This is a genomic window from Tolypothrix sp. PCC 7601, assembly GCF_025677855.1.
GTDB classification, from domain to species: Bacteria; Cyanobacteriota; Cyanobacteriia; order Cyanobacteriales; family Nostocaceae; genus Aulosira; species Aulosira diplosiphon.
This window is the reverse complement of record NZ_CP064879.1, coordinates 8593050-8650720: the sequence shown is the minus strand read 5'-3', so window position 1 is coordinate 8650720 and position 57671 is coordinate 8593050. Positions and strand designations below refer to the sequence as shown.

Genomic DNA, 57671 nt, shown 5'->3' with positions numbered 1-57671 from the left:
GTCATAGGTGTGTAGCGAGGTAAACTACCAAACTTGATTTCGGAAAAAACCTTCTGTTGAGCATCTCGCACTCCAAAATAACCATCTGTAACATTGCCTGATGTGCGGATATATGCTGTTAACTTATATTGAGTGTTGGGTTGGAGTCTGACGCGTTGACGAATACCATTCCATCCCGAAACATTCCGCATCCAGACATTATTTTTACCCCTATTGCTGTAGCCTAATCCAATATCAACGCCAACTCTACCTTCCCCAACCCAAGGACTGCTGATTCTTTGGCTAGCTTGTGCTTCAAAGTCTCCACCATTTAGGGGAGCAGCGCAAGAAGCTGGAGTTTTAGTAGAAGGGAAACTCAGGGAAATTACAGCAGTGATGAATACTGCTATTTTGCTGAGAGGTAACTGTTTACTAGTCATTTAACTTTATACCTTTACTTAAGATAATTCCGTAAACTGCTGAGTATATAATAGGTTCGCCCTTAGCAGCTTTATGCAAATTATCTATGTTGCAGGTAAGAAGTTATCGTCAGCCGAGATGATTGCGAAAATTATTTGCTGAGGGAGGAATTAGGGAAGAGAGAAGAAGGAAGAAAAGCTGAGGTAAGACAGAGTTTCCGGAAGCATCAAGAATTGGATGGTTTATCTTTTTGGACTTTTTTAATTAATGCCATATAGACATTAACTTCACTCACTTCTACATCATGTTCAACTCTAGTTACTTTCCATTGTTCCTTTTTGAGGTAAACTTCCTCTCCCACTCTGGGTATAAATTGTAAATCATAAAACTTTTTAATATACTCTTTTTCGTTTTCTTCCCATAAAATTACCTTGGCTACTTCTTTAGACATGGTTAATGTTTATCCTTTGTTGTTAGTAAGCTCCATATAGGAGTTTGATGACATCCACCTGGCAAGTTTATCTTACTAATTCCACATCAGAAGGTAGTTAAAACCACATTATTTACTAATATTCATTAGCCCGCGTATTATTGACTCTAAATCTAGAGTAGAGATACTCAATTTTTATATATAAATCATCATAAATTGAGGATGCATTAATAACGCATCCTAATTGGTCGTGGGAAGCAAATTTTTACTCATTTTACTAACTGGAACAATCATCCCTTTTTTTAAGTAATGAGGCGCTCTTTCGATAAATTTAAAGCCTAATCTCCTATAAAATCCTTCGGCGTAAAGGCTAGCCGTTGTAATTACCTTTTCTATACCTTGCTTGCTTGCTGTTTCGCAAAAATGATTAACTAAGGCTCTACCAACACCTTGCCCTTGGTGCTTAGGATGCACGTATAATGCTATCAGTTCATCAAAAATGTAACTAGTGAATCCCACAATTACATTTTTATCAACAGCAACCCAGCAATTTTTTAATTTCATACTCCTGAGAATATTAACACCGTCAGGTTGGTCGAGGTAGTTTCGCCAAGCTAACAGTTCTTCTTCAGAATATAAAGTTGCTGGTAGCGCTTTAATAGCAGCAATATGAATTGCACTCATACAGCAAGCATCTGTTTCGATAGCAGGACGAAGAAATTGGTCGTTAGCGCTCATGATTATTAATTCGTAACTCGTAATTACGTGAGTTAAGGGTGCTTGGAGGTGAGAAGTTCAACGCCAGCACAGATTGTAATTAATATTGAGATAGATGCGGAGTGGTTGGGGGTAGCTGTTACCTTACCAGTACAGAGAAGCAAGCTATAGGTAGTTTCTCTGATAAAAGAAGGATAGGACTTGCAGCAGGTTATTATCAATGCAGACTTAATGTGTTGAGATGGGAATAAAGATATAGGTTTGGTTATAAAACATTTAAAGCGCGATCGCAATCTGTAAAAAAGCTCACTTTTGAGCTTGATTGTGTATCTGCATCACCTGGATGTCAGTACAAAAGCAGTTTTTGGGGTTTATTACAAATAGATAAGTACTGCTACGTAGAATTGCAAAATATCAATATTTTGCGGCAAAGCTCAGTATATCTAGGAAAGTTTTATGCCCCTAATTAGCTTAAGATTGCTATAGATACTTTGCTGAATCTCCCCATTTTTAATAAGGGAAATCAAATGTCTAATTTTGAGCTAGTACTTAAGCTATTGTTACAACTAACAATAATTTTGGTGACTTGTCGCATCGTAACTATTATTGGCACACGATATCTCAAACAAACCGATGTTGTTTGTGAAATGATTGCGGGCGTTATGTTAGGGCCATCATTACTGGGTTTAATTACCCCAGATGTACAGCAATGGTTATTTCCTAAAGCACCAATCTTATTGGCGACGGGAGCTAAAATTCCCAATCCTTCGATGTCTATTCTCTTCGCTATCAGTCAGATTGGGTTAGTAATTTATATGTTTTTGATTGGCTTAGAATTTAATACTGATTTAATTAAGCAACGTCTTAAAAGTGCAGGTTTAGTCTCTGCTGCCGGGATAATTGCACCTTTTTGTTTAGGCGCGATCGCAGCTTTTTTCTTATACGGTAAAGGTGAACTTTTTAAAGCTGGTGTAACTCCTTGGGCTGCAGCTTTATATTTGGGTGCTTCTATGTCGATTACCGCATTTCCTATGTTAGCAAGAATGCTTTATGAACGAGGAATTGCGAAAACAACTTTTGGTACTTTAGCTTTAGCCGCAGGTTCCATAGATGACGCAACTGCATGGTGTTTACTCGCTATTGTATTAGCCAGTTTGAATGCTAATTCGAGTATTGCCGCTTTTGCGATAGGTGGTGGTATTGGCTATGTTTTATTAACAATTTTTGTGGGTAGACCTGCTTTAACTATTTTTACTCGCATCACAAATAAAGATAATGGAGTGACAATTCAAACATTAACTTTAGTACTCACAATTGTAATGTTTGGTGCTTGGTTTACCGATGCCATTGGTATCTATGCAGTCTTTGGTGCGTTTATTTTAGGCACAGCAATGCCGCGCGGTGAATTTGCCGAACAAATACGCGATCGCACAGAATTTTTGACAACGGGTTTTTTATTACCAATATTTTTTGTCTTCTCAGGATTGAATACACAAATAGGATTAGTAAATACACCGACTTTGTGGGCAATTACATTTTTGATTATTGCGATCGCAATTCTTGGTAAAGGTATTGCTTGTATGCTCGCCGCCAAATTCGCTGGCGAAAGTTGGCGAGAATCAGCAACAATTGGTGCGCTCATGAATGCTCGTGGTTTGATGGAGTTAATTATCCTCAATATAGGTTTGGAACAAGGAGTAATTACGCCAACTTTATTCACTATCATGGTTATTATGGCAATCGTAACGACATTAATGGCATCACCACTAGTTGCCTATTTGTTGCAAGGTACGAGGTATGAGAAATCTCTGGCTTAGGGGTTGGGGATTGGGGATTAGGGATTGGGGATTAGGGATTCTAAATTAATTTAGTGTTTTCAAAATAGGGATTGCAAGGGAAGAGAGAGAAGAAAGCAGAAGAGAAATGACACATCACTCTGCAATACTACCGGTTAAGCGTTTTGAACCAAAAATTGGTTTTGGGGAAAAGGTTAAAGGTTTTTTCTTTCCCTTTTTCCATTCCCCTTTTTCCCCTTTACCGACAAGTGTTGCATCACTCTGCTATTACCAATTACCAATTACCCAATGCCCCATGCCCCATGCCCCAGTATAAAAAGGTTGACATTTTTGAGTGTTATAAAGAATCATCTTAGGGAAACCGGATAGTCACTTGCGAGGAAACTATGCACACAGTAATACTCGTTCTGTTTGAGGTGCTGATTGTTATTGGACTGTCTCGGCTAGTAGGACTGGGATTTAAGTCAATTAAGCAACCGCTGGTAATTGGAGAGATTGTCGCTGGGATTATGCTCGGCCCTTCTCTATTTGGTTTGATAGCTCCATCAGCAGCAGCTACCGTATTTCCGCCTGAAGCAGTTCCTTTTTTAAATGTGCTGTCTCAGGTGGGACTGATATTTTTTATGTTTCTGATTGGCTTAGAACTGAATCCCAAATATCTCAGTGGACAATTAGAAACAGCAGTTTTGACTTCTCATGTCAGCATTTTGGTGCCGTTTTCTTTAGGAACGCTGCTCGCAGTGTTGCTTTATCCTCTGGTTTCAAATGCTAGTGTTTCTTTTACCGCCTTTGCCCTATTTTTGGGCGCGGCGATGTCAATTACCGCATTTCCGGTACTGGCGAGAATTATTACAGAGAACAACTTGCAAGGAACGCGCTTGGGAACCTTGGCGTTAACTTGTGCGGCGGTGGATGATGTGACGGCTTGGTGCGTGTTAGCAGTGGCGATCGCAGTTGCTCGAGAAGGTAGTATTATCAGTGCCTGGCCGACAATTGTCGAAAGTATTCTCTACATCGGCTTTATGCTAACTGTGGGGCGTTGGTTCCTGCAACGGCTGGCTACCTACCACCAACGCACGGGACGCTTAAGCCAAATGGTAGTAGCGTTAATTTACATGGGAGTGGTGGCTTCTGCCCTAATTACCGAATTAATTGGCATTCACCTGATTTTTGGCGCATTTTTACTAGGTGCAGCCATGCCCAAAAATGCAGATTTAGTCAGGGAACTGGCAGAGAAAACCGAAGATTTTGTCTTAGTATTTCTGCTCCCAATATTCTTTGCCTATAGCGGCTTGCGGACGCAAATTGGCTTGCTCAACCGTCCAGAATTGTGGTTACTGTGTGCATTAGTTTTAGCAGTTGCGATCGCAGGTAAGTATATTGGTACTTATGTTGCAGCTCGTGTCAGTGGAATTAATAAACGGGAAGCCTCAGCCCTTGGTTGGTTGATGAATACTCGCGGTTTGACTGAGTTAATTGTCCTCAATATTGGACTCGAGTTAGGTGTGGTTTCACCCTTACTATTTACCATGCTGGTGATTATGGCATTGGTAACCACATTTATGACTTCACCACTGCTGGAATGGACTTATCCCAAAAAGCTGATCAGGTTAGATGTAGTCGAACCAGAATTAGAGGAAGAAACTGATACACCAGCCAAAGTTGGCGAAGAATACCGAATTTTAGTGCCAGTTGCTAATCCTAGCACCCAAAAAGGCTTATTACAGTTAGCAGTTGCGATCGCACTCAACTATCGTCAATCTGCTGTGGTTCATCCCCTGAGTCTGATTGAGTTTGAAGAAGACTATGCTTTTGAAAGTACACCAGTTGAAGCTAATCGCTTAATTGCTCAACGCCGCCAACAGCTAGAAGAGTTAATTAATACTCTCGAACCTTCAACCGCTCGTGCTTATGTACATCCTATTATCCGCACCTCCAGCAACGTTGCTAGAGAAACTGCCCAGATTGCCCAAATTGAGCAACCTAACTTGATTTTAGTCGGTTGGCACCGCCCAGCTTTTAGTAACAATCGCTTAGGTGGGAGAGTTGGTCAAATTCTGACTACTGCACCCGTAGATGTAGCAGTATTTATCGACCGGGGAGGAGAAAGACTAGAAAGCTTGCTAGTTCCTTATTCTGCGAATATTCATGATGATTTAGCCTTGATACTAGCCTTAAGACTGCTGATTAACAAAGATACCTGTATGTTGCGGATTTTACAGGTACGCTCAGAAAATCAGGTTAAGGACGAAATGAGTCACGAATTACAAATCATGATGGAGCAATTACCAAACACTGTACGCGATCGCATCGAAATTCAGATAATTGAAGCTCCAGATCCAATCCAAGCTGTAGTTGAAGCTTCCGAACTGGTTGATTTGACAATTGCTGGTACTAGCCGCGCTTGGGGTATCGAACGCCAAACCCTAGGAAGATACACAGATGAACTCGCTATTCAATGTCGTTCTTCACTGCTGATTACCCGCCGTTACAGTCAAGTCACCTCACATTTAGCCTCAGTACTTCCTGAAGTGAGTAGTCCAGAATCCGTAGCTAGGAGCTAAAGAAATGAATAATTTCAAATTAAAATCTTTAGGCTTTTATGGAGCAACAATAGCTGGAGTTCTCATTTTATTTAAAGCTGTGAGCGCTTACGGGGAAAGTAATCTCAAAGCTCCTCCCGTAATCAATGGTTCCTATCGTCTTACTTTTGATGAAAAGCTACCGAACTGTAATCCAACAGAAGCCCCAATTCTCAAAATTCAACAATCAGGTATTTATGTAAATGCTTCTTTATTAGCAGCAGATGCTAACTCTGAAAATACTACCAGCAGTGAAAAAAATCATTCTCTCTCAGGTGATTTAAACAACCAAGAATTGACCTTATCTGGCAAAGTTGATGGTTCAATCCTGTGTAATATTGCTTCCACTCAAAATGCACCTTTTCACTCAGCTAAAATGCAAATGCAATTACTGGATAAAGGTAATTTTGCTGGGCAATTAACCGTTAGTGGTAGTTCGCAAAGTTTCAAATTTACGGCGATACCACAAAAAACACAGGGAAAATCACAGTCAGTTAAAAAGCATTAAAAGGAGGATGATGAAAAATTAAATTAATTGAGATTTATCTGTCGAAATTCTCTGTTGAGATGAATCAAAATAATCATCCTAATCTCAAAACTCTAAATCTAGTAGAGAGTTTTTCAATCAAGAGCTAACAATCATGGTCAAAGGTGTGAGGAATAGACAATTTTTTCAATTCTACAAGCAGATTTTTAATATCAGCTTGTTGGGTATGTCCACAGTAATAATTCTAGAAACTGGTAGTAGTATTGCTCAACCAGCAGCAAAACAAATAAGACCGCCCTATTATCCTAATTTACCTGTGCAACCTGCTACCACAAATGTGACAGGCTCACTAGCTAGGCTGGATAATTGGCACTTTTCTCCAGAAGCTATGCAACTGGAATTTACGCTATCAGCAGCTAGAACTCCTAAATACTTTTATCTAGCTCAACCTGCACGCATTGTTGTAGATTTACCCAATACCAAATTAGGGTATGTTCCCACTCAACAAAATTATTCCGGTAAGATTCAGAGAGTTCGCATTTCTCAATTAAATGCAGGTGTGACTCGCATTGTTTTAGATTTAGCACCAGGAAATTCTTTAGATCCCAATCAATTAAAATTGCAGCCTACTTCTAAGAAAAACCCGAATCGCTGGGTTTTACGTCCTGCTGTTACTGGTTCTCAAAACTCTGTCAAACCAGGATACTATCCGCAGTTACCTAATAATTTACCTGTAAATACTCAACCTCTAAATCTACCTCAAATCCCATCTAACTATCCACCAACACCCATTAATCAATTACCAGTAAGTAATAACCAACAATCACCATTTTTTACTTTACCCCCACCTGTCAATAACTTACCTCCAATAAGTAATAACCAGTCGCAACCCTTTGTGACTGTACCGCCTCTCACATCTAACAACTCACCACAAATACCAGTTAATCTTCCAGCGCCAATTGTGCCAAATCAACAAGTGAATTTTAACAGCCCTGCACCTGTTATCAGTCCTAATTTTCCTGCTCCTATAATTCCCAATTCTCCACCAAATATTGGGGAGGCTCAGGTGGTTGAATTTGGTCAACCTATTCCTAGTAGATGATGTTTGAATTACAGGAAATTAACCGCCGATACAAGGCGATAAAATGATTTTTCTTGATAAAAAGAATGGCTGATGGTACCAGAAATAAATAAAGGTCAAAAATCACTATTTGTAAAATCCACTGTAGGGGCAAGGGCAATGCCGTGCCCTTATAATTTACCATTTTGAAAAAAGAACGCGACAGATGGGCAGCCAGGGGCACGGCATCCACAATCTTGTGGTGTATCAAATTATCTTACTGGTGCCGTGCCCCTACAAAGAATTTATTTGTCGCAAACATTGTTTGAATTATTATTATAATTATCTGTACCTCACAAACTTGTAATCTGCTGTATTTTTATATATTAATAAACTCCAAAAAATATCAAATTTATAATAATAGAAATACATAAGGACACAACATTGTTGTGCCCCTATATATCTGTTGCAATACTGCTCGGTTAAGGATTTTAAACTCTTAATTTGGTTTGGGGAAAAGGTTAAAGGGTAAGGTTTAAAGGTTTTTTCTTGCCCCTTTTCCCCTTCCCCTTTTCCCCTTAACCGACAAGTATTGATATCTGTTGTATTCTTTTTCAAATTGGTAACAATTATCCAATTCCACCAAATTAAAACAGCTTTCTTTCCCCCTGCTTCTTCAGTGGAATTTTAGAATCTATCCGTTTCTTGAGATGGCGCAACTGCTCCAGGTTGAGACATAAAGAAGTTTTGCGCGGCTTCATTTTGGTATATGCATCTAATATCAGGCTTGTCAGTATCTAAGTTACCTGTAAAACCAAAAGTATTTAGGCGATTTTTACATTCTCTTACTTGATCAGATGTTACCAACTTCCTCTGCTCTAAAAGTGCCCAGTTATTTTGCCGCAGAACGCATCCAGGGCGCATACTCGGTTGAGCCACATAAACATTAAATGGGTTAAGAGTGACGAAAAGTCTCGCGTCCATCACCATAGCGCTGGCTCCATATTGCACACAAATCTCAGGGTTTGGTGCTTTAGTATCAATAAATTCACGAGAAGCCACGTTAGATGGGGACAAAGTAGTTGTTGAGCTAAAAGCAATGCCAATCCCAATCCCCAAGACAAACACTCCCCCCAAGATTGCTATGGTGGTGAAGTTAAAAAGGGAAGATTGAAATGGAGAAGATTTAGAACTATTACCTGGTCTAGTGGGTGTACGTCTCATTGTCGCTGGTTTACCTTCACGCCTCAGATAGCAGGGAGTTTTTTACAATGTTCTCCCTATTTAAGTATGACGATTATTGCGTGGAATTGCCTCCTAGTTTCTTGACTTTTTACAGCATCAGTTAAAAATATAGGGTGTCAAGGGTGTGGAAAAGCAGAGAGAACAAGGGAAATCAGGAAACAAACTGTAAATTTTTTGTTCTCTGTTCTCTTCGACAAATGCCAAATGGGACTAGATGTAGCTTTCCTGACACAAGGACTAAACGCACACAACACAGTATAGTTGAACAATTCCGCTCATGCTTAGAGGTGAGGCTTCTTAAGAGAATTGCAGAAATGCCAGCAGATTCTAACTTCGTGAGGTACAGATAATTTTAGAGAACATAGCTGTGCCCTGACTCTTGCAGTTCATTTATATGAAATAGGCTGTAATTTTGTAATTATTTGGTCAAAGTTGCGGGTATATACTTTTTGGTTATATTCTTGCCACTGTTGCTCTGATGAGTAAGGGAATAGCGTTAATGTGGCTGCTTGAATATATTCCATAAACGGGCGACGAAGACGCTCATATTTCTCGAAGGCTGTGGCTATCGCTGGCTTGTTATCCCAATCATTTTCTTTGGCAATATGATTAATTAATGTTGTAACTGCCATAGCATCTTCAAGTCCTTGATTAGCTCCTTGAGCCATAAAAGGAGGCATACCATGTGCTGCATCACCAACTAAAATAATTCTTCCGGCACTCCAAGCGGGAAAACTTTTCTCAGAAGCAGTGGCACGATGAATGTAATACGGACGTTGCAACATATTTTCTGGAGGAGATAGCTGCACTAATTGTTTAAGTTCATCAGGATAACCTGCTTTTTCTAACTCTTGCAAAGCTAAGTTAATCAACTCATTACCAGACTTATCCTGCAATGAGTTTAACGGTACAGGCAGATGTAATAAATAGAGAATGCTTTGCCTGTTAATTAACATCATTCTCGGACACTCACTAAAAGCCTGCTGACTAGCTAAGTCGTAATTAGCTACTGTTAAAATTGGTGAGCCTGCAAAAAATTTCTCTTCAAGATGCGATCGCAGTGCTTTTGGTATGTCGGGTATTTCTCTACAATAGATGGCAGCAAACCCAGAATATTCTGGTTTGGCAAAACTTTGGTAAGCGCTATCTGCATAAAGTAGTCTACGAACTGTAGAATTGATACCGTCTGCGGCAACAACTATTTTAGCTCGGAATGATTTTGTAACTGAGTTTTGATAGATGCTGTCTAGATTTTGGGCGAATAAATCGTTATTTTTTTGTCCATCTGCCCAATATGCATAGGGGTTAGCTTCGACGCTGGCATCAGAAAGACAATCGAGGCGGACACATCCCAATTCTGGCTCATCCACAACATTGATGCAACGATGATTAGGTTTAACTTGGTCTTCGGGAAGCAGTTTTTTGAGAGTAGTCTGCAAATCATACCAAGAAATGGAAACTCGACCCTCACCATAATTTTTCAACCAAACATCAAAACTCAAAGAAATTGACCTAACTAGTTTTCCTTGTAGGTTTTTAGAAACCCATTGTTGAGAAGGCTTGGGCGGATTTTTTTCAGAAGCTTCAGTAGTTTGCTCTTTATCGGACTGCGGAGAATTAACGAAAGTCAAGCTCGCTGTTTTGACTGCTGCGTAAGCGTTAGGATCTAAATATTTCAAAGCTTTTAAACCATTAGGTAAAAGATCCACAACCTGGCCAACCTGACGAAAAGCTCGAGCTTGGTCTATAACAAGAATATTTTCAATGCCACATTTACGTAAACCAATGGCAGTTGCTAAACCAACAGGCCCAGCACCAACTATGACAACATCGTAGATGTTATTGATGAATGTATCTGCGGAATATGCTGTAGATTGGCTTTGTGGAGTATTCATACACAAATAGTCGATACTAAGCTATCAAGTAACATAGCATTCAGCGAGAAAATTCCAGGCTATATGAATCGACCCTAGTAATACAAATTCTCCAAAATATGGCTATACATAGGGAGCAGGGAGAGAAGTTGATGAGCTTGCTAACTATACATGAAGAAATATAAAGTAATAGTTAAAACAAGTTGAATATATAACTATAAAAAGTGACATCTTCTAGACAGCTAATCAGGGGCAAAGGCTTTAAAATCTCGCAATTACAAATTCTCTTGGCTGATAGCCTGACAATTTTTTGGGGAGATTGGCTTGATTTACGGATAAGAATAGTACAAATTGCAGCATCAGGCTTGATATCTCCACTAATATATATTTTAGCCTTTGGCTTAGGCTTAGGGAGTTCAATCCGTCCAGGCTCAGGAATTGGTGGTAACTATAATAACTACCTAGAATTTATTCTGCCGGGGATGGTAGCGTTATCATCAATGACTATTAGCTTTGGTGGCACCACATTTTCAATTTGTGGTGAGAGGTTATTCACTAAAACCTTTGAAGAATTTTTGTTAGTCCCCATACAGCCCATAGCATTGCACATCGGCAAAATGCTAGCAGGAGTTGTACGGGGATTGATGACTTCTGGCTCTGTAATTTTAGTGGCGCTGCTGTTAACAGGTAACTGGAACTTTTTGCATCCACTTTTTCTGTTGTTACTGGTACTCAACTGTACCGTGTTTGCAGGGTTAGGGGTAATTGTGGGATTAACTGTGCGATCGCTCGAATCGGTAGGCTTCTACAACAACTTTATAATTATCCCTATGTCGTTCTTAGGAGCCACCTTCTTTGACCCTGGTACTTTACCAGTTGCCCTCAAAGTTTTAGTTTACCTATTACCCCTAACCTATACCAGCATTGGACTACGGGCAATCACCCATTTACCCTTATCCCAATTTCCCTGGTACAGCCTGCCGATATTATCAGTAATTGCGATCGCACTTACTCTTTGGGGTGGCTATAAATTTGCTCATTTACAGGATTAGGGCATGGGGCATGGGGCATGGGGCATTGGGCATTGGTAGTTGGTAATGGGTAATGGGTAATGGGTAATGGGTAATGGGTAATGGGTAATGGGTAATGGGTAATGGGTAATGGGTAATGGGTAATGGGTAATGGGTAATGGGTAATGGGTAATGGAGATTTCTCCCTCATCTTCCTCATCTCCCTCATCTCCCTCATCTTCCTCATCTCCCTCATCTCCCTCATCTCCCCAATCCCCAATCCCCAATCCCTAACCCCTCCTCTTCTGAATCCCATTGAGGAACATGGGTACAAATTTCTCCATAAATTCTTGAGGATTGCGTTGCCAAGCTTTTTGGGCTGCTTGGATTCTCACCATTTGTAACTCAGGTGCTAGCAAAGTCTGCGGTAAGCGTTCCATGAGGTATTGGGGACGTTGCCACACTGGCATCTGATTGGCTAGTTCCACTAAGGTAGCAACTCGGCGCAGTTCTGCACCGAGAGTAATATCCATGCCGGATTCAAAGGCAGCTTGCTCAATTGCGGCATACTTGCGCTTGGCTAGCTCGACTTTTTGCCGATGTTCTGGACTTTTAGCGGCTATTTGGGCTAACCAGCGATTACCCCAACGCACGTGTCCGGCTTCTTCTGGCAAGATTTTCTCGATAGTTTCGCGAATTTTAATGTTTTCTTCAGTTTGTGGTGCTTGTTTTAAAGCATAAATATGAGCCGAGAAATACTCACAGCCCCGCTTCTCGGTAATATTAATTGTGGCTAGGGTAGAAATGACAAAATCTTCTAGATTGCCCACTGGGTCTTGATTTTCTGAGTCGAGTAACCGTTCAAATTCGTCAATGTAGGAAGAACCTGGTGGTTTGCCAATATCTGCTCCCAAATCGACTAACAAATCGGTTAGCCACATTGCATGACGCGCTTCATCAGATATGTGGTGCGACAAATCCTTAATGAATTGCTTTGGCTGTCCGTTGAGAAGTTCAATTAGCTCTGTTAAGTCCTTACAACTGCGCTGCTCACTATAACGGTAGCGGTTGAGGATAATTAAATGCAATTCGCGATCGCTTACTACTCTTTTAAGCACATCCCGCGCACTGATTGCGTTCTGAAATTTCCGTGGGTAAATAACGGTCACGTCGCTTCGCTCCGAATTCAAAAATTAAACTTTAGATGTCAAAAATCTGCTTGGCTATCGCCTATTCCCTGGTAGTCTGCCAATCCAAAAATGTTAGGTGGAGGTTGGGTAAAGGTTAAAGGGAAAAGGGTAAGGGACAAAAACCTTTCCCCCGCCAAGTTGCCTTGGCGTACTACTAGTGATGAATCACCAATGCCCCATGACATTTCTCAAATTTCTGATAGTACAACTGTTCAAACATAAATAAGTGTAACGAATAAATCATCAATCAAGGTGCTCGGTTAAGGATTTTCAAGTTGGAATTTGGTAAGGGGAAAAGGTGAAAGGCCCCTTTTGCCCTTACCCTTTTACCCTTAACCGACAAGTATTTGGTGTGGGTTGGGAGACTCTACCAATCTCAAGACCAACCTCTATCTCCAGGGTGTTTCAAGCAGGTGGGGAATGTTGGCTGTTGGCTGTGGTTCTCATAAACAGCCAAATCATTGTTAACTTTTATTAAAGATAACCATTTTGTAACTTTGGTTACAGAATTATTTGTTATATTAAATAAAGAAAGAACATTCCATCTATTATCTATACAAAAAACCTAGGGAGGACTTAGTTATGTCTATTCAAGAAAAATCTCGTGCAATCATGGCGCGTCAATACCAAGAAGTCAAGAAGCGCCAACAATCTATGCTAATGCGTAGCGCACAAGAACTCGGTCTTCCTGAAGAAATGTCTCACTACTGGAACCCCATCCAAGGTAAGGTAGACCAAGATGCTCGCGCAATTTATGGTAGCAGCCATGCAGGTATGAGTTAGGCTGTCAAGGTTCTTGTCTGATTGTTGTTGCGTGAGAACTCAATAGCCAATGAATGCAAAATCAGGTGTCACAAGTTGTAGACACAACTGAAATACCCCCTTGTTACCAGGGGGTTTTGCATGGCTATGATAATTCCGAATTACGAATTATTTTTATTGGTTTTACATAAGTTCTGAGCGATGTCTAGGCGAATCTGTTGCAATTCTGGAGATGGTTCGGCTACGGAGTAGGCTTGCTGCAAAGCATCTGACCATAATTGAAGATTAGCAAAATACTGGGCTTTTGCTAAGGCGATCGCTTCTTTTGTTGCGCCTTTGGTTTGAAGCTGTTGTTCTAGAGTTTGTACTTCTGTGGTGATGCGATCGCGTTGTTGCGTCTCCATCACTTGAAATGATACAGAAGGAAAGGGATTGTCACCACGATATACTATCCACTCATAGGTTTGACCTGGTTGTAGTTTTGCACCAGCGTAAGTTGTACTCTGCTGATTCTCCACAATCGGTTGATTCCACAAATCATCTGTATCGCTACCAGAGGTGCGGACTATGATATTTTGGATTTGACCTTGCCAAATAAATAAAGGGCGATCGCTCCAAATTTGGGTAGTTTCATTTGGTATTCCAGGGGAGATGGGACAAAAATTGTTAGTTCCACGTGCGGCTGAACGTCGGCGTTGACGGTGGAATAAGGTATTAAGATTAAATACATCTTGCCAAGCAGCGATTTGGAAGGTTTCTCTACTGAATGCTGTTTCGGGAGAAATTACCACAGCCGGAATACTTATTATGGTTGATGCTGCTGCTAATAATAGGCAAAATTTCACTACTGAAAGCTTATGAGTATTTTTTGGTTTAGGAGTAAGCTTAGTAATAGCTGAAGTAGCTATGTATGGGTAGATTTTTTCAGTAATTACTAATAAATTAGGTAGCAAATTTCTGTTAGGCATCACAATATTTCCTCCTCAATACAGGTAAATATCAATCCCAAACATTAATCAAGGCAATTCTATTAATTTCTATAGTTACCAGAGGTGCGTTAGCGATAGCGTAACGCACCCTACTGGACTGACAAGACTAAAATGTGGCAATATAATTTTCTTGTGGGGTGGACATGTGGACATCTTGTCCGCCCAGGACGGGCAAGATGCCCATCCCACAAGAGTTTGAACAATGCACTATTTTAGTCTAGACACGCTACTACCAGCCACCAACAAAATTGAGCATTATAGCTCATAATATCGGTCTGTATATTGACGTTTAATTCGTTAAAAGTGTGCCCTATTGTTATAAAAATTTAGTAGGATGCGTTAGCAGCGAGAGTACGACATCAGCGCGAAAATCTTTGGCGCGTTCCTGAGATTTTTTCATAAATAAAATTAGATTCCTAGATTTCTCCTGCTATTGTTAATATGCTTCGGTTCATGGAGAAACATAACAATGTGAACTCAATTTTTAGTAACCTGGAAAGAGCGTAGTACTTCACGATAACAAACAAACCAAAAATAAAGTGTAACATTCAGTCCACTTAATAATTTAGGAGTACCTTCTAATAAGCTAGGAGTGCCATTACCGCTTAAATGTAGTGAATCAACTGTAATAGCAATAAATAATAAAACTATCCCAGCCGCAAGTATCATGTATGGCGTTGATTTTATTTCTTTTCTAAAAGCTAGTCCGTAGAAGATGGCAAAAATCGCATATATACATATAGTTACTAGCTTAGGAATACCAAATGATCCAATAATTATATGAATGCGATAGATTTCGTTAATTAGGAACCCAGCAGTTAGAATAGCAGAATAAAGAATAAATTTGTTATTTTTATTATTAGGCTTAATTTGATTGAGTAACTCCCGGTTCGCTCATTTTTTTCTGAGTTAGCCAAAAAAGTATACCTCTAGATATATTCCAAAAAGAACTAAGTAGGTATAAGTTCGGGTTTATGGAATTTGAACCCAGAATTACAAACGAACGAGTTGATGATATACCCCTACTGCTAACACAACTGGAGCAGATGGGAGTAGAACAACTAATCGATAAACATTTTCCATGTCACGGAAACTGGCAAGGATTAAATCTAGGTAGTGTGGTGGTAATATGGTTAACACACATATTATCGCAAGCAGATCACCGTTTGAACCACGTTCAAGGTTGGGTGAGTAAGCGGTTAGAAACGTTAAAAAGCTTTACGGAAGAATCTTTACGCTCGCTCGATTTGGCAGATGACCGTTTGCAAGCAGTATTACGTTACCTATCTATAGATGCAAACTGGTTTTCATTTGAGTCGGAACTAGGAAGTAGTTTGCTACGGGTGTACGATATTATCCCAGAACAGGTACGTTTAGATAGTACAACGGCTTCAAGTCATTGTGGAGTTAACCCAGAAGGCTTATTTCAATGGGGTCATAGCAAAGACAATCGTCCGGATTTGGCGCAAGTGAAAATAATGCTATCGACATTAGACCCATTAGGAATGCCAATAGCGACGGAAATATTGTCAGGAGAAAAAGCAGATGACCCATTATATATTCCAGCAATAGATAAAGTACGTTCAACAATAAAAAAGTCAGAATTGTTATATATTGGTGACTGTAAAATGTCATCAATAAAGACAAGAACTCATATAGTATTGGGCGGAGATTTTTACTTATGTCCTTTAACAGCCAAGCAAGTATCTAACGAAGAACTAAGCAAATATCTCCAACCAGTTTGGGATGGTCAACAAGAACTAACAATTATAGATTACGAATATGCAGATGCCAAAACCAAAAATATAGCGGATGGCTTTGAAATAGAGATTATCCATGAAATAGAGATTGATGGGCAAGAAATCTCTTGGTCGGAAAGACAATTAATTGTGCGCTCATTTGCGATTCAAAAAACAGCAGAAAAACATCTACGTGAACGAATACAGAAAACAGTAGATGCTCTAGAAAAAACTTAAAGTGCCTCGACGTGGCAAGAAAAAGCTCACTTCACACTTTGAATGGTTAGAAACATGTGAAGCTATTTTCAACAGATATCAAACAAGTGGATTATTTCAAGTTGACATTCAAACAAAAAGAGTTAAAAAAGTTCAAAAAAGATACCGAGACCGCAAAGCTAGAATAGTAGAAGAACTATGGTTTGACATGAGTTTTAAGATTGACGATTCCGCAGTTCAACACCAAATTCAAATGTTAGGCTGGCGGGTTTACGTTACAAATAAAAATCCAAATGAATTTGGTTTAAAACAAGCAGTTCGTGCCTATAGAGATGAGTACTTAATGGAACGAGGATTTGCGAGGCTGAAAAACTTTCCTCTTTCATTGACTCCGATATATTTACAACGTGAAGACCATATTACTGGTTTAATAAGACTACTGTCTATTGGTTTGCGAGTTTTAAACCTTTTAGAATTCCAGGTTCGCCACAATCTAGAAAAAGAGAAAGAAAAACTTGCGGGTCTTTATGTTGGCAATCCGAAGCGCGAAACTACAAGACCTAGCGCAGAAATAATTCTGGCTGCATTTAAAGAGATTACACTGCTGTTGATTGAGGTGAAAAACGAAATTTATGCTCACTTGACCGCTCTTTCACCTTTGCAGAAGCGTATTCTTGCTTTACTGGGCTTTTCCATCAGTATTTACACTCAACTTGATGGTCAATCTTTTACTCCTGAGTAGTCTTTCTTCTAACTTCCAAAAAAATGGGCGAACTGGGAGTGAGTAAGCTAAAACTAAACGCACAAACTACGGGTGGGATACAACATAAAATTTGAAAACTATGTGTTAATAATCCTGCACCGGGATATTGTGGGGCTGGAGGTGGTAAGAATAATCCTCCGACTGAGACATCAAATACTTTATTATAAATACTTAAAGCAATAATCAATAGTAAACAAAAGCTATTAAACCCAACAATAGTTTTGGATAGTGACATATATAGTAATAATTTGAGCCGGGAACATCAAAAGATTATTGCTCAGACAGATATCAGTTTAGTTGGTGGTGAAGGTGAAAGGAAAAGGACTCAAGGTGTTTGTTTCCCCCCTCGCCTTTTCGCCTTTCCTTTTTCCCTAGAACCGAACTATTGAGATGGATAAGCTGTTACGCATTTAAATTGTATATTTCGCGCTCAGAGTGTCAAAGGTCAAGAGTCTAGGGTCAAAGGCTAGCTTGGACTCTTGACTCTTGACCCTTGACAGTCCTAACGCGAGAATATTTGATCTAGGCGCGTACCAGCTTATCTGAATCTACATTCTCTATATACAATTGCTAGTGAATATTTTTCTGATGGATAGTCTTTAATTTCTAATTCTTGATGGAAAATTCATAATTTAAAGAATTGCTTCTTGAATATTGGCACCGTTGAGGTTAGCGCCTTTGAGTTTAGCACCTCTTAAATTAGCGCCTCTAAGATTAGCTCCGGCGAGGTTAGCACCTTTGAGGTTAGCAGCTGCTAAATTTGCTCCTTGTAAGTCAGCTTCGCTCAAATTAGCCTGAAACATATATGCGCTACCCAGGTGAGCCTTGCTAAGATTAGCTTTGCTAAGATTAGCTTTGTAAAGGTAAGCGCCAATTAATTCGGCTTCGTGGAGGTTGGCTTCGCTGAGGTCAGCTGCAATTAAGTTAGCTTCAATGAGGTTAGCAAAACACAAGTTAGCACGGATGAGCTTGGCTGCACCTAAATCAGCATCTTTTAAATTAGCATTAGTTAAATCAGCCCCAATCAGATTAGCATTTGCGATCGCAGCACCGCGCAGATTCGTCTGGCTGAAATCGCAACCAATTAAATTTGCAGCGCTGAGTTCTGCTTGTGTCAGGTTAGCACCGCTAAAGTGAGCAACGCTGCAGTTAGCTGCACTCAGGTTAGCTTCCACTAACTTGGCATTTTCTAAGTTAGCGCTACTCAACTCAGCACCGCTAAAATTTGCCCGCACCAGTAAAGCATGACTCAAATCGGCTCTAGCCAAATTTACCCCTGCAAGGTTTGCACCCCTGAGGTTATCGCCAGAGAGGTCTGCACTACTGAGGTCTGGCTCAACTTGCTCATTTTGATTTCGCCATTCCAGCCAAATAACTGCACCAGCTTTCAGTAAAGCCAAATGCTCTCGATTCGCCATTGTTGCTCCTTTACTCCTGACGACCCTGGGGATTTGTCCGACCTGTAACACTTTCAATTGCAGCTAATGCACCAGCTGCACCGGCAAGAATATCTCTTTCTTGTCCGCCTAAATATAACCTGCCAAAGCTACCAACAGCTTGTACTTCTAAGATATTAATCGATGCAGCTTTTTCGGCTTCATTCGCCGCCAGCGCCGCATAAGCAGCCGGCTCAACTTCTAACACATAGAGAGTTTGACCAGCTAATAAGAGTTGTCCCCGGCGGGTACGATTAATTAGTTGGGTTTGATATGCATCAATATTGCGGATAATTTGGCTAGAAACAACCCGAGGCTTTATACATTCCTCTCTTCTAACACCTAAAGCTGCCAAAATTGCTTGACCTGCCGATCGCGTTTCTCCTTGAGAGCTAGAATGAACTTCTAAAAGGCCATAAAGTCTTTCAACTACCTGGACTCCCGGACGCACAGAAGCAGACTTCAAGGCGATATCGGTAATTTTATTAATTTCAATCCCCGGAGAAATTTCCACCCATAGCGATGTATCCCCAGGTAATGGTAAGAAACCTTGAGCTACTGTTCCCATGTATGCTGCATGTTGAGGTTGCAGGTTGTCGAGAAATACGAAACTGCGTAGTTCTATTCCCAAGGTATTGCGCTCCAATCATGGGGGTAAATGTAATCTGTTGCAATATATGAGTGTGATATTAATAAGGGATTGGAGTCAACCCCTGGGGGGAATTCAAAATTGCCCCTCATCAGAAAAACCCAAAACTAAATCAGTAACCACGCAAAATTAATTACAGTCATTGCGAGCGCAGCAAAGCAATCTCAACCCTTGCGATTGCTTCATTACGCTCCGCTCCATTCGCAATGACATTGTGTAATTAATTTTGTTTAACTACTTATCAAAATCTATCTTTCCCATGCCCAATGCCCCATGCCCCATGCCCTTTTTACAATTAAACTATATGCGCTAGTACCTGAGATTTACCCAATTCGCTGACTAAACGATGTGCTTGGTGTTTGTAGAGGGGAAACTGTAACGTTGCTGGTAGTTGCTTCATCAGGGTTCTGGCTGTCTGCATATCGCAACCAGAAACTCGCGCCATGACTGCTGCACCTTCAAAGGCGGCTTCTGGGGAAAAAGCTGATTCGACGCGGACTAGCAATTGGGGAGGTGCTAAACTTCCTCGTTCCACTCGCTGTAATCCTGCAATAGTTGCTAAAACAATTAGGCGATCGCCTACTGCTAACCTGATATCATCGGAGGGCATAAACTTCGGGATTTGCTGGGTAGCTTTGACATGGAGAATCGGTACTATGCCATAACCATAAGCAATTTCCCCTAGCAATTTGCCATTGAGGGTATCATTAGTTTCGATTTGGTAGTCTGTGACTAATGTCGTTTGGTTGTTGAGGCGAAACAGATTCAGGACATTTTCCCCAAACGCCGCCGCCACAAATGCTTCCGCAGCCAAGGCATAAACACCTAAAACTCGAGCATAAGGTAGTAATTTCGCGACATTTTCGCTAAAACGGGGGTCTAAAGTGCGGATGACTAAATTAGCTGTAGGATTGCTAGCATGGGTCATTAATGCAATTTCTAAGTTTGCTACCTCATCATCAGTAACGACAAGCACGCTTTTAGCTGTATTCAGATTAACTTTACTGAGGGCATTTTTGATATTGCCCTGAATTAACGGCAAGGTGGATAATGTACCAGGGTCAATTTCATTAGCAGTCACACCTACTAATGGTTGCTTGAGTTCTTGTAATAGCTGCGCTACACGTTGACCAACTCTCCCTAAACCAATTAATACTACATGGTCTGCTTTAGGAATTGCCAGACGACGCTGGGAAAATTGAAATTTAGCGGCTAATACTCGTTCTGTCATTACAGCGTAGAGAATACCGACAAACACCGTACCCGCTACAGTTTGACTGATGCTAAATAAATGCAACCACCAAGGAATTTTAAAGGGTAATTGTAGCTGTCCAAATAAATTGTCATAGCCGCCAATACTCAAAACTAAAGAGACATTTAACGCATCTTGAAAACTGAGTTGGGGATATTGCAATTTATAGAGTAAAGTTCCACATAAAAACAGACTTACCATAAACATCCCGCCAACTAATACTACACGGCGGATTTGGCTACTTTCCTCCCAAAACTGCAGCAGCGCATGGCGGATATTTTGCCACTTCATCGCAGTCATCATGGTAGGTAGAAATTGCTGGCGACTGCTTGCAGGTTGTATTGAGCGATTTGTGAGGGGATCGTTGACTTCAATATAAGCAATAGTATCGCCTGGCAATACTTGAGTATTTGGTTCCCATTTGTGAAATGCTTTAGGTAGGGGGTTTCCAGCTTTAGCATGAGCTAAAATCCGGCGATGGGCTGTATTAATTTCTGATAATAAGGAATGTTTAGCCCAAGGATGGGAAGCATCTATCTGGGTTCTAAATACTCTCAGCAAATGATTTTCTAAGGTGAAAAAGCTTCTGGTTTCGCTGCTTAAGGCTGCAAGGGCAAAGCTTTTAGCTGGTAATTGCGTAGCTTCAAAGGCGACAAAATTACCCAGATTGTGGCTGAGTAACTCATTGAGATTTTCTTGCGCGGAACGAATAACTAAGCGAATTTGGGGATTAAGCGATCGCGCGGCAAAGGCGGCAGCTATATTCACGCGCTCATTACTAGTTACAATTAGAATGGCTCGACAATTTCTAATTCCTGCTTGCTCTAATATCTTCGGTTGGCGACAATCACCAACGATTAAATCATCTACTAAATCCGGTAAGTCGGGAATTTCCCAGCGTTGATTAGTGGCGATTTCAATAGCATTTACTTTTGCGCCAAACTCTTTGAGGACAGATACGCAATATTGCCCCAAGTTTCCTAGTCCACAAACTAAAAAGAAGTTGGCATCTATCGTAGTATTTTGTCCCATAATTAATGTTGATTGGGCAAAAGTTCTGACTAGTTAAATATTAATATGCAGCTAACAGTGCTTGCTTAAAATCTGCTGCACTTTTAAAATAAATCTCCGGCTTTTCTACTAACGCTAAATCAATCACCTCTGCTAACTTGGGCGGGATACTTGCGTCACGTTGACGAATGGGGACAGGATCATTTTGCAACACTGCTAAGAATGGGTCATTACCGCTAAAATTACGTGGATAAGCTCCTGTCAACATATTATAAAGACAAGCCGCAGTTGCCCAAATATCTACATCTGGTTGCACATATTTAAAATTTAACAATTGCTGTCTGGGGAGAAATACAGGAGTTCCGGCTTTAGTTCCTGTCATAGTTTGACCACTTAAACCAGCTAAATCAAAAGCTTTTGCTAAACCGTAATCTCCGATTTTGGCGGTGAGTTTACCATCATTGTAGGTGAGGAAAATATTACTTGGTTTTAAATCGCGGTGAACTAATCCCCTACCTTTACCAAAGCCGCCATCTTTTAATTTCACATAAGGGATTTCTGCATTGTGGCTATATTCCAAACCGTTGAGAACTTGCAGAATAATTGGAATAGCAATATCAACAGTTAATTTCCCACCTTGTTGTTGCATTAAATCCCAAACAGTACCACCAGAGCAATATTCCATTGTAAAAAAGAAGATGCCTTCAAAAAAGCCATAATCGATAACTTGCACTACATTGGGATGTTGCAAAGCTTTGGTATTTTCTGTTTCCCGTAAAAACCTTTGAACAGCATTTTCATTGGCTGCGATCGCAGGTAACATGACTTTCAAAGCAATAAACTTACCAGAATCATGATGCTGTGCTAAATAAACCTCACCAAAACCACCTTTTCCTAATATTTTGATGAGATTGTAACCTTGGATAACTCGCAAATTCTCATTACCATCTACCGCTAAACCTAGCCAGCGTTTAATCAGTTCTAAAAAATTTGGTGTTTGGCTGCAAACTTGATCAGTTTTAACTGTTTGGGCAACAAAGTTAGGAATAATAATTTCTTCAGGATTATCAATATTAAGCGTAAAAATAGTATTACCGAGTTTAATGTCATCTCCTGAGCGCAAATCATACTCTGGAAATGTTAATTTCGCTGCTTCTTCTGGCGTTTGATCCGGTTGACGCTGACCGATTTTTTCATTATTGACGTAAGTACCGTTTTTACTGCCAAAATCTCGAATCCTAATTGCTGGCGGGTTAATATCTAACAGACAATGAAAGCGCGAAATAGTCCGATGTTCTGCATCATCTGGTAACAAGATATTGCATTCATTGCTTCTGCCAATAATACAAATAGTGCGGGTATCAAAAGTATATTGTTTACCGGGAAGTTTGCCTTGAGTAATAGTGAGAGTAACTTTAGCAGGCATTTATATTGTGGTATATATTTTTGAGATCAGTATATTTGATGTAGGGTGTGTTGTCGCGAAGCGCAACGCACCTTAAATTTTTCGCTCCCAGCAGCAATTGACGGTGCGTTAGCCTACGGCATAACACACCCTACATTTTATACCGCTAAAGGTGGATTTTCTTCACCGAAATTAGCCACTTCTACAAAACGTGTAACCGCCAAAGTTTTTCTATTACTTTTAATTCTTTCAATTTCATGTAGGGTTTCTGCAGTGAGGTAAATCTCACCACATTCAGGACAATTGATAACAGGAATATTTTCAATTACTAGTAAATCCTTACCTTGGCCATAAGTCCTGGATACTTTACGAATATTTACTCTTTCGTTGTCACAAAAGTCACATTTCATATAATATTTTTTCGTCTTATATAAGACAATGCAATTTTAGGATTTGCGATCGCTTTTGAGCAAGTCTTTGATTTGTGCTTCTGCGTGGAGCAATATGTCGTAGGGGCAGGGCACCAGTAGATTATTATATATACCAGAAGATTGTGGATGCTGTGCCCCTACTGCTACAAAATTAAACCGAAAATAGGGAGAATGACCAGTGCCAGGTATCGGAAACCTACAACCCGCAAGACTTTGTGGAAAATGAAGGGTTTATAAATATTTAAAATTATCTGTAAGCTTTATATATTACACTTTACAAGTCTCGACGCAAGAGAAGAGACCCAAAAAAACCCAACCAACGCCACCCCAAACCCCCACCCCTCCCCAGGGAGGTGGGCTACTGGTGCTGTGAGGTCAAAAGTAAGGTCGTTGTAGTACATCCACTTTCCGTCCTTTCTCCAGCCAACTGAGTCAGCGAAGGCTCGCCATATTTCTTCGTTATATTCTCTGGTTCCAGCCAGACTTTGATAAATGCGCTTTTGCACAGAGAAACCAAAGCGACCGTTGCTGTATTTTACCCATAACTGGTCTATAGTACGCAGGTCTTTGCAAGGAAAGTTATCAATATGTTCAATATCAAGCCAGCCTTCCTTTTCTCTCGCCGCTACAGCTAACATAACTCGCCCTGTTTCTTCATCCGCTTTTTGCCACTCCCCTGCTGTCAGTAAGTCACGCAGTCTCGTGTAGTCCATCCCCACAGCAGATTTGAGACTGTCAACTTCCAATTTGGGATTGATTAATTCTAACCATTCCCCCACTGTCTGAGGCCGTTCTTCCACATTCAACGCCATCCCCTTGAGAATCGCTTCATTAACTCTATCGCTAATCGCTAAATTAAATTGCTGTGGCGGGTGTAAAGGTATACCAGTTTTGCGAAAATTAGCTGGTAAAGGAACTTCCGCAGTGAGCAAACTATATAAAGTTCCAGCTAAAGCATAAACATCTGTGTAAGCACCAAAATTTCCCCGTCTTTCATACTGTTCAATGGGTGCATAACCTTCAGTTCTGGCATTAGTCATACTACCAGTTTTACCGCCTTGAAACTCACGGGTTAACCCAAAGTCAATTAATACAGCTTCTTGTGTATCGCGTCGCAATAAAATATTGTTGGGCTTAATATCTCGATGTAAAAATCCTTTGGCGTGGACATATTCTAAAGCTTGTCCAATTTGGTTAATGTACTTTAGCGCTTCTGCTTCTGATAATTGTCCGCGTTCATCAATATATTTAGCTAAATCTTGCCCATCAATATACTCCATTACCATTCCCCAAAGTTCACCTTCTTTGATGACTTCGTTGACTTTCACAATATGGGGATGACTACATTGGGCTAAACGTAGGGCTTCGTTGACAAATTTTACCTGTTGTGAGTCAAAGTCTGCTTTTGCTTGTTGGATGTGATTCAGGGTTTTGATGACAAATAATTTACCTGTGGTTTGTTCAATGGCGCTGTAAGTAATACCAAAACCACCGCCACCAAGGACTTTTTGCACAATAAAGCGTCCGTTTTGCAGTGATTGATTGGGTGTTCAAAATTGCATAGGTGGATTTGGTACGGTTTAGGGCTGTTTTTTACGTGGTATTGTAGCGTTATTCTATTATGCGTGGAATAGCTGATTTTAAGTATATTGATATAAGGCTGAGATTCTAAATCGATACCTGTGGTAGCGTTGCATATTTACAGGATGATTTGTCTAACGCAGAGATGTAGGGAGAATCATTTACTCAACGCTGTGGCGAAGGTGCGTTACGGCAAAATCTATATTTACGTGGGGTTGCAAAGATTCTCGCTGCCGTAACACACCCTACGTTTATCATAATTTGGGGGAGCGATCGCACTTTATATTGATGGTATAACGCTTTTTTTGAGATATTTTAGCAGGTGCGTTACGGCAGAACCTAGATATACGTGGGGTTGCAAAGATTTTCGCTGCCGTAACACACCCTACGTTTATCACAATATGGGGGAGCGATCGCACTTTAAAAAGCAGCTTTGGTTACCAACGAGCGCTCATCCATAGAGAACATCGGTTCCTTCATAACCAACGTGATCGGGTTGTCTATCAATGAGCGCTCATCCATAGAGAACATCGGTTCCTTCATGACCAACGTGATCGGGTTGTCTATCAATGAGCGCTCATCCATAGAGAACATTGGTTCCTTCATGACCAACGTGATCGGGTTGTCTATCAATGAGCGCTCCTTCGTTGAGAAGGAGCGCTCATTTGTGACGAACGAGATTTATCTGGTTTTGTGTTTGTTGATTTTTACAGGAGATTTGAAGCCAACGGTGCAGATCCCCGACTTCTCCAAGAAGTCGGGGATCTCATTACCCCTCGTTACGAATTACAAATTCTCCCAATGCTGCTACCAGCTTATCAATATGCGTTGCTTGATGGGTTGCCATTGCAGATATGCGAATGCGGCTGGTGGGGACGGTGGGGGGACGAATGGCTGGGGCAAAAATCCCCGCCTCTTGTAAAGACTTACCTACTGCTAATGCGGCTGTGGCGCTGGGCAATTGAAAACATAATATAGGTGATGCTGAAGGTAGTAATTTTAATTCAGCTACCTGTTGTTGCATTAACTTTTTTAAATAATCGACATTCGCCCATAATTGGGTGCGGCGTTGTGGTTCTTGCTGTACTATCTCAATGGCGGTTAAGGCGGCGGCTGTGTCTGCGGGTGAAAGGGCTGTGGTGTAAATCCAAGTGGGGGCGCGATTGCGTAGAAAGTCAATTAAGGTGGCACTGCCGGCGACATATCCGCCTAAACTACCTAAAGCTTTACTCAATGTGCCAATTTGGATTAATTGCTTACCTGTACAACCAAAGTGTTCTACACACCCTGCGCCAGTTTTACCTAGTACGCCAGTGGCGTGGGCTTCATCCACTAGCAGCATACAGCTAAATTCATCAGCTAAATCTAATAGTTCTGGCAAAGGACATAAATCACCATCCATACTAAAAACGCTATCGGTGAGGATTAAACAGCGTCGGTAATTTTGTCTATTTTCAATTAACTGATTTTTTAAAGCTGTGATATCACAGTGGGGATATTCAATTACTACCGCACCACTGAGGATTGCGCCATTTTTCAGGCTGGAATGATTGTACTGGTCTGAGAGAATTAAATCGCGCTTACCTACCAAAGCTGCGATCGCACCTAAATTGGCTAAATAGCCGGAACTAAATACTATAGCATCTTCTGTTTGTTTTAAAGATGCGATCGCACTTTCTAATTGTCTATGTAATTCTCGATGTCCACTAAGTAGTCGAGAACCTGTGCTTCCTGTGCCAAATTCTTGAGTAGCTACAACCCCGGCTTCAATTAAGCGCCGATCCCCGGCTAATCCTAAATAGTCATTGCTGGCAAAATTAATTACTTCTCGCCCCCCTAGTAACACAGTAGCACCGGGAGTTCCATTGATTGTTTGTACTGAGCGATACCAATCGGCCTTACGAATTGTTGTTAAAGACTGCTCTAGCCAAGCATAAGGATCTGTCACCATATTTAACACTCAGTACTTACAATTTAGCACTCAGCTTGACTGCTCAGATGTGCGATCGCTTGTTTAATCCAGTCTTCCACATAAGCGTCTTTGGGCAGTCCAATGTCTTCGCTAACGACGTGCAAAGCGTGGCTGACTTCGTGGGGGGTATAGCCCAAAGCAAAGAGAGTCATTTGCACTTCTTCGAGAATACCTGGTGCTGGCCCGCCTGTGGCGACGAAGAAACCCGCTGATTTACGCCATTCGATTAGTTTGCTTTTCAGTTCTAAACAAATGCGTTCAGCGGTTTTCTTGCCAACACCAGGGGCTTGAATGAGAATTTGGATATTCGCAGCGATAATTGCTTGGACTAAATCGGGTAGTTCCAAGGTGTCTAATAAAGTAATCGCTAACGCTGCACCAATCCCACTGACGCTTTGCAAGTGGCGGAATAAGTCTCGTTCTGCTGGGGAAGCAAAGCCATACAACAAGGGTACTTCTTCCCGGACTTGGTAGTGGGTAAAGATTTGCACCATTCCTCCCGACTCCGGCAAAGACTTAGTCAGCCGTTGGGGAATTTGCAAATCATACCCGATGTTATTCACCTCAAGGGTCAGAATAACGCGATTATTACCAATTGTTTGAACACCAGCTACGATACCTTTGAGATAACTAATCATTCTAAAAATCCAAAATATTTTAGTCCTTCCAGAATGCCACCTGCACAAAAATTTTGTGCGAGGTAACGGTAATTAGCGGGATACTGATTGTGCCACTGAAGTAACTCAGGGCGGGCATTCCCGACGATAATCCCCCGTTCGTTGCCTACAGCGAATAAAGCAATATCATTACCTGAATCACCACAGACAACAGTTTGTTCGGCTGCAAATTTCCACTTTTGACGTAAAAATTGCATTGCCTGACCTTTATCGCTGGTTAGGGGAACAATGTCAAGATCAATTCCACTGCTGTAGATTAACTTTATCTGTAAATTATGTTTTTGCAACTGTAGCTCAAGTTGCGATAAAATACCAGGTGCTACTGCTTGTTCTAAGAAAAAGCTGACTTTAAAGGGACGCTGTTCGGAATCTGGTTGCAAAATTAACTCAGGATATTTTTCAGTTACCGATAATACTACATTGCGCTCCCAATTCTGCGAAAGAATTTCTGACCAACCAGCATCAGGGTTATCACTACCATCGAGGTAAATTTCTGTACCCACAGAAAGGACGAGGGCATCTGGTGGCATTAAGTTTTTTTCAATTTGCAATTCTCGGTATAATTTTGGCGATCGCCCTGTAGCATAGACAATTTTAGTACCGTAGGCTTGGCGATGTTGCTCTAAGCGATCGCTTAATTCTACAAGTGCCTCGTCATTGCCGACAAAGGTATGGTCTAAATCAGTTACAAATAAAAAACTAGTCACAGCAACTCCTTGAGTGAGATTTTCCACCAACAACTAAGCTAAAACATAAGGGACTGTGAAGAAAAAAAATATCTATCGTTTTCCGTACTTTTGGCGCTGATGTGGGATGCGTTACTTCCACGCCAAATTAGATCCCCGACTTTTTGCAAAAGTCGGGGATCTGGGCCAAGGCGCAATACACTTGGGTTAAGCTCATTAGCCATTGATTTGTCATACCAATTTGAAAAAAGAATGCGACAGATAGTAGGGGCAAGGCATTGCCCAGTGGTGTTAACTTCACGTGAAACCCGCTTTGTAGCTAGGTTTTCGCCCTCACCCCCAACCCCTCTCCCGGCGGGAGAGGGGAGCAAGAGATTTAATTCCCCTTCTCCCCCAGGAGAAGGGGTTAGGGGATGAGGGCGCGAGGTATTTGTACAACGCCCGCCCTATATAGCTTTTAGCTTAAGTTGACACAGGTGGGCTCGCAAACATTATTTGAATTGGCATCACTTATTAAAGAAGCCAGAAGAATTGGGGGATTCTCCCCCAAACCCCCGATTGGGTGACGGTTGCGTCCCCCAAACCCCCTCCAAAATTATTGTTCGGTTTTTTGTTGAGTAACTAGTTTTTTGGTTTTGTGATCAATTAATTTTCTTAACTGAACTGTATTTGCTTATATTCAGGACTTACGCAAGCAAAATTTGTCATTGCGACCGTAACGAAGTGTAGGGAAGCAATCCCAGAATATCAGGCAATACTGCTCGGTTAAGGATTTTCAACTCGGAATTTGGTTTGGGGAAAAGGTGAAAGGGTAAGGGTTAAAGGTTTTTTCTTGCCCCTTTTCCCCTTCCCCTTTTCCCCTTAACCGACAAGTATTGGAATATCAGGCGATTACGTCGCTTTGCTCGTAATGACATAATTACGTGACTTTTGCGTAAGTCCTAATAAGTAACCACGCAAAATTAATTACAGTCATTGCGAGCGCAGCGTAAAGCCTTCGGCATAGCTTCGCTTAACGCGTAGCGTCTCGAAGAGAAGCAATCTCAACCCTTGCGATTGCTTCATTCCGCTCCGCTCCATTCGCAATGACATTTTGTAATTAATTTTGTTTAACTACTTATTGATCAAAATTGAGCGCAGAGACTATTATCCCAAAAACAACTTGTAGGCGGGGTTCTTGTTTTCATCCCAATACTGGTAACCAAGGGTATCCAAAAATGCTTGCCACTCTGCCATCTCTTGCGGTGGAACTTGGATACCGACAACAATTTTTCCGTAGTCTGCTCCATTATTGCGGTAGTGGAACATACTAATATTCCAGTTAGGACTCATGGAACCGACGAATTTCATTAACGCCCCTGGGCGTTCGGGGAACTCAAAGCGGTAGAGTAATTCATGTTCTGCTAGGGGTGAATGTCCGCCTACCATGTGGCGTAGATGCAGTTTTGTCAGTTCGTCGTCGGTGAGGTCGAGGGTTTGAAAACCGCAACTCTCAATAGTTTCTCGCATCTTCACCGCATCGGCACGGTTTTGAACTTGCAAGCCGACAAAAATATGTGCTTCTTGGGCGCTGGCAATGCGATAGTTAAACTCAGTTAAATTACGATTGCCGATACATTCACAAAATTTCCGCAGACTTCCCTGTTCTTCGGGGATGGTGACTGCAAAAATAGCTTCGCGACGTTCCCCCAGTTCGGCGCGTTCCGCGACAAAGCGCAAACGGTCGAAGTTCATGTTCGCACCGCAAGCCACAGCAACTAAAGTTTGTCCTTCGATTTGTTCTCGTTCCGCGTAGGCTTTAGCAGCTGCGATCGCCAATGCTCCCGCTGGTTCTAAAATGGAACGGGTATCTTCAAATACATCTTTAATCGCCGCGCAGGTATCATCGGTATCTACCAAGATGATTTCATCTACATATTGCTGACACAGGTGAAAGGTTTCTTCCCCCACTTCCCGCACTGCTACGCCATCAGCAAATAAACCCACCTGAGATAATCTCACCCGCTTTCCAGCTTTCAGCGATTGACTCATTGCATCCGCATCCACTGGTTCCACACCAATGATTTTGATTTCTGGACGCAACCGCTTCACATAAGCCGCAATTCCCGCAATCAACCCACCACCACCAATCGCCACAAAAATTGCATGGATGGGTTGTTGATATTGCCGTAAAATTTCCATACCAATTGTACCCTGTCCGGCTATGACATCGGGATCATCAAAGGGGTGAATGAAGGTAAGTCCCTTTTCGGCTTCTAGTTGCCGGGCATAAGCATAGGCATCATCGTAGGTATTACCATGTAATACCACGTGTCCACCTCTGGCTTTAACTGCATCCACCTTTACCTGGGGTGTGGTTACTGGCATGACAATAATCGCTTGCGTTCCCAAGCGGCTAGCAGATAAAGCGACACCTTGGGCATGGTTGCCGGCGGATGCGGCAATCACACCTTGCTTTAATAAATCTGATGGCAGGTTTACCATCTTGTTATAAGCGCCACGCAGCTTAAAAGAAAATACTGATTGCATATCTTCCCGCTTCAGCAATAGCTGATTATTCAGTCTGCGAGACAGATTTGGCGCATACTCTAAAGGTGTTTCCTGGGCAACATCATATACACGGGCAGTGAGAATTTGAACCAGGTAGTCACAATACATGAGCGTCAAGGGGGTAGCAGATGCCGGATGGAGAATAATTGTACGCTAATTTTGGGGCATTGGGCATTGGGCATTGATGAGGCTTTTAGCTTTGGTGGTGATTGAATTAGGACTTAGGGACTTCCAAATAAAAAAATATCCCAGTATGTATTGTGGGGTGGACATCTTGTCCGCCCAGTTTATGTGGCGGGCAAGATGCCCGCCCCACAAGATGGAATAATTTATTTCTGGGAAATCCCTTATGCCAATTGCAACCGAGAATGCAATTAACGCGTAGGGGCAATGCCGTGCCCCTACGTGTCAACTTAACCTGAAACCCGCTCTTGTGCAAGGTTTTGCCCTCACCCCCAGCCCCTCTCCCGGCGGGAGAGGGGAGCAAGAGATTTAATTCCCCTTCTCCCTGAGGGAGAAGGGGTTAGGGGATGAGGGCGAGGGTATTTGTACAGGGCATTGCCTTGCCCTCTACAATCAATATATTGATGTGTCGCAAACATTAAGGTATGGGCACGGCACCAGTAAGATAATTTGGTATACCACAAGATTGTGGATGCCGTGCCCCTACAAAGACTTTATTTGTCGCAAACATTATTTAAATTGGTATCAGTCAGTGGAAATCAACCCAACTATGTTAAAAACATAAATCGGCTTGAAATCCTTACCAATGACAAATGACCAATGACCATTTAAAGTGGTATGCAGCAAGGAACTACAATACATCCACCCTCAGCTTTGGTTTGGAGAGTTTTAGCGGCTATTTTACATGATTGAAATCGCTGGGGAGCTGTTTTGATAGCCGTCATCAAGTCTTGATTAATTAGAATGTGCTTTACGTAGTCTGAGCAAGATTCGCTTCCATATAGCAAGCGATGGGGACAGGAGAAACCTTTGCGCGGGGAAAGATGTTTTTGATATATATTCAAAGATGCGATCGCAGCCTGGGTAGCCAAAGTTTCCATCGTACTAACTGCCATAAAACCAGCCGAATCAGAAACTACGATTTAATCTTGTACTTCAGTTAGCAATGATCACTCTATCAAAAGGTTTAACTTCAAAATTCCTGAGAGGCGGGGGAAAGGGTAAGGGGTAAAGGGGAAGGGTTTTAAACCTTTACCCTTTTCCCCTTACCCATTAATTGCCTCGGTGCGTTGCGCTACGCGACAACACACCCTACATTTAACTTTAGACAAAATCTCAATATTAATTAACTCTCAAAAACAATGATACCAGCAATCATTGCCTTTCTCATGATTGGCATAGTTATCACCGCAATTTTAATCAGTCCCCTGTTAATTAAACAACGACGCAAACGTTTAAAATCTCGTCCTTTTCCACCTCTATGGAATGCCATTATTGAAAATAATCTGCCGATTTATCTCCAACTTTCACCCCCAGAACGCAGACGACTTCAGGGACATATTCAAGTCTTCTTAACCGAAAAACAATTCATTGGCTGTAAAGGATTACAAGTCACAGAAGAAATGAAAATAACTATTGCATCTGTGGCTTGTTTGCTATTACTCAATGAACGAGGTGAATACTTCTCAAAATTGCGTTCAATTTTAGTTTATCCCAGCGCTTATTTAGTAACTGAAACCGTCGCTACGGGAGAGTATGTAGTCGAAGAAAGGCGAGAAGCCAGATTAGGTGAATCTTGGAGTCGCGATCAAGTGGTACTTTCTTGGGAACAGGTGCAACAAGATACGCAAAACTGGCAAGATGGACATAATGTAGTGCTGCATGAATTTGCCCATCAATTAGATCAAGAAGATGGTGACACCCAAGGTGTACCGATTTTACCAAATAAATCAGATTACCCAATTTGGGCACAGGTAATGACAGCAGAATATCAACAACTCTGCAATGATGTGCAGCAAGGTGTGAAAACTGTGATTAATAGCTATGGTGCAACTAATCCTGCTGAGTTTTTCGCAGTCGCCACAGAAACCTTTTTTGAGAAGCCTCATCAGTTGTTACACCAGCATCCGCGATTATATGAGTTACTGCAACGTTACTATGAAGTTAATCCTCGGCAATGGGGATTTAAGGATTGATAAATGAAAAACTCCACCCACAAGGGGATGGAGTTTTTGGGCATGGGGAATCGGGCATGGGGCATGGGAAAGAACATACCAATGCCCAATGCCCAATGCCCCATTCTCTAGCATTCAGCACTCAGAACTGTTTGGGCTGCAGATATAGCAGTTGCGATCGCATTCTCAATGGCAATATCTTTCTTGGGGAAGATGATATCTTCAGAAACAGTACGTTGAGCAACTACAGCGCACACAGCAGCAGCAGCAAATTGGTAAACTCCTGCCATTTTAAATAGTGTGCCGCATTCCATTTCATAGTTCAAGATATTTAAGTGGCGATATTCTTCGGTAATTCCTTGTAGCGATCGCATTAAATATGGATTAGCTGAATCTATGCGTTCTTGTCCTTCATAAAAGGTATCGACTGATGCTGTAATTCCTAAATGATGCTCAAAACCTAATTTTTGTGCTGCTTTGACTAAAGCAACTGTGAGAAACGGATCGGCTGCGGCTGGATACTCGATAGGTGCAATATCATTAGCTGCACCTTGGCGACACAATGCGGCATTACTAATCACAATACTACCAACAGCTACATGAGGTTGAATTGAGCCGCAAGTACCAATGCGAATAATTTGCCGGATTCCTACCTGGACTAATTCATTAACTACAATACTTAAGGAAGGCGCACCCATGCCACTAGTCGCTGATAAGATAGGGCAACCATTGGCTAAATATCCTAAATAACTATTCAGCCCCCGATTATCTGATAATAATTTCACATTTTGCAAATGATTTTGGGCGATTAGAGATGCACGTTCCGGATCGCCAGATAACAGCGCTAATGTGGGCGGTTTTGCACCCAAATCCGCTTGTTCAAAGCCAATGTGGTAAAAGCGTTTACTGCACATAAGGCAACAGAATTCAGTTCAGAATCATCTTATACCAATTTGCAAACAGAATGGGACAGATGGTAGGGGCAAGGCATATTGGTGTCAACTTAACGTGAAACCCGCTTTGTAAGTAACCACGCAAAATTAATTACAGTCATTGCGAGCGCAGCGAAGCAATCTCAACCCTTGCGATTGCTTCATTCCGCTCCGCTCCATTCGCAATGACATTGTGTAATTAATTTTGTTTAACTACTTAGCTAGGTTTTCGCCCTCACCCCCAACCCCTCTCCCACCGGGAGAGGGGAGCAAGAGATTTAATTCCCCTTCTCCTGGGGGAGAAGGGGTTAGGGGATGAGGGCGAAAGTTTTGTACAACGCCCGCCCTATATCGCTTTTAGCTTAAGTTGACACATAAGGGCACATTGGTGTCAACTAACGTGAAACCCGCTTTGTAGCTAGGTTTCGCCCTCACCCCCAACCCCTCTCCCGGTGGGAGAGGGGAGCAAGAGATTTAGTTCCCCTTCTCCCCCAGGAGAAGGGGTTAGGGGATGAGGGCGCGAGGTATTTGTACAACGCCTGCCCTATATAGCTTTTAGCGGTAAGTTTTGTCCCTTTCCCCCTTTCTCCCTTTCCCTTTCCCCTTCTTAATGCGAGTTCTATTGTTTAATTAATTTCTAAAATATATACATCATTATCAAAACTATTATTACCTGCAGAAGTATCAATCCATAAGCCACCATACACAATCATTTGATGATTAAATTGAATAGTTGAGTGACCAAATCTTGGAGGAGGAAATTTACCTGCTATTTCTGGAACAGTGTAAGTATAAGTGCCAGAATTAGCTGCTGATATATCAGGCATATTTAATAATACGACATCGCCAATCGTTACATGGCTAATACCATTACCGGGTGACATTCCCGCAAATAAAACGAGGTGATCTGCAAATTCTCCATAGCCATGAATTGTGCGCCAAGGAATTGCATTTTCATCATCATATTCTTCATATTCATCATAATCATCTTCATCATCATCAGGGAATAAAATGTTGTATGTATAGTTTTCTATGCCTTCTACTTGGGCTTGTTGCCACTGAAAGTTTGATATATTTTCATTCTCTAAATCTGGAATTTCTAAAGTGAAGATATCTAAGCAAAATCCCCCGTAAGCAGCGTCTCCCAGAAATTTAACTAAGGTGTTACCGCGAATTTTTAAACCTGCTAAAGCCGCGCTAGAAGATTTTTCTGGTGAGATATTTAGCCACTGCATTTTAGTCAGGTCGAGAATATGTAGTTCATCTCTGGCAGTGTAAATATCATAAGAACCACCATCAATAAATAATTTATCTTGAAATATGACTGCACTATGATGACAACGTGCGTCTGGTGGAGTTCCCTGGGGGATAATTTCTGACCATTGCCAAGTTTTGAGATTGAGAATGTGAAGGGCAACATCACTAAAAATATAGCCGCCATCTTGTGATGTTTCATATCCTCCCCATACCAGCATTTTATCCTCATATAAAACGGCAGTATGAAAGCTTCTATTGGCAGGAATATTTCCCGAAACTTGAGGTTGTGTCCAAGTCCAAGATTCTAAATCAAGCAAGTGAACATCACATAAAGTTTCAGATGTATCGTTCTTTTCTCCACCAAAAATAATCATGGAATTTTGATATGTAATGGCAGAATGACCGTATCTAGGTTGAGGTAATTCACCCAAAATCTGAGGCTGTTTCCAAATAAATTGTGGGGGTTGTAATTTCATAAGTTTATATGCTTTGCAATTCTTGTAAAAGTTCAGTGCTAATAGGTGATGTTGCCAAAATTGGATGCTTAATACCTCCCCAAATACTTCCTGTGCGGAGACGATGTAAGGCTAATATCTCTGGAATTTGAGGAGAAATTATAACTTGCGGTGGTGCCAGTTGACCAAGCGATCGCGCCCTTTGATAATGATATGACTGTGATAACACCTCATCTAGTTGTTGAGCCAGGATTTCTGGTGTTGCTGGTGCTGAATCGAGTAATAAAATATACTGTGCTGGCTCGGCAAGACTGACTAAGCTTTTAAAACAGCCTTCTGGTAAATTCATGCTATGCAACGCATCATGGACAAAGTTAGATTGCAACTTCTCCCCCACCAAATCGCTGACAGCTTGATGTCTTCCCAGAAACTCTAAACAGGGGGTTTGGCGATAGTAATGCGTCACCCGGATGCGATCGCCTATGCGATAACGATACAAACCGCCTTTCTGTGACAAAATTATGGTGTATTCTTCTCCCTGTTGGAGTTCGTGTAAACGATACACCGAACCGCTATTATCCTCAAACTCAAAAAACACTTCATCCAGAACCGGAACATAACCCCCAGCCGCAATTAAGGGAATCGTCATCGGTGCTTCGGTGGCTAGTAGTCCTTTCCCTTGAAGCAACACCCCCGGAAACTGCGATCGCAATCCTTTGGCTTGATCGGCGGCGTTGGCGCTATCCCAGCAAGAAATCAGCTTTAAATCTGTCCATAGTTGCGTCCAAGGTATCGGATTTTCGCCCAGAAGTTGCAAGCGCTTGCGCGATATTTTATTGTGTAATTCTTGTTGTAATAATGCTTGATTTTCTTGGATGTATTTTAAATGTACTTGCAGAAAGCTCGGACTCCAAATCGAAATAATTTCTAATTTTTCTGATTGTAATAAAGCCAACGCTAGTTGATGTTTAAATTCTTGGGCGTTGTGTAGGCGATTGAGGTTAGTTGGCATGACTAACCAAGGACGCAGCAACCACCGCAACCAGCCATCTAAATAATCTAAGTCGTCTTGTAAAGATGTGGAATCCGTGACATTTAATTGCGGCGATATACAAGCGTAAATTTTACCAGTAGAAAATCTCGGGCCATGTTTAATTAAATCATAAGCCCACACACAAAACATTTGATTAAATGAGCGTCGTAAAGACAAAGTATAAGGAATCCATTTTATCGCCCCACTACTGCCTGAGGTTTTTTCATAAAATAAAATTGGTTCGGTAGTTAAGGGTATTTGCTGACGCTTTTGATGTCCTAAAATCCAAGGTGCCAACGCATCATAATCAACAATTGGCACATCTTGCCAATCGGCTACAGAGCGAATTTTTAAGGCTTTGCCATAGTCGCTAGCAATCAGGCGATCGCAAATTTCTTGCTGTACAGATAGCTGTGTTAATTCTGGAGCAACTAATGCTTGTTCAAATCGTTGGTAAGTATTGGCAAATAGTTGCCCAAAACCTTGAATAATCGGGCGCATAGTCACAATTAAAGTTATCTAATTAACTAGATGTTAGCGTATAAATAACTGCTTGTATTGATATTTACTTATAAATTCAAACCCCCTATAAACAATGTAGTACCCGCTATAAATTAGACCAATTCTATTACTGAAGCCAACGTATCAAACTTTTAATATCTGATTCTCTGACTGAAATAAAAGTTCTCTTTAATGCAAGTTGTTTGACCTTAATTTTTTAACCACATATCTTGAGATTGTGACCCATTTTGTTGACTCATAATCTCTGCAAACCTAGCTACATAGAGAGAATAAGATAAACCTGAACAATCTATATATTATTTAAATAAAAAATATAAAATTATTTTGCTTCAGCGTTTATAAATAAATGTATAATCACAGTAAATGAGGAAAAATCAGCTTTTTAATTTGTAGTTGCCTGGATTTGAGTTAATTAGTGCATATAGATGACTTAAACCTCCAGACAACGCTGTAATTTTTCCAATTTGTGGGAATAGCCGTCACTAAATCAATTCAATATCTCTGCCAACAAACCAGCAATGTAATTAGTGCGATCGCCCAGGTAATGTCGTCACAAAAAAAGCGATGCAAGTAACTGCTATGAGCAAAATTGCTGACTGAATATTTGAGAACGCAGACAACACCACAAAAAGCTCAAAGACATCGATGAACTTAAAATTGCTAACAACAAAGATAATTAGCATGGGCAATTATGCGATCGCCAAACATCTTTTATTTGCCTTCTGGCTGCTAATGTCACCTGCGATCGCTCAAACTTCTCCCATCCCCATAGACACCAAACCAAATCCCAATCTTGAAAGGTTTCCCCAACCTTTACCCACACTTCAACCCCTTCCACCCAAACAAGAACAACCAACTCTTCCAGTACCACCACCCACACCCACACCAGAACAGCCAAATATCACCATACCCATCACTAAAATTGCTGTTGTCGGTAGTACTATCCTCACTCAAGAGCAAATTACCACAATTACCCAACCCTTTGAAGGGCGTTCCATCACTCTCAAAGAACTCCAAACCGTTGCAGATAGTATTACTCAGCTTTATTTAAATCGAGGTTATTTAACCTCTAGAGCAATTATCACAGAACAAACAATTACTGATGGGATTGTCAAAATCCAAGTAATTGAAGGTTCTTTAGAAAAAATCGAAATCAAGGGAACTCAAAGGTTGAATCCAGGCTATGTACGTAGTCGTGTGAACTTAGCAGTTGGTAAGCCCTTGAGAGCCGATAAGATAGAGGAGCAATTACAGCTACTCCAACAAGATTCTCTATTTACCAGTGTAGAAGCTCTTCTTACACCAGGAACTAATATCGGTCAAAGTATTCTCACAGTGCGAGTTAAAGAAGCCAATACCATTAGTGGGAATATTGGAGTAGATAACTACTCATCTGCGGCTGTAGGTACCCCACGTTTTGGAGGTGTCATTAGCGATCGCAACCTTAGCGGTTTAGGTGATGAATTTAGCGCTTCCTATTATCGTTCGATCACTGGTGGTTCTAACTCCTTTGACTTTAGCTATCGATTACCAGTCAATGCCATGAATGGCATATTGCAACTACGCTATTCTCCCAGTGATAGCAAAGTGACGCAACCGCCATTTTCAGAGTTAAATATTACAGGCGATAACCAGTTGTATGAAATCAGCTATCGTCAACCCTTGGTGAGAACTCCCCGTGAAGAATTTGCCTTATCTTTAGGTTTAACATTGCAGAATGGGCGCAATACCTATATATTTGATGGCATCCGGAGGCCTGTAGGTATTGGTTCAGATAGCGAAGGTAAGACCAGAACCAGAGTTTTAAAGTTTGGGCAAGATTATATTAAACGCGATATGCAAGGTGCATGGGCATTGCGATCGCAATTTAGTTTTGGTTTAGATATCTTCGATGCCACGATTAACTCTGATGGTATCCCCGATGGTAGTTTCTTTAGCTGGTTAGGACAAATACAGAGAGTACAACGCCTGGGGAGAGACAACTTACTCATAGCCCAAGCCGATATCCAACTGACACCAGACACCTTGCTATCTGCACAACAGTTTTCCCTTGGTGGTGGACAATCTCTGCGTGGTTATCGCCAAAATGCCCGTACAGGAGACAATGGTTTTCGGATATCCCTAGAAGACAGGATAGCAATTTTACGCGATCGCGCCGGATTACCAAACCTGCAACTTGCACCATTTGTCGATATGGGTGCTGTCTGGAACACTGTCAACAATCCCAGTCAACTACCAAAGCAAACCTTTTTAGCATCTGCTGGCTTAGGGATACTGTGGGAACCCCTACCCCGCCTACTGATGCGCCTAGATTATGCAGTTCCCTTCATAGATTTAAGCGATCGCACTCAGGATATGCAAGACCAAGGTTTTAGCTTTAGTGTCAACTACAGTTTTTAACCTCACTTTTGTGAAATTCCTGGAGTCAGCAAAGCACAGCTAAACCAACGTCATTCTCTCTACAAAATGCTGATGTGTTGGTTTGGCTTCTCCTAGAAAACTATACATTTACCTAACTTCGCCACAATCAAATTAGGAGTCCTAATATGTCACAAATTATCTTGGGAAAATCAACTAAAAAACAGCACCAATTCAACCAAATCACAACTCTATGGGCTGTGAAAAATTACAAATATTCTCTATTTCTCAGTTTCCTCTGTATTTCTTTTTTTGTAGATGGACTAATAAATAAAGCCATAGCTCAAATTACATCAAACTCCAATGATACGAATACAGTCCTCAATCAAATAGATAATACTATTAATATTGAAGGTGGCACCAAAACAGGTTCAAATCTCTTCCACAGCTTTGATAAATTCGGACTCGATCAAGGTCAAATTGCTAACTTTAAGTCCGACTCTTCTATTCAAAATATTTTCGGTCGCGTTACTGGTGGTGAAGCTTCAGTGATTAACGGCTTAATTCAAGTTACAGGTGGTAACTCCAACCTATTTTTAATGAATCCTGCTGGGATTATTTTTGGTTCTAAAGCTAGCTTGAATGTTCCCGCAGCATTTACAGCTACCACAGCCAATGGTATTAGGTTAAATAATCAATGGTTGAATGCAGTTGGTACAAATAATTATAGTAATTTAACAGGCAATCCTGATGCTTTTGCTTTCAAGCAATCAGGAGGAGGAATTATTAACAATGGTAATTTAATTGTTGCTTCCGGGCAAAACTTAACTTTATTAGGCGGAACGGTAATTAGTACAGGAAGAGTAGAAGCAGCAGGTGGACAAGTAAATATTACTGCTGTACAGGGAGAAAAATTAGTTACCATTACCCCAGAAGGAAGCTTGTTGAGTTTGGGGTTACCTGTAGATACAAAAGCAGCAATTAATTCTTGGCCTACACCATTATCATTACCCGCTTTACTCACAGGAGGAGGGTTAAAGTTAGCGACTACTGTCGTTGTTGATCAAAATGGGAATGTGAAACTCAAGGATTCTGAATCTATACAAGTAGGAGAAACTAGAATCAATCCTAGAGATTTGAAAGTAGATAGTGATGGTGTTTTAAGATATGTAAATTCTAATGCACCTGTAGGTAATGGCAATGTAGCAATTGAGCCTTTAAGAATTAATGTAAATAATAATGAAGTTAAACCATTTAACTCTAATACACAAATTCAAAACGGAGATGTATTAGTAACTTCTTTATATGCAAAAAATGCCACGCTATCAGCAGATAATAATTTTATTTTTCAACCTAGTTCATCAGTTGATCCAGGTGATAATCTTGAACCCAGAGTTTTCAACGAATTAACTACATCTGGTGACTTAAAGTTATTTGCTCAAAACAAAGTACAACTGACAGATTCTGTGGATGATCCAAATGAGGAGTCAGAACAAGTGATAGCAAAAGTTGTACAAGTTGGAGGTAACTTAACAATTCAGGGTAACCAAGGAATTGATATAAAATTTAGGAGCAGACCCGACTCTATTATACAAACGGGTAACAAGTTAAGCCTAATTAGTAATGGCGATATTATTGGTGATGCCCGTTTTGCTACTGGGGGAGATTTCTCGGTTCTTAACTTGTCTGGTGGCACAGGAAATTTAACTTTTGGCACTTCAGACGGCACACCTTCTTATCCCATAATTAGCTCTAATGGTGATGTTTATCTTGGAAATTACACAGGCCCTGCTCTCAAAGTAGAAGCCAGAGGCAGTATCTTTGCTGATCACATTACAATTAATGATAAAAATAGTTCTTTACAGGGGACAGATCCAGATATTTTGGTTTTAGCTAGCAGCTCATCATTAATATTAAGAGCTGGCTTAGATAAATTGCATAATACCCCAAATTATTCACCAGAAACAGCAGCCACATCACCAGGAAGCATTACTGTGAATGGTAATATTAATATTACATCACCAGATAATAATTTGGGGCCTGTAATTCTTGCTGCTAAAGGTAATATTAATGTAAATGGTGATATTTTAGCTCAAAACTCAGGTAAATTTATTAATACAGGTAGCCCAGTTATATTAAATTCATCCCAAGGTAGTATTACCGTCGGAAATATTATAGCTGGGAATACTATGCTTGTGAGCGAAGGAGACATTATTGCCAAAAAGATTGAGAATCCTCAATTTAATCGGAACCAATATAACACCTCATCAAGTATAGGATTTTTAAATTCTCGAACAGGGAATATTATATTAGATACAATTAAAATCAGGTCAGGAAGTATAGATATTAGTGCTGGTGGAATTTTTCAAGCTAAAGTCATTGAAAGAATCGATTCCCAATTTAATGGGCCACAGCTTCCAGTTAGCGTTTTAGCTTCACGTTACATAAATATTAAACACGGAGGTGAAAAGTTTGAGCAAGGCATTAATATCGAAAAGGATCAGTTAGGAAACCCAATTTACAGAATAGGTGAAAAAGATACTTCAGAAAAGATTTATTTTAAGCCTGATGCTAAACAAGTTTTCTTTAGGGGTAATCCCATAAAAATATCAGATTCAAAGTTTGTCTTCAGAAATAAAAATGGTGATTTAGTTCCTTTACCTGGAATAAGAGACGAAAGAGAATCAATTTTTGTTGATGAAAACGAAAACCCTGTTTTAGATCAGCCTATAGGTGTTAGAGATTTTCAGGATAACCCGAATAAACCTAATCCTTCTACAAATGCTAGTTATACTAGCGGATTAATTATCCTTCAAGAAGGACAAAACGAACAACTTAAAGGTGTCTATCAAGATACACAGCTTGGTTCTAGTAAGGGGATTAGCGTAGTTACTGCGCCTCGTACTAAACCCGTCAACCTACAAAACCAGTTGATTAATCAAAACTCTCAAAAAGATACTTGTGAACCTACAAATCAAAGCCTGACTTTACAGCAAAGACTCAAACAAGCAGGTGTAATAACCAGAGATACTTCAAAATCAGGTAACGCCAATACTTGTGAAAGCGCCACCCAAATAAATATTCTGCAAATTATTCAAGATAATCGCATAGAAACTATTCCGATTAATTTCAATTCTGTATCTCAATTAGAAATTAATCGTAGCCAAGACATAGATTTCTAAGGAGATTGAAAACTTAACGCTGGTATTAATCAGGGCTGTCAACTGTCAACAGCCCTCACGATGAATTGTGCATATTTATGCATCAACCTTAAGGAATCAGGACTTACCCAAGCAAAATTTGTCATTGCGACCGGAACGTAGTGTAGGGAAGCAATCCCATAGTTTTAGGGGATTACGTCGCTACGCTCGTAATGACGTAATTCCGTGACTTTTGCGTAAGTCCTAGGAATAAATGTATAATCACAATCATCGGGTGGAAATTTAGATTTTTAGCTGAAATTTGCTGATATAGGACTCATATTTGATTTTTGAAAAAAACTAAGTACACTTTTATTTCTTCTTCCCTGTTAACCGTTTCCTGTTCCCTCTTCCCTCCCTACGCAAATAATTTCTCCGAATCAAAGCGGATTCCTATATTTTTGTCAATTCCTCCATCAATTACCTAAATCTTCATGCAACGCCGTAAATTTATCCAATTTGCAGGAACAGCGCTAACTACAGTAGGTTTGAGCCAATTCGATATTATTAGTCAAGCAAATCGTTACGCTCAAGTTTTGGCACAAAGTACACCCCGTAAATTAGCTTTGTTGATAGGTATTAATCAGTATCCCGCTAGTCAAAGATTTAGTGACTTACAAGGATGTGTGACTGATGTAAACTTACAACAGGAATTATTAATTCACAGGTTTGGTTTTAGTAAAAATGATATTCTGCGGTTAACGAGTGACTCATCTGATCAGCAACCTACACGCAGCAATATATTAACAGCCTTTGAAGAACATTTAATTAAGCAAGCTAAACCAGGAGATGTAGTAATTTTCCATTTTTCTGGTCATGGTTCTCAATTGATTGACCCCACCCCGGTAAAATTATGCCCCAATCAGCAATTTAATAGCGATTTAAACAGTACTCTTGTTCCGGCTGAAGATGGACAAAATAAATTAGTCCCAGATATTATGGGACGGACGCTATTTTTGCTGATGTCTGCATTACAAACAGATAATGTTTCCTTTGTTTTAGATAGTTGTCACTCTGGCGGTGGTACTCGTGGTAATTTTAGAATCCGTTCTGTACCAGGTGATGATTTACTACCCAGTAATGAAGAAATCGCTTATCAACAACATTGGTTAGAAAAATTACAAATTTCTGCACAGGAATTTGCTCAACAGCGCTGTGCAGCATTGCGTAAAGGTGTAGTGCTTGCTAGCGCTCAACGAAAACAAGCAGCAGCAGATGCTACATTCGATGATTTTTATGCAGGTGCATTTACTTACTTATTAACTCAATATTTATGGCAACAAACGAGTGATGTGGGTAGGGCGATCGCACAATTAACTTCTGGTTTAAAGATGTTCAGAACTCCCCAAAAGCCTTTAGCAGATGGGAATCAAAACCAGCCTGTGTATTTTATCAACCACAAGTTACCACCTGCTGATGCTGTAATTACGAAAGTAGAAGGTAAACAGGCTACCATCTGGTTAGGAGGAGTAGACTCAGAAAGCCTAGCCAGCTTTGACAAAGGCGCTGCTTTCACCATAGTGGATCAAAAAGGGCAAGCATCTGCACAAGTGCAATTAGAATCCCGTCAGGGTTTAGCTGCTACCGTGAAGTTGCAACCAGGGGGAAAAGTTGCATCTCTGCAACCCGGAATGCTGCTACAAGAATCCAGTCGTGTAGTTCCAGCTAATTTGCAATTAATCATCGGTATTGATCCCTCCCTCGCCGAAGAAACGAATGCGGCGACACAAGCGCTTTCCCAAATCAACCGTATTCAAGCCGTCGCAGCCAAATCGGGAAACGTACCATATCCCTCAGATGTGCAATATATCTTGAGTCGATTGACTGCTAATTATCGGCAACAATTACAACAACAAAATATATCGAATCTGCCAACAGTGGGTAGTATTGGTTTATTTACTAAAGGCTTAGAAATTATCCCCCAATCTTTTGGCAAACTAGGAGAAACAGCACCAGCAGCAGTTTCGCGGTTACAACCAATTATTAAATCTTTTTTGGCAGTTGCAATCATCAAAAAAACTTTAAATTCTACAACTTCAAAGCTGGATGTAGAAGTAGCAATGAGTTTAGTGGAACAACCCCAGCAACCTATTTATAAAACATCGACAATTAGAAGCAAAAATAATCCCAGTGCATCACAATCAGTTAGTTCACAGAGATTACCAGTAGCTAAACTATTTCAGTTGCAAGTTACCAACAACGAATCTACTCCAGTTTATTTAACAAGTTTGCTGATAGATTCTACAGGTGGGTTAGTAGTGGTTTTCCCCTATCAATGGCCTGCAACCGAAGAATCTACACTGTTAGCACCAAAAACAACTCGCACCATCGGCGATCCAAGACAACTGAAGCTGAAAGCTATCGATAAAGGTACAGGAGAAGCGCTAATAATTGTCAGTCGTTCTCCCCTGAAAAAAGCTGTCAAAACATTAGTAGCTTTAGCCGCAGAATTAAATCGTAGTTCCGGCCCAGTAGAGTTAAGAGAACCAGTAGAAGTCATGGGGGATTTACTAGATGATTTAAGTAGCGATCGCTCAGGTAGTGCCAGTACAGAAAAAGAAATTCGAGTAGCGGATATGGCAACTTTATCAATTGCTTTTGAAGTGGTTTAAAGATATCAACTCAATATTTTAAAAACGCCGAATTTTTCCCAAATCATTTCATAAGATAATGAATTTCAACAAGTTAGACTTTTGAACAGTAGAAAGAAAAATACCTAAGCCACAAAAATACTGTTTTTATTCATAATTTTGGGTTTCAGTTGCATAGAAAATAGAGATAATAGCAGCAAGGAAAACAGAAATGCCAAAGAGATATAAATTAATCAAACTAGTAATTTTTATCACTTTGCTAACAGGCTTTTTACCTGGGGAAACAAATTTGACAACTGTTTCTGCTACACCAATAGCCCAAACTGTTACTCCCCAGGAAGCCGATCGCATTTTTAAACAAGGTGTAGAACAGTATCAAGCCAAGCAATTACAATCTGCTATTGGGTTTTGGCAGCAAGCACTAACAGCTTATCGTAGCCTGAAAGACAGTGTAGGTGAAGCCACGACCCTAAAAAATCTGAGTGCGGTTTACATAGAACTGGCTGATTATCCGCAAGCGATCGCCCATTTACAACAATACTTGAATCTGACGCAAAAGTTGCGCGATCGCCAAGGTGAACAAGCGGCGATAGTAACTCTAGGAGACATCTATCTCAGCCAGGAAAACTATGCTAAAGCAGTGGAATTTTATCAACAGGGTTTAAAAAATATTCCCCCATCCCAGCCAAATTTAGAAGCAGCAATTATTCTCGGTAATTTAGCCAAGGCTTACAGAGTATTAGGTCAATATAATAATGCCATTGAATTAAATCAAAAAGCTTTGCAAATATCGCAGATATTAAAAGACCGCAAAATCGCAGCGAAGTTATTAATTAATCTGGGGAATGCTTACAAATCTTTGGGCGATTATGATCTGGCATTTAAAACTTTTCAAGAAAGTTTAAAGATTGTCCAAGAAATTAAAGATAGCACGGTGGAATCTATTGCTTTAGGAAATTTAGGTGCGGCGGCGGCTGATCAACAAAAGTACGATCAGGCAATTGCTTGTCATCAACAAAGCCTCAAAATTAGTGAAGCAATTAATGATGCTACGGGTAAAGCTAGCACTTTAATTAACTTAGGTTCTAATTATTATTCCTTAGGCGATCGCACCAAAGCCCTCAGCTATTATCAGCAGGCTTTAGAAATAGCTAAAACTGCCAAAAATCATCAACTTGAAGCCGAATCTTTAGGTGGTTTGGGATTAATTCACGAAGATTTACAACAGTATTCCCAGGCAATTCAACATCAACAACAAAGTTTAGCAATTTTCCAGCAGATTGGTGATATAGCAGCCCAAGGTATGATTTTTAATAATTTGGGACATGCCTTTTTTAGTGCTAGTAAATTAAATGATGCTGAATTACAATTGCGTTCGGCAATTAAACTCCTTGATAGTCTCCGTTTGGGACTGAGTGATATCTATAAAGTTTCGATTTTTGATACCCAAGTCTTTACTTATAATCTGTTACAACAAATTTTAATTACTGCTAAAAAACCAGAAGCAGCTTTAGAAGTTTCCGAACAAGGACGCGCCCGCGCTTTTGCGGAATTACTTACTAGAAAATTAAATGTCAATGCTGTTAAACCTCATTCACCTGTAAAATCAGAGGCTTATAGTTCATCAGCAGCTACTTCGCCTAATATAGAAAAAATTCGCCAAATTGCCAGTCAACAAAATGCCACAATTGTAGAGTATACTATCATTCCTGATGATGATTTTAAATTTCGTGGTAAACAAAGAGCTAGAGAACAAGAATTATTTATTTGGGTAGTGCAACCAAATGGTAAAGTTAATTTTCGTCGCCAAGATTTAAAATTTTTGTGGCAAACAGAATATAAGTCATTAGCCAACTTAGTTAAAAATAGTCGCCAATTTATGGGGATTGACGATGGTCGTGGTATTTTTTCTACAGAGGTAATTTTCAATCAAACCAGTCAAAAGGAGCAGTTACAACAACTGCATAAAATTTTAATTTCACCTATTGCAGATTTATTACCATCAAACCCCACCGCAAATGTTGTTTTTATCCCTCAAGAGTCTTTATTTTTAGTTCCCTTTCCAGCATTGCAAGCTAAAAATGGAAAATATTTGATTGAACAACATACTATTTTAACTGCACCTTCAATTCATGTACTAGATTTAACCAGAAGTTTGAGAGAAAGAAGAAATAAAAATAGAGGAGAAAATACTTCTATCAGAGACTTGCAATCATCAGCTTTGATTGTCGGTAATCCCTCACCCATGCCGAAATTATCTAAAATTCAGTTAAAATCGCTCCCAAATGCCGAGAAGGAAGCACAGGCGATCGCTAACTTGTTACAAACAACTGCAATGGTTGGTGAACAAGCCACCGAAAGAAACATTCTGCAAGAATTACCCAAGGCTAGACTGATACATTTAGCTACCCACGGCTTACTAGAATACGGTGGACAAAATGGTACCAGTTATGGGCAAGATTTGGGAATACCAGGTGCGATCGCGCTGGCTCCAGATTCACAACAAGATAACGGTTTATTGACAGCCGATGAAATTATCAATCTCCCACTGAATGCAGAATTAGTTGTTCTCAGTGCTTGCAGTACTGGACAAGGTAGAATTTCTGGTGATGGTGTGATTGGTCTATCTCGTTCATTTATTTCTGCGGGAACTGAAAGTGTGTTAGTCTCTTTGTGGTCTGTTCCCGATCAAGCTACAGCCGAGTTAATGACCGAATTTTATAGCCAGCTACAGCAAAATAATCATAAAGCCCAATCTTTGCGAAATGCTATGCTCAAGCTGATCAAAGAGTATCCTGACACTCCCAAAAATTGGGCGGCGTTTACTTTAATTGGAGAAGCAAGGTAAATTAATTACAAATTATCCACCTGCTGATTAGGATAAATGTTTGTCCCAGCCGGAACAAATGTACCATCGCTAATGGCTACACCAGGAACAAGAACGCATCCAGCACCCACAAATACATCGTTACCAATTTTGACTTTCTTGACATACAACATTAAGTCTTGTTTGCGGGGTTTGATGATATGGGAAGAGATAGTGATACGATGTCCCATAATTACGCGATCGCCTATTTCAATTAAACCGCGATCGGCAATTTCTAATCCTGGTGTCCAGTAAACATCTCGCCCTACTTTAGCGCCCCATAATCGTAACCAAAACGAAAATGCGCCTGGAATCAATCGCAATATTGCTTCCAATACAGGAATTGCAATATAAATTACCTGAATTTGATGACTACCCCACCAAGGACTATATGAGTTACCGCGTAAATAACTAATACCCTCCTGCACAGGATATACCCATTGATGTAAGCGGTAAATTAGCACAGGTAATCCATAAAGAGTAAATAACACTGCCAAAATGCTGAAGATGCTGGGTGAATAGGCAAGGTAGACGATAGCAGCCCCAGTTAGTATTAATATCAGGGTAGGAAAAAATAAGAGAATTTTACTTAAAAATGTCATAAAAATAGGGCATAGGGCATAGGGCATAGGGCATTGAAAGAGTTACAGCACGTTTGAAGTAAGTGAGGTACATTATGAGTAATGAGTAATGAGTAATGAGTAATGAGTAGGAAATTTACTTATTACTCATTACTTTTTTCAATTAGTTGCTGTAGCTCATAAACATCGAATCTGCTGTATTTTCATACCTTGGTTGTAAAGACAGCAATTGCAGATAAATGAAGTAACCTTGTAGGGGCAAGGCATTGCTCAGTGGTGTCAACTTAACGTGAAACCCTCTCTTGTGCAAGGTTTCGCCCTCACCCTGTGCCCCTCTCCCACAGGGAGAAGGGAGCAAGAGATTTAGTTCTCCTTCTCCTGGGGGAGAAGGGGTTAGGGGATGAGGGCGCGAGGTATTTGTACAACGCCCGCCCTATATCGCTTTTAGCTTAAGTTGACACGTATGGGCATTGCTTTGCCCTGGCAATTCTCTGTACCTCTCTAACTTGTCATCTGCTGGATTATGAAAATGGCCATAAAAGTTTTTGGCTTAATGATAAAGAAGTAAAAATTCCGAGCGCTGATGGTAAATCTTTGCTTTCATAATAAGTTTTATGGAACTTGTCCCACAATTTCAAATTAGCCCCATAATTGCAATTAAACACTTCGCTGCAATGATGCCATGCATGATCCTGGGGTAAAATTAACCAAGGAAATACAAATCGATAGAGCCAGCTATTTTCATCAATTATCAAGCGGCTATGTCGCCATAAATCTAAGGCAGAAGTTAGACTAACCCCTAGTAAATAAGCCGTGGGATCGGATAGAAGATACAAAAATAAAGTGTGTATCCATAAATAAATAATTAGCAAACTTGTCCACAGCGTATTACGAGAAGTACCTAATACATCCATCTGTGTCACAGTATGATGTACTTGATGGACTGACCATAAAAAGTTACTATGTAATAATCGATGATTCCAATAATATAAATAATCAACTAAAATAAAACTAATAATAAAAGCTAAAATAGGTGCTATTTCTAAAATCCCTTGGAATTGGGGGAATAAGTAATGGTAAATTCCATAAACTAAAGTAGCCTGTAATAAAGGAATCACAATTCCTTGAATCATTAAGCTGACAGTATCTAAAAGCCAATCCTCATGACTTTTTGATTTGAGTTGAGTTCGCCCGAATTGATTATTAATTGTCCATCCAAGCAAAACAATAAATGTAACAAAAATGAGAATTTGTGATAAGTTATGCATAATGAATAATAAAATTTCCAGCCTAATTAATAAGGAATTATTCTCAAACCCAAAATCTTACCTTTACCGATTGATTAGGTAATAATCTCGGGTCTTCTCCACGAGAAATTGCTGTTCTAATTGACTCTACAAATACATGAATTGTGTCCGCAGGAGTGTTAGAAAATTGTGTACCATATTTTGCGATCGCTTCTCCCTGAATCCCTAAAATTTCAATGTCCTGGCGGATAATATGTTGAGCCGTCCACCACACCAAAGGACGTGCTAATTTGTTCCAGATGCCATAGTTGTAAGTGACATCTGTATAAACTAAGGTTGAATGATCGCCTTCTGGGATAGATTGACTGGTAATAAACAAATGGCGATCGCGTCCCATTTGATATTCCACAGAGGTAATATTGGGCATATAAAAGCGATCGCAATGTTGAATCTCTGCAGCATCTCGATTCAGAAAACGGCTATACCAGCCTAAATTACTGGTTTCATGGCGATACTCTACCAAAACTGCACCATTTTCCCTTTCCACAGTCATTTCTAACTTTTGTTGGCGAGAGGTACGGAATACTCCAGGATGTACAAAAGCTGTGTGGGGAATATCAATAAAATTCTCTGCACAATTAGTCACGTTGTTAGCAAAACGATTAATTACCCGCACCGTCTCCCAACCAGCTTCTCCATAATATGGCATGGAAAATGGCTGAAACTCTTCGCTGGGAGTCTCCGCTAACCGCACATATATATAACCATCCTGTTCTTTAGTAGCGTAACGCTTGGCTTGACGCTGCTGCGAAGGTGTGAAATCCTCTCCCTCAGCCGGAACTGCAATCACCTTGCCATTTTCATCATATACCCAACCATGATAAGGACATTGCAAAGCACCTTTACAGACTTTACCAGTTGAGAGACGACTACTGCGATGCAAACAGCGATCGCGCAACGCTACAGGTTGTCCATCTTCGCCACGAAATATCGCTAACCACTCGCCTAAAACGGTTCTTGCTAATACCTTGTTTGGTGGTAGTTGCTCAGTGAGTGCGACAATATACCAAAAATCTGCAAATTGCATGGTTGATAGTGGGAATTGCTGAGGACTATTTTGCTACTTTAGGCAATAAATACAAGCTATTCTATTAGAAAAAAATTGGTCTTGTATTTGTTATTAGAAAAGAATCGCGCGTAGGCGTAGCCCGTCGCAGGGGACTGCTGAACCCGAAGGGTAATAAACTGATATCTATCCAGGGGTAATAAGGAATCGCTCATGAGTGCTAAACAGCTAGAGCAGGTACAGCAATTACAAGCTACCCTCACCAAGATGGAAGTAACGCTAAATGCGATCGCTGATGCTGTAGTCTGGGTAGGGGAAGACCGATGTATTCAATGGTGCAATGCTCAGTTTCAGTCTTTGGTTAACCAATTTGATGGTGCTGTCTGCGGTTTGCAGTTAACTGATTTACTACCTTTAGCGCAAGCAGGACGAGCTGTTGCAGCACAATTATATCCAGATGTGCAGATATTCAATGGAGAATACACCACCACAATTTATCAGTTAACACAAAATGACCGTACCTTAATTTTAGAAATCTCTGGTAACTGTACAGTATTGCCTGATGAAAAATTTGCTGTATTGGTAATTCGAGATATTACGAAGGCTCAACAAACGCAAGAATCTTTACAAGCGATTGAGGAGCAATTACAAACATTAATTAACGCTACACCCGATATTATTTGCTTAAAAGATGGTGAAGGAAGATGGTTACTTTCTAACCAAGCTAATCTAGACTTTTTAGAACTCCCAGACGTTAATTATCAAGGCAAAACTGACGCAGAATTAGCACAGTTTAGTAATTTTTATTATGATACTTTAACCAATTGCTATCAAACAGATGAGCAAGCTTGGCAATTGGGATGTGTGCATAGAGTAGAAGAGATTGTTTCGCGTCCTGATGGTACAGTCAGCATTTTAGATATGATTAAAGTGCCTGTATTTTATCAGAATGGTAGACGTAAGGCACTGGTAGTATTAGGGCGTGATATGAGTGAACGCCAACAAACTCAGGCAGCTTTAGAAAATTCTCTATCTTTATTAAGCGCTATCTTAGAATCAATTCAAGATGGCATCTTAACGGTAAATCATTTAGGAGATATCACTAGTTATAATCAAAAGTTCTTAGAAATGTGGTCAATTCCTCCAGAACTTTTGACAGAACCAGCTCATCATACTCGACTCGCTTATTTAGCAAATCAACTCCTAGAACCAGAGGGATTTTTACAGCGAGTCCGAGAATTATATGCCCATCCAGAATTAGATACATACGATTTATTAGAATTGCGTGATGGCAGAGTATTTGAGAGATACTCTTGTCCCCAACTAATCAAAGAGCAAATTATTGGTAGAGTTTGGAGTTTCCGCGATGTCACCGAACGCCATAAAGCGGAAGTAGCACTGCGACAAAGCGAGTTGCAATATCGGAGTGTGTTTGAAGCGATTAATGATGGATTATTTATTACAGAAATAGAGACAGAAACAATTGCTGAAGTTAACCCAGCGGCTTGCCAGATGCATGGTTATACTTACGAAGAATTTATTAATCTGCATCCATCAACCTACATTCACCCAGACTCCCATGCGGTGTTTCATGAGTTTATTGAAACTACAAAAGCTGGAGGACAATTTTATGGACAAGCCGTTGATGTTTGCAAAGATGGCAGCTTAATTAATGTGGAAGTTAAAGGCACAACTTGCATTTACAATGGCAAGCGGCACGTCTTAGCAATTGTACGCGATATTAGTGACCGCAAACGCACTGAGAAAGCTTTACGCCAAAGCGAAGTTCAGTATCGCGATTTGGTGCAAACAGCCAACTGTATTATTCTCCGTTGGGATGCTAATGGTAATGTCATATATTTAAATGACTACGGTCAAAAACTGTTTGGCTTTGATTTAAACGAAATTACAGGACGCAATGTTGTCGGTACAATTGTGCCGGAAACTGAAACCTCTGGGCGCGATTTACAGTGGTTAATGGTTGATATTTGCCAGCACCCAGAAAATTATCTGTTCAACGAAAATGAGAACTTGTGCAAAAATGGCGATCGCGTCTGGATTGTTTGGGCAAATAAACCAATATTAGATGAGCAAGGAAATTTAATTGAGATTCTCTCAGTGGGAACCGATGCTACAGAACGCAAACGCATCCAAGCTGCTTTGCAAGCAAGTGAGTTAAAGTTCCGCACTATTGTAGAGAATGCCAATGACTTAATTTTTACCATCTCTCCCGAGGGGATTTTTACTTACCATTCGCCGAATGTGACTCCCATTATGGGTTACAGCCTGCCAGAAATTGAGGGACATTCTGTAGTCGAATTTACCTACCCGGGAGATTTAGCAATTAGCGCCGTAGGTATGCAAAAAGCCATAGCCGGAGAAAAGCAGACAGGTATTGAGGTGCGATTAAGACACAAAAACAATAGCTGGCGCTGGTTTAGTTTTAACACTTCCACTATTCACACCCCCAATGGTGAAATTGCGATCGCAGGTGTCGGGCGTGACATCACAGAACGCAAAGAAGCCGAAGAAGCCTTGCGTCGCAGTGAATTAAAATACCGTAATATCTTTGAAAATTCCCAAGTCGGGATTTTCCGCACCCGTCAACAAGATGGATTAATTGTGGATGCAAATCAACGCGGTGCAGATATCTTAGGTTTCGCCACTGCTAGTGATTTGATTGGCAGATATTTCACAACCGAATTGTATGTCAATCCCAGCGATCGCACGCGGATATTAGTTGAGTTAGCAGCTTCCGGCGAAGTTCGCAATTTTGAAATCGCCTTACGCCGCCTTGATGGTTCTATTGTTTGGGTATTATTATCAGTACGCCTCAACGCCGAAGAATCCTGTTTAGATTCTGTCTTTACCGATATTAGCGATCTCTACGAGGAGCTTCGCTTACGTAAACAAGCAGAAGAGGCTTTGAGAGTTGCTAAAGAAGCAGCAGAAACTGCAAACCGTGCCAAAAGTGCTTTCTTGGCAAACATGAGTCATGAACTGCGTACCCCTCTCAATGCCATCTTAGGTTATTCGCAGTTAATGGAGCGAGATACTAGTCTCAACTCAAAGCAACTGGAATCTTTAGCTACTATCAACCGTAGTGGAGAACACTTACTTAATTTAATTAATGACGTACTGGAAATGTCCAAAATTGAAGCTGGACAAATGGTGTTTCACCCAGAAGACTTTGATTTATATCTGTTGCTGCAAACACTGCAAGAAATGTTCCAAGTACGGACACAAGCCAAGCAATTATTCCTCAAATTTGAAATCGCCGCCAATCTTCCCCGTTATATCCAAACAGATGAAGGCAAACTGCGCCAAGTTCTAATTAACCTTTTGGGTAACGCTGTTAAGTTTACTCAAAGAGGAGGGGTAACCTTGCGCGCAAGATTGGGGGATGAGGGAGATGAGGGAGATGAGGGGGATGAGGGAGAATTAAAAAATACCCATTCCCCATTCCCCATTCCCCATTCCCCCTTATCCCCACTCCCCCTAACTTTTGAAGTACAAGATACTGGGCGGGGAATTGCACCAGAAGAAATACATAACCTCTTTCAGCCGTTTGTGCAGACAACTAGCGGTATTCAAACGAAGGAAGGTACAGGATTAGGACTGACTATTAGCAGACAATTTGTCCGGTTAATGGGTGGCGATATTCGCCTGAGTAGTACTCTGGGGCAGGGATCTACTTTTAGCTTTGACATTCAAGTCACTTTAGCTGAACCATTAGCAGTTAAACCCCAGTTGCATAAAGGACGCGTACTCAAGCTAGATGCAAATCAACCAACTTACCGTATTCTGGTAGTTGATGACCGTCAAGAAAACTGCAACTTAATTGTGCAGCTTCTTAGTAGTGTGGGTTTTGAAATTGCAGCAGCTAGTAATGGACAAGATGCGATCGCACTTTGGGAAACTTGGCAACCCCACTTAATTTTCATGGATATGCGAATGCCTGTTATGAACGGCTATGACGCAACAAAAGAAATTAGAGCCAGAGAAGAAAATACAAATACAAATCACCGCACAGTAATTATTGCCTTAACTGCTAGTGCTTTTGAAGAACAACAAGCAAGTATTTTAGCCGCAGGTTGTGACGACTTAGTCCGCAAACCATTCCGTGAGCATATAATCTTTGAAAAGATAGCTGAATATTTGCAAGTGCGCTACATTTGCTCAGAAGATTGTCACGAAAATAATATAAATAATCAGCAAGAAAATGTGGAATCTACTATTTTGGATCTGTATTCTGCTATCAAGTTTATGCCTAGCGAATGGATAGCAGAACTTCATCAAGCTGCCATTGCCGTTGATGGCGATCGCATTTTGCAATTAATTCAGCAAATCCCCAAAACTCATGCTGAATTGGCAAATAAATTAACAAATTTAGTCCGGAGTTTCTGCTTTGATGAGATTTTAGAATTGACTGAATAAAAATAAAATCAGAAGATTCCGCGATTCAACAGGTAGGGGCACGGCACCGATTAAATATCGGTTTTACCGAAAGTTTATGGATGCCGTGCCCAGATTACTGAATATTTTGTGATATTTCACAATCAATGGGCACGGCACCGATTAAATGTCGTTCTTCCCACAAGTTTGTGGATGCCGTGCCCAGATTACTGAATATTTTGTGATATTTCCAAATCAATGGGCACGGCACCAATTAAATGTCGTTCTTCCCACAAGTTTGTGGATGCCGTGCCCCTACAGATGATATTCAATAAGGTGGAAAAATTTGTAGATAATGACAATTATGTATTTGATTTTCAAAGTGATGTAAATTTAGATGTAAATTTAAAAATATAAACCTAAATCTAATTGCTCATGTGGTTGGCGCTTAGGATTTTGTTCGTCCTCTTCCCATTCCAAAGGATTATTTATAATATATTGACGCACATTATCTAATCTATCTTGGCGGATAATACTCTCGTAATAATCTCGTTGCCAAATGGGGGGATATGGAGTTTTTCGCATTAAGTTAATTCGTTTGGTAACGGCTGATTTAAAAGCCCGAATTACTGTAGGAAGTGAACCTGCAATAGGCTTACCAAACTGTTCATCTTTTTGATTATTTTTATTTTGTAGGGGCATGGTATCAGAAAAATTATCTGCGGATGGAAATGATTGTGATTGCCGTGCCCCCATAGCATCAGTAATAATGAGTATTCCATGCAGATGATTTGGCATGACGACAAAAGCATCTAATTGAATGTGAGAAAAACGACGCGGAAGAGCTTGCCAAAACTTGTAAACAATTACTCCCAACTGATTATATTGCATTTCCCCATTAACTATATTGCCAAACCAACATTGCTTTTTATATGTACAAATCGGCGCGTATTTCACGACGATTTGAGTATAGTCATATCCTGGTAAACGAATAGAACGGCGATGATGTTTTTTGGGGTTAAATGTCATCCCAATTATGTTCAGTAATATTTATGAATAACAAGTATATTATTTATGGTAGGGGCACGGCACCAATTAAATGTCGGGTTTACCGAAAGTTTATGGATGCCGTGCCCAGATTACTGAATATTTTGTGATATTTCCAAATAAATGGGCACGGCACTGATTAAATGTCGTTTTTCCAGAAAGATTGTGGATGCCGTGCCCCTACATCCAGGTTTTACGATATTTCCTAAATAATAAACGCCTCTTCTTGCTATGCAGAAGAGACGTTTTAAGTTCGGTATAATGCTGACAATTTAATCAATTAACAACTCAGTCAATGTTGTTTACATGACTTACACTTTTGCTAATGCCAATTCTGCTGTAAACATTTTTTTAGTTTCTGGGTGAGTTGTAAATTGTAAGTATTGAGTAGCCATTTCTGGTGTTAGCAGTTCAATCATGAGTCTGTTTTCTACCCAAAATTCAATCACATCAAAAAAGGTTTCACGGGTACAACGAACAGTGCGCCAACCTTCGCGATCGCCAATTTTTTGAATTTCTTCTTGGATAGCAGGTACAGAAATAGCTGCATGAATATCTACATATTTAGGAGAGGTAGCATTTTGGACAAATTCGCATTGTCCATCGCCTTCGCCTGGTTCTAATTGGGTACCGGAAGGATAAAGTTCGATGGCTGTACCATGTTCATCAAAAGGTATAACCATATAGCTACCTGGATGAGGAGGAAAGGGAACAGCTTCTGCTTTTAAAATTTCTGCCAAAACTTGAGCGACATGGTGAGGGTTGTTAACAGCAAAGGAAATATGGTGAATCATAAAGTAACCTCAGTTCGATGTTTTATAGATTAGGACACAATCGGGGAGAACTAGGGGAGAAAAGATGATTTTGTCTAAAAAAATTGCCAGCAGTTGTACTAACTGATGGCAAACGAGATTGAGTATTATTGAGTTGAAAATTCAAATTTAAGCAATAAATTTAAGATTGTACTTATCTAAAATTGGCTGCACCTTTTCCATATCTAGTGTCAAGCTATTTGCCACTTCACCCATTTCTTCATAAAAAGTTTTGGCGTTACCAGGTGCAATAAAAACTAAA

At 40.5% G+C, this 57671-nt stretch carries 43 protein-coding genes (2 of these 43 cut by a window edge); 14 read left to right on the top strand and 29 right to left on the bottom strand.

Going from position 1 to position 57671, the window contains the following annotated elements:
- The 3 genes from HG267_RS35075 to HG267_RS35065 all read right to left on the bottom strand — a co-directional run.
- A protein-coding gene (locus HG267_RS35075; protein WP_045870678.1) for a hypothetical protein crosses the window boundary here: on the bottom strand, positions 1-419 show its 5' portion. It extends 148 nt beyond the left edge of the window; the window shows 419 of its 567 coding nt (coding positions 1-419); it begins with the start codon at positions 417-419; its stop codon lies beyond the left edge, outside the window.
- A gap of 206 nt (positions 420-625) precedes the next feature.
- Positions 626-850 (bottom strand): hypothetical protein, encoded by a 225-nt coding sequence (locus tag HG267_RS35070; protein WP_045870677.1) that lies wholly within the window; start codon positions 848-850, stop codon positions 626-628.
- 219 nt (positions 851-1069) lie between these two features.
- Complete coding sequence (locus HG267_RS35065; protein ID WP_045870676.1) at positions 1070-1567, bottom strand: GNAT family N-acetyltransferase; 498 nt, start codon at positions 1565-1567, stop codon at positions 1070-1072.
- A 506-nt stretch (positions 1568-2073) separates the two neighbouring features.
- On the opposite strand from HG267_RS35065, the gene HG267_RS35060 reads away from it, so the two are divergent.
- The 4 genes from HG267_RS35060 (at position 2074) to HG267_RS35045 (ending at position 7513) form a co-directional block, all read left to right on the top strand.
- Entirely contained in the window at positions 2074-3363 is a 1290-nt protein-coding gene (locus tag HG267_RS35060) for a cation:proton antiporter (RefSeq protein WP_045870675.1), read from the top strand.
- A gap of 365 nt (positions 3364-3728) precedes the next feature.
- Positions 3729-5906 (top strand): cation:proton antiporter, encoded by a 2178-nt coding sequence (locus HG267_RS35055; protein WP_045870673.1) that lies wholly within the window; start codon positions 3729-3731, stop codon positions 5904-5906.
- A gap of 4 nt (positions 5907-5910) precedes the next feature.
- Positions 5911-6432: a hypothetical protein gene (locus tag HG267_RS35050; RefSeq protein ID WP_045870672.1), complete on the top strand. Its 522-nt coding sequence runs from the start codon at positions 5911-5913 to the stop codon at positions 6430-6432.
- Between the two features lie 205 nt (positions 6433-6637).
- A complete protein-coding gene (locus HG267_RS35045) occupies positions 6638-7513 on the top strand; it encodes an AMIN domain-containing protein (protein ID WP_228045477.1) in 876 nt (291 codons plus the stop codon).
- A 645-nt stretch (positions 7514-8158) separates the two neighbouring features.
- On the opposite strand, the gene HG267_RS35040 is transcribed toward HG267_RS35045, so the two are convergent.
- Entirely contained in the window at positions 8159-8695 is a 537-nt protein-coding gene (locus tag HG267_RS35040; RefSeq protein ID WP_045870670.1) for a DUF3172 domain-containing protein, read from the bottom strand.
- Between the two features lie 407 nt (positions 8696-9102).
- Positions 9103-10611: an FAD-dependent oxidoreductase gene (locus HG267_RS35035; RefSeq protein WP_045870669.1), complete on the bottom strand. Its 1509-nt coding sequence runs from the start codon at positions 10609-10611 to the stop codon at positions 9103-9105.
- Between the two features lie 203 nt (positions 10612-10814).
- On the opposite strand from HG267_RS35035, the gene HG267_RS35030 reads away from it, so the two are divergent.
- The gene (locus HG267_RS35030) at positions 10815-11642 is read left to right on the top strand and encodes an ABC transporter permease (protein WP_045870668.1); all 828 of its coding nucleotides are present in this window, start codon (positions 10815-10817) and stop codon (positions 11640-11642) included.
- Here HG267_RS35030 and HG267_RS35025 read toward each other — a convergent pair.
- Together HG267_RS35025 and HG267_RS35020 are read right to left on the bottom strand one after the other, a co-directional pair.
- Positions 11639-11887, bottom strand: a complete 249-nt coding sequence (locus HG267_RS35025) for a hypothetical protein (protein WP_155539256.1) — start codon at positions 11885-11887, stop codon at positions 11639-11641. The genes HG267_RS35030 and HG267_RS35025 overlap by 4 nt on opposite strands.
- Positions 11888-11890: 3 nt before the next feature.
- Entirely contained in the window at positions 11891-12769 is an 879-nt protein-coding gene (locus tag HG267_RS35020) for a ferritin-like domain-containing protein (protein WP_045870667.1), read from the bottom strand.
- Between the two features lie 603 nt (positions 12770-13372).
- Here HG267_RS35020 and HG267_RS35015 point away from each other — a divergent pair.
- Complete coding sequence (locus HG267_RS35015; protein WP_045870666.1) at positions 13373-13573, top strand: hypothetical protein; 201 nt, start codon at positions 13373-13375, stop codon at positions 13571-13573.
- Positions 13574-13713: 140 nt separating this feature from the next.
- On the opposite strand, the gene HG267_RS35010 is transcribed toward HG267_RS35015, so the two are convergent.
- Positions 13714-14520: a DUF928 domain-containing protein gene (locus HG267_RS35010; protein WP_052335204.1), complete on the bottom strand. Its 807-nt coding sequence runs from the start codon at positions 14518-14520 to the stop codon at positions 13714-13716.
- Positions 14521-15515: 995 nt separating this feature from the next.
- Here HG267_RS35010 and HG267_RS35005 point away from each other — a divergent pair.
- Entirely contained in the window at positions 15516-16517 is a 1002-nt protein-coding gene (locus HG267_RS35005; protein ID WP_263420007.1) for a hypothetical protein, read from the top strand.
- A 1-nt stretch (position 16518) separates the two neighbouring features.
- The gene (locus HG267_RS35000; protein ID WP_263420006.1) at positions 16519-17238 is read left to right on the top strand and encodes a hypothetical protein; all 720 of its coding nucleotides are present in this window, start codon (positions 16519-16521) and stop codon (positions 17236-17238) included.
- Positions 17239-17891: 653 nt separating this feature from the next.
- On the opposite strand, the gene HG267_RS34995 is transcribed toward HG267_RS35000, so the two are convergent.
- The 12 genes from HG267_RS34995 to yidD all read right to left on the bottom strand — a co-directional run bounded on the left by HG267_RS34995 (position 17892) and on the right by yidD (position 31988).
- Positions 17892-18677: a pentapeptide repeat-containing protein gene (locus HG267_RS34995; protein ID WP_045870664.1), complete on the bottom strand. Its 786-nt coding sequence runs from the start codon at positions 18675-18677 to the stop codon at positions 17892-17894.
- Between the two features lie 10 nt (positions 18678-18687).
- Complete coding sequence (locus HG267_RS34990; protein WP_045870954.1) at positions 18688-19326, bottom strand: hypothetical protein; 639 nt, start codon at positions 19324-19326, stop codon at positions 18688-18690.
- 313 nt (positions 19327-19639) lie between these two features.
- A complete protein-coding gene (locus HG267_RS34985) occupies positions 19640-21628 on the bottom strand; it encodes a potassium channel family protein (protein WP_045870663.1) in 1989 nt (662 codons plus the stop codon).
- A 40-nt stretch (positions 21629-21668) separates the two neighbouring features.
- Positions 21669-23033 (bottom strand): protein kinase domain-containing protein, encoded by a 1365-nt coding sequence (locus HG267_RS34980; protein WP_045870662.1) that lies wholly within the window; start codon positions 23031-23033, stop codon positions 21669-21671.
- 137 nt (positions 23034-23170) lie between these two features.
- Positions 23171-23422, bottom strand: a complete 252-nt coding sequence (locus HG267_RS34975; protein WP_045870661.1) for a type II toxin-antitoxin system MqsA family antitoxin — start codon at positions 23420-23422, stop codon at positions 23171-23173.
- Positions 23423-23703: 281 nt separating this feature from the next.
- Positions 23704-24957: a serine/threonine-protein kinase gene (locus HG267_RS34970; RefSeq protein WP_317891620.1), complete on the bottom strand. Its 1254-nt coding sequence runs from the start codon at positions 24955-24957 to the stop codon at positions 23704-23706.
- Between the two features lie 487 nt (positions 24958-25444).
- The gene (locus tag HG267_RS34965; RefSeq protein ID WP_155539254.1) at positions 25445-25657 is read right to left on the bottom strand and encodes a hypothetical protein; all 213 of its coding nucleotides are present in this window, start codon (positions 25655-25657) and stop codon (positions 25445-25447) included.
- Positions 25658-25793: 136 nt separating this feature from the next.
- Positions 25794-26975, bottom strand: coding sequence for an 8-amino-7-oxononanoate synthase (gene bioF / locus HG267_RS34960; RefSeq protein WP_045870659.1), 1182 nt, complete (start codon positions 26973-26975; stop codon positions 25794-25796).
- 23 nt (positions 26976-26998) lie between these two features.
- Complete coding sequence (gene ruvA, locus HG267_RS34955) at positions 26999-27634, bottom strand: Holliday junction branch migration protein RuvA (protein WP_045870658.1); 636 nt, start codon at positions 27632-27634, stop codon at positions 26999-27001.
- Positions 27631-28380: a sucrose-phosphate phosphatase gene (locus tag HG267_RS34950; protein WP_045870953.1), complete on the bottom strand. Its 750-nt coding sequence runs from the start codon at positions 28378-28380 to the stop codon at positions 27631-27633. Before HG267_RS34950 ends, ruvA begins: the two co-directional genes overlap by 4 nt.
- A 1125-nt stretch (positions 28381-29505) precedes the next feature.
- Positions 29506-31017: a threonine ammonia-lyase, biosynthetic gene (gene ilvA / locus HG267_RS34945; protein WP_045870657.1), complete on the bottom strand. Its 1512-nt coding sequence runs from the start codon at positions 31015-31017 to the stop codon at positions 29506-29508.
- A gap of 683 nt (positions 31018-31700) precedes the next feature.
- Positions 31701-31988, bottom strand: a complete 288-nt coding sequence (yidD, locus tag HG267_RS34940; RefSeq protein WP_045870656.1) for a membrane protein insertion efficiency factor YidD — start codon at positions 31986-31988, stop codon at positions 31701-31703.
- 246 nt (positions 31989-32234) lie between these two features.
- Here yidD and HG267_RS34935 point away from each other — a divergent pair, with 246 nt between their 5' ends.
- Positions 32235-33068, top strand: a complete 834-nt coding sequence (locus HG267_RS34935) for a zinc-dependent peptidase (RefSeq protein ID WP_045870655.1) — start codon at positions 32235-32237, stop codon at positions 33066-33068.
- 107 nt (positions 33069-33175) lie between these two features.
- Here the strand turns inward: HG267_RS34935 and HG267_RS34930 are convergent, their stop codons facing one another.
- From HG267_RS34930 to HG267_RS34920, 3 genes are all read right to left on the bottom strand, one after another.
- Positions 33176-33961, bottom strand: coding sequence for a nucleoside phosphorylase (locus HG267_RS34930; RefSeq protein ID WP_045870654.1), 786 nt, complete (start codon positions 33959-33961; stop codon positions 33176-33178).
- A gap of 644 nt (positions 33962-34605) precedes the next feature.
- Complete coding sequence (locus HG267_RS34925) at positions 34606-35712, bottom strand: Kelch repeat-containing protein (RefSeq protein ID WP_045867356.1); 1107 nt, start codon at positions 35710-35712, stop codon at positions 34606-34608.
- A 4-nt stretch (positions 35713-35716) separates the two neighbouring features.
- On the bottom strand, positions 35717-37225 hold the full coding sequence (locus HG267_RS34920) for a GH3 auxin-responsive promoter family protein (RefSeq protein WP_045867357.1): 1509 nt from the start codon (positions 37223-37225) through the stop codon (positions 35717-35719).
- Between the two features lie 666 nt (positions 37226-37891).
- Between HG267_RS34920 and HG267_RS34915 the strand changes: the two genes are divergently transcribed.
- From HG267_RS34915 to HG267_RS34900, 4 genes are all read left to right on the top strand, one after another.
- Positions 37892-39646 carry a ShlB/FhaC/HecB family hemolysin secretion/activation protein gene (locus HG267_RS34915; RefSeq protein WP_045867358.1) on the top strand — a complete coding sequence of 585 codons (1755 nt, stop codon included), beginning with the start codon at positions 37892-37894 and terminating at the stop codon, positions 39644-39646.
- A gap of 146 nt (positions 39647-39792) precedes the next feature.
- On the top strand, positions 39793-42786 hold the full coding sequence (locus HG267_RS34910; protein WP_052335017.1) for a filamentous hemagglutinin N-terminal domain-containing protein: 2994 nt from the start codon (positions 39793-39795) through the stop codon (positions 42784-42786).
- Positions 42787-43238: 452 nt separating this feature from the next.
- Positions 43239-45416 (top strand): caspase family protein, encoded by a 2178-nt coding sequence (locus HG267_RS34905; RefSeq protein WP_045867359.1) that lies wholly within the window; start codon positions 43239-43241, stop codon positions 45414-45416.
- Positions 45417-45606: 190 nt separating this feature from the next.
- Positions 45607-48243 (top strand): CHAT domain-containing protein, encoded by a 2637-nt coding sequence (locus HG267_RS34900; protein ID WP_045867360.1) that lies wholly within the window; start codon positions 45607-45609, stop codon positions 48241-48243.
- Positions 48244-48248: 5 nt separating this feature from the next.
- Here HG267_RS34900 and HG267_RS34895 read toward each other — a convergent pair whose 3' ends face one another.
- The 3 genes from HG267_RS34895 to HG267_RS34885 form a co-directional block, all read right to left on the bottom strand.
- Positions 48249-48863 (bottom strand): acyltransferase, encoded by a 615-nt coding sequence (locus HG267_RS34895; protein ID WP_045867361.1) that lies wholly within the window; start codon positions 48861-48863, stop codon positions 48249-48251.
- A 500-nt stretch (positions 48864-49363) separates the two neighbouring features.
- Positions 49364-50110, bottom strand: coding sequence for a sterol desaturase family protein (locus HG267_RS34890; protein ID WP_194007851.1), 747 nt, complete (start codon positions 50108-50110; stop codon positions 49364-49366).
- Positions 50111-50153: 43 nt separating this feature from the next.
- Positions 50154-51176 (bottom strand): aromatic ring-hydroxylating oxygenase subunit alpha, encoded by a 1023-nt coding sequence (locus tag HG267_RS34885; RefSeq protein WP_045870147.1) that lies wholly within the window; start codon positions 51174-51176, stop codon positions 50154-50156.
- A gap of 192 nt (positions 51177-51368) precedes the next feature.
- Between HG267_RS34885 and HG267_RS34880 the strand changes: the two genes are divergently transcribed.
- The gene (locus HG267_RS34880) at positions 51369-55592 is read left to right on the top strand and encodes a PAS domain S-box protein (protein ID WP_045870148.1); all 4224 of its coding nucleotides are present in this window, start codon (positions 51369-51371) and stop codon (positions 55590-55592) included.
- Positions 55593-55955: 363 nt separating this feature from the next.
- On the opposite strand, the gene HG267_RS34875 is transcribed toward HG267_RS34880, so the two are convergent.
- The 3 genes from HG267_RS34875 to HG267_RS34865 all read right to left on the bottom strand — a co-directional run.
- On the bottom strand, positions 55956-56579 hold the full coding sequence (locus HG267_RS34875; RefSeq protein ID WP_045870149.1) for a transposase: 624 nt from the start codon (positions 56577-56579) through the stop codon (positions 55956-55958).
- Between the two features lie 329 nt (positions 56580-56908).
- Positions 56909-57391: a hypothetical protein gene (locus tag HG267_RS34870; protein WP_045870150.1), complete on the bottom strand. Its 483-nt coding sequence runs from the start codon at positions 57389-57391 to the stop codon at positions 56909-56911.
- Positions 57392-57538: 147 nt separating this feature from the next.
- Positions 57539-57671, bottom strand: partial view of a cupin domain-containing protein gene (locus HG267_RS34865; protein WP_081583995.1) — the 3' end only. It continues 320 nt past the right edge of the window; 133 of the gene's 453 nt are visible here — the last part of the coding sequence; its start codon lies off the right edge, out of view — the gene reads right to left on this strand; it ends in the stop codon at positions 57539-57541.

Coding starts and splice junctions, on each gene's coding strand:
- HG267_RS34915 (WP_045867358.1), top strand. CDS start 37,892: ATGAACTTAAAATTGCTAACAACAAAGATAATTAGCATGGGCAATTAT.
- yidD (WP_045870656.1), bottom strand. CDS start 31,988: ATGGCAGTTAGTACGATGGAAACTTTGGCTACCCAGGCTGCGATCGCA.
- HG267_RS34925 (WP_045867356.1), bottom strand. CDS start 35,712: ATGAAATTACAACCCCCACAATTTATTTGGAAACAGCCTCAGATTTTG.
- HG267_RS35010 (WP_052335204.1), bottom strand. CDS start 14,520: ATGCCTAACAGAAATTTGCTACCTAATTTATTAGTAATTACTGAAAAA.
- HG267_RS34870 (WP_045870150.1), bottom strand. CDS start 57,391: ATGATTCACCATATTTCCTTTGCTGTTAACAACCCTCACCATGTCGCT.
- HG267_RS35005 (WP_263420007.1), top strand. CDS start 15,516: ATGGAATTTGAACCCAGAATTACAAACGAACGAGTTGATGATATACCC.
- HG267_RS34930 (WP_045870654.1), bottom strand. CDS start 33,961: ATGTGCAGTAAACGCTTTTACCACATTGGCTTTGAACAAGCGGATTTG.
- HG267_RS35060 (WP_045870675.1), top strand. CDS start 2,074: ATGTCTAATTTTGAGCTAGTACTTAAGCTATTGTTACAACTAACAATA.
- HG267_RS35035 (WP_045870669.1), bottom strand. CDS start 10,611: ATGAATACTCCACAAAGCCAATCTACAGCATATTCCGCAGATACATTC.
- HG267_RS35015 (WP_045870666.1), top strand. CDS start 13,373: ATGTCTATTCAAGAAAAATCTCGTGCAATCATGGCGCGTCAATACCAA.
- HG267_RS34880 (WP_045870148.1), top strand. CDS start 51,369: ATGAGTGCTAAACAGCTAGAGCAGGTACAGCAATTACAAGCTACCCTC.
- HG267_RS34875 (WP_045870149.1), bottom strand. CDS start 56,579: ATGACATTTAACCCCAAAAAACATCATCGCCGTTCTATTCGTTTACCA.
- HG267_RS34905 (WP_045867359.1), top strand. CDS start 43,239: ATGCAACGCCGTAAATTTATCCAATTTGCAGGAACAGCGCTAACTACA.
- HG267_RS35065 (WP_045870676.1), bottom strand. CDS start 1,567: ATGAGCGCTAACGACCAATTTCTTCGTCCTGCTATCGAAACAGATGCT.
- ilvA (WP_045870657.1), bottom strand. CDS start 31,017: ATGTATTGTGACTACCTGGTTCAAATTCTCACTGCCCGTGTATATGAT.
- HG267_RS34910 (WP_052335017.1), top strand. CDS start 39,793: ATGTCACAAATTATCTTGGGAAAATCAACTAAAAAACAGCACCAATTC.
- HG267_RS34890 (WP_194007851.1), bottom strand. CDS start 50,110: ATGCATAACTTATCACAAATTCTCATTTTTGTTACATTTATTGTTTTG.
- HG267_RS34980 (WP_045870662.1), bottom strand. CDS start 23,033: ATGCCTGCTAAAGTTACTCTCACTATTACTCAAGGCAAACTTCCCGGT.
- HG267_RS34885 (WP_045870147.1), bottom strand. CDS start 51,176: ATGCAATTTGCAGATTTTTGGTATATTGTCGCACTCACTGAGCAACTA.
- HG267_RS34895 (WP_045867361.1), bottom strand. CDS start 48,863: ATGACATTTTTAAGTAAAATTCTCTTATTTTTTCCTACCCTGATATTA.
- HG267_RS34995 (WP_045870664.1), bottom strand. CDS start 18,677: ATGGCGAATCGAGAGCATTTGGCTTTACTGAAAGCTGGTGCAGTTATT.
- HG267_RS34935 (WP_045870655.1), top strand. CDS start 32,235: ATGATACCAGCAATCATTGCCTTTCTCATGATTGGCATAGTTATCACC.
- HG267_RS34975 (WP_045870661.1), bottom strand. CDS start 23,422: ATGAAATGTGACTTTTGTGACAACGAAAGAGTAAATATTCGTAAAGTA.
- HG267_RS34920 (WP_045867357.1), bottom strand. CDS start 37,225: ATGCGCCCGATTATTCAAGGTTTTGGGCAACTATTTGCCAATACTTAC.
- bioF (WP_045870659.1), bottom strand. CDS start 26,975: ATGGTGACAGATCCTTATGCTTGGCTAGAGCAGTCTTTAACAACAATT.
- ruvA (WP_045870658.1), bottom strand. CDS start 27,634: ATGATTAGTTATCTCAAAGGTATCGTAGCTGGTGTTCAAACAATTGGT.
- HG267_RS34900 (WP_045867360.1), top strand. CDS start 45,607: ATGCCAAAGAGATATAAATTAATCAAACTAGTAATTTTTATCACTTTG.
- HG267_RS35070 (WP_045870677.1), bottom strand. CDS start 850: ATGTCTAAAGAAGTAGCCAAGGTAATTTTATGGGAAGAAAACGAAAAA.
- HG267_RS35055 (WP_045870673.1), top strand. CDS start 3,729: ATGCACACAGTAATACTCGTTCTGTTTGAGGTGCTGATTGTTATTGGA.
- HG267_RS35045 (WP_228045477.1), top strand. CDS start 6,638: ATGTCCACAGTAATAATTCTAGAAACTGGTAGTAGTATTGCTCAACCA.
- HG267_RS35050 (WP_045870672.1), top strand. CDS start 5,911: ATGAATAATTTCAAATTAAAATCTTTAGGCTTTTATGGAGCAACAATA.
- HG267_RS35040 (WP_045870670.1), bottom strand. CDS start 8,695: ATGAGACGTACACCCACTAGACCAGGTAATAGTTCTAAATCTTCTCCA.
- HG267_RS34985 (WP_045870663.1), bottom strand. CDS start 21,628: ATGGGACAAAATACTACGATAGATGCCAACTTCTTTTTAGTTTGTGGA.